This window comes from Flavobacteriales bacterium TMED191, assembly GCA_002171975.2.
Classification (GTDB): Bacteria; Bacteroidota; Bacteroidia; order Flavobacteriales; family TMED113.
The window spans coordinates 1-47,069 of record NHIO02000035.1; the positions used below are offsets into that span (position 1 = coordinate 1).

At 30.0% G+C, this 47,069-nt stretch carries 40 protein-coding genes; 19 read left to right on the forward strand and 21 right to left on the reverse strand.

Features of this window, described 5'->3' with window-relative positions:
• Positions 1-19 precede the first annotated feature (19 nt).
• The gene (locus CBD51_003730) at positions 20-571 is read right to left on the reverse strand and encodes a hypothetical protein (protein ID RPG58997.1); all 552 of its coding nucleotides are present in this window, start codon (positions 569-571) and stop codon (positions 20-22) included.
• Positions 572-636: 65 nt separating this feature from the next.
• Here CBD51_003730 and CBD51_003735 point away from each other — a divergent pair, with 65 nt between their 5' ends.
• On the forward strand, positions 637-1,230 hold the full coding sequence (locus tag CBD51_003735) for a riboflavin synthase (protein ID RPG58998.1): 594 nt from the start codon (positions 637-639) through the stop codon (positions 1,228-1,230).
• 1 nt (position 1,231) lies between these two features.
• Here CBD51_003735 and CBD51_003740 read toward each other — a convergent pair whose 3' ends face one another.
• The gene (locus CBD51_003740; protein ID RPG58999.1) at positions 1,232-3,967 is read right to left on the reverse strand and encodes a gliding motility-associated C-terminal domain-containing protein; all 2,736 of its coding nucleotides are present in this window, start codon (positions 3,965-3,967) and stop codon (positions 1,232-1,234) included.
• A 110-nt stretch (positions 3,968-4,077) separates the two neighbouring features.
• Between CBD51_003740 and lepA the strand changes: the two genes are divergently transcribed.
• The 6 genes from lepA to purQ all read left to right on the forward strand — a co-directional run bounded on the left by lepA (position 4,078) and on the right by purQ (position 10,019).
• Positions 4,078-5,880, forward strand: coding sequence for an elongation factor 4 (lepA, locus tag CBD51_003745; protein RPG59000.1), 1,803 nt, complete (start codon positions 4,078-4,080; stop codon positions 5,878-5,880).
• A 49-nt stretch (positions 5,881-5,929) separates the two neighbouring features.
• Entirely contained in the window at positions 5,930-6,289 is a 360-nt protein-coding gene (locus CBD51_003750) for a hypothetical protein (protein ID RPG59001.1), read from the forward strand.
• A 12-nt stretch (positions 6,290-6,301) separates the two neighbouring features.
• Positions 6,302-7,060 (forward strand): YebC/PmpR family DNA-binding transcriptional regulator, encoded by a 759-nt coding sequence (locus tag CBD51_003755; protein ID RPG59002.1) that lies wholly within the window; start codon positions 6,302-6,304, stop codon positions 7,058-7,060.
• A 4-nt stretch (positions 7,061-7,064) separates the two neighbouring features.
• Positions 7,065-8,345 carry a phosphoribosylamine--glycine ligase gene (gene purD, locus CBD51_003760; protein ID RPG59035.1) on the forward strand — a complete coding sequence of 427 codons (1,281 nt, stop codon included), beginning with the start codon at positions 7,065-7,067 and terminating at the stop codon, positions 8,343-8,345.
• 193 nt (positions 8,346-8,538) lie between these two features.
• On the forward strand, positions 8,539-9,321 hold the full coding sequence (locus CBD51_003765; GenBank protein RPG59003.1) for a hypothetical protein: 783 nt from the start codon (positions 8,539-8,541) through the stop codon (positions 9,319-9,321).
• Entirely contained in the window at positions 9,318-10,019 is a 702-nt protein-coding gene (gene purQ / locus CBD51_003770) for a phosphoribosylformylglycinamidine synthase subunit PurQ (protein RPG59004.1), read from the forward strand. Before CBD51_003765 ends, purQ begins: the two co-directional genes overlap by 4 nt.
• 93 nt (positions 10,020-10,112) lie before the next feature.
• On the opposite strand, the gene nadD is transcribed toward purQ, so the two are convergent.
• The 4 genes from nadD to CBD51_003790 are packed head-to-tail and all read right to left on the reverse strand — an operon-like array spanning position 10,113 to position 13,131.
• The gene (gene nadD, locus CBD51_003775) at positions 10,113-10,778 is read right to left on the reverse strand and encodes a nicotinate (nicotinamide) nucleotide adenylyltransferase (GenBank protein RPG59005.1); all 666 of its coding nucleotides are present in this window, start codon (positions 10,776-10,778) and stop codon (positions 10,113-10,115) included.
• Positions 10,775-11,344, reverse strand: coding sequence for a guanylate kinase (locus CBD51_003780; GenBank protein ID RPG59036.1), 570 nt, complete (start codon positions 11,342-11,344; stop codon positions 10,775-10,777). Before CBD51_003780 ends, nadD begins: the two co-directional genes overlap by 4 nt.
• A gap of 5 nt (positions 11,345-11,349) precedes the next feature.
• The gene (locus CBD51_003785; GenBank protein RPG59006.1) at positions 11,350-12,207 is read right to left on the reverse strand and encodes a DUF1732 domain-containing protein; all 858 of its coding nucleotides are present in this window, start codon (positions 12,205-12,207) and stop codon (positions 11,350-11,352) included.
• 48 nt (positions 12,208-12,255) lie between these two features.
• A complete protein-coding gene (locus CBD51_003790) occupies positions 12,256-13,131 on the reverse strand; it encodes an EamA/RhaT family transporter (protein ID RPG59007.1) in 876 nt (291 codons plus the stop codon).
• A gap of 57 nt (positions 13,132-13,188) precedes the next feature.
• Between CBD51_003790 and CBD51_003795 the strand changes: the two genes are divergently transcribed.
• From CBD51_003795 to CBD51_003805, 3 genes are all read left to right on the forward strand, one after another.
• On the forward strand, positions 13,189-14,340 hold the full coding sequence (locus tag CBD51_003795; protein RPG59008.1) for a PLP-dependent transferase: 1,152 nt from the start codon (positions 13,189-13,191) through the stop codon (positions 14,338-14,340).
• 293 nt (positions 14,341-14,633) lie between these two features.
• Entirely contained in the window at positions 14,634-14,846 is a 213-nt protein-coding gene (locus CBD51_003800; protein ID RPG59009.1) for a hypothetical protein, read from the forward strand.
• A 97-nt stretch (positions 14,847-14,943) separates the two neighbouring features.
• Positions 14,944-15,165: a hypothetical protein gene (locus CBD51_003805; GenBank protein RPG59010.1), complete on the forward strand. Its 222-nt coding sequence runs from the start codon at positions 14,944-14,946 to the stop codon at positions 15,163-15,165.
• A gap of 28 nt (positions 15,166-15,193) precedes the next feature.
• Here CBD51_003805 and polA read toward each other — a convergent pair whose 3' ends face one another.
• On the reverse strand, positions 15,194-17,941 hold the full coding sequence (gene polA, locus CBD51_003810) for a DNA polymerase I (protein RPG59011.1): 2,748 nt from the start codon (positions 17,939-17,941) through the stop codon (positions 15,194-15,196).
• Positions 17,942-17,970: 29 nt separating this feature from the next.
• On the opposite strand from polA, the gene CBD51_003815 reads away from it, so the two are divergent.
• The gene (locus CBD51_003815) at positions 17,971-19,260 is read left to right on the forward strand and encodes a hypothetical protein (GenBank protein ID RPG59012.1); all 1,290 of its coding nucleotides are present in this window, start codon (positions 17,971-17,973) and stop codon (positions 19,258-19,260) included.
• On the opposite strand, the gene CBD51_003820 is transcribed toward CBD51_003815, so the two are convergent.
• Genes CBD51_003820 through CBD51_003830 form a run of 3 tightly spaced genes read right to left on the reverse strand, consistent with a single transcriptional unit; the run spans position 19,257 to position 22,640 of the window.
• Positions 19,257-20,240, reverse strand: a complete 984-nt coding sequence (locus CBD51_003820) for a M28 family peptidase (protein RPG59013.1) — start codon at positions 20,238-20,240, stop codon at positions 19,257-19,259. The genes CBD51_003815 and CBD51_003820 overlap by 4 nt on opposite strands.
• Entirely contained in the window at positions 20,212-21,678 is a 1,467-nt protein-coding gene (locus CBD51_003825; protein RPG59014.1) for a cysteine--tRNA ligase, read from the reverse strand. The genes CBD51_003820 and CBD51_003825 overlap by 29 nt, the downstream gene beginning before the upstream one ends.
• 8 nt (positions 21,679-21,686) lie before the next feature.
• Entirely contained in the window at positions 21,687-22,640 is a 954-nt protein-coding gene (locus CBD51_003830) for an NAD-dependent epimerase/dehydratase family protein (GenBank protein RPG59015.1), read from the reverse strand.
• A gap of 52 nt (positions 22,641-22,692) precedes the next feature.
• On the opposite strand from CBD51_003830, the gene CBD51_003835 reads away from it, so the two are divergent.
• Genes CBD51_003835 through CBD51_003850 form a run of 4 tightly spaced genes read left to right on the forward strand, consistent with a single transcriptional unit; the run spans position 22,693 to position 27,460 of the window.
• The gene (locus CBD51_003835) at positions 22,693-23,751 is read left to right on the forward strand and encodes a rhodanese-related sulfurtransferase (protein ID RPG59016.1); all 1,059 of its coding nucleotides are present in this window, start codon (positions 22,693-22,695) and stop codon (positions 23,749-23,751) included.
• Positions 23,752-23,784: 33 nt separating this feature from the next.
• Positions 23,785-24,948 carry a homogentisate 1,2-dioxygenase gene (locus tag CBD51_003840; GenBank protein ID RPG59017.1) on the forward strand — a complete coding sequence of 388 codons (1,164 nt, stop codon included), beginning with the start codon at positions 23,785-23,787 and terminating at the stop codon, positions 24,946-24,948.
• Positions 24,941-26,068: a 4-hydroxyphenylpyruvate dioxygenase gene (gene hppD, locus CBD51_003845; GenBank protein RPG59018.1), complete on the forward strand. Its 1,128-nt coding sequence runs from the start codon at positions 24,941-24,943 to the stop codon at positions 26,066-26,068. The genes CBD51_003840 and hppD overlap by 8 nt, the downstream gene beginning before the upstream one ends.
• A gap of 6 nt (positions 26,069-26,074) precedes the next feature.
• Positions 26,075-27,460, forward strand: coding sequence for a sodium:proton exchanger (locus tag CBD51_003850; GenBank protein RPG59019.1), 1,386 nt, complete (start codon positions 26,075-26,077; stop codon positions 27,458-27,460).
• A gap of 6 nt (positions 27,461-27,466) precedes the next feature.
• Here CBD51_003850 and CBD51_003855 read toward each other — a convergent pair whose 3' ends face one another.
• Together CBD51_003855 and aspS are read right to left on the reverse strand one after the other, a co-directional pair.
• On the reverse strand, positions 27,467-28,156 hold the full coding sequence (locus CBD51_003855; GenBank protein RPG59020.1) for a DUF554 domain-containing protein: 690 nt from the start codon (positions 28,154-28,156) through the stop codon (positions 27,467-27,469).
• Positions 28,153-29,910 (reverse strand): aspartate--tRNA ligase, encoded by a 1,758-nt coding sequence (gene aspS, locus CBD51_003860; GenBank protein RPG59021.1) that lies wholly within the window; start codon positions 29,908-29,910, stop codon positions 28,153-28,155. Before aspS ends, CBD51_003855 begins: the two co-directional genes overlap by 4 nt.
• Positions 29,911-29,986: 76 nt before the next feature.
• Between aspS and CBD51_003865 the strand changes: the two genes are divergently transcribed.
• Positions 29,987-30,439 (forward strand): nucleoside deaminase, encoded by a 453-nt coding sequence (locus CBD51_003865; GenBank protein ID RPG59022.1) that lies wholly within the window; start codon positions 29,987-29,989, stop codon positions 30,437-30,439.
• A gap of 3 nt (positions 30,440-30,442) precedes the next feature.
• Entirely contained in the window at positions 30,443-30,859 is a 417-nt protein-coding gene (locus CBD51_003870) for a BrxA/BrxB family bacilliredoxin (GenBank protein RPG59023.1), read from the forward strand.
• A gap of 26 nt (positions 30,860-30,885) precedes the next feature.
• Here CBD51_003870 and gatC read toward each other — a convergent pair whose 3' ends face one another.
• Both gatC and CBD51_003880 read right to left on the reverse strand, forming a co-directional pair.
• Positions 30,886-31,173 carry an Asp-tRNA(Asn)/Glu-tRNA(Gln) amidotransferase subunit GatC gene (gene gatC / locus CBD51_003875; GenBank protein RPG59024.1) on the reverse strand — a complete coding sequence of 96 codons (288 nt, stop codon included), beginning with the start codon at positions 31,171-31,173 and terminating at the stop codon, positions 30,886-30,888.
• Positions 31,160-31,897, reverse strand: a complete 738-nt coding sequence (locus CBD51_003880) for a 1-acyl-sn-glycerol-3-phosphate acyltransferase (GenBank protein ID RPG59025.1) — start codon at positions 31,895-31,897, stop codon at positions 31,160-31,162. The genes gatC and CBD51_003880 overlap by 14 nt, the downstream gene beginning before the upstream one ends.
• Before the next feature lie 71 nt (positions 31,898-31,968).
• On the opposite strand from CBD51_003880, the gene trpS reads away from it, so the two are divergent.
• Positions 31,969-32,934 (forward strand): tryptophan--tRNA ligase, encoded by a 966-nt coding sequence (gene trpS / locus CBD51_003885; protein RPG59026.1) that lies wholly within the window; start codon positions 31,969-31,971, stop codon positions 32,932-32,934.
• Here trpS and CBD51_003890 read toward each other — a convergent pair.
• Both CBD51_003890 and CBD51_003895 read right to left on the reverse strand, forming a co-directional pair.
• Complete coding sequence (locus tag CBD51_003890) at positions 32,926-33,555, reverse strand: peroxiredoxin (GenBank protein RPG59027.1); 630 nt, start codon at positions 33,553-33,555, stop codon at positions 32,926-32,928. The two genes, trpS and CBD51_003890, sit on opposite strands and share 9 nt — an antisense overlap.
• Positions 33,556-33,610: 55 nt before the next feature.
• Positions 33,611-35,386, reverse strand: a complete 1,776-nt coding sequence (locus CBD51_003895; GenBank protein RPG59028.1) for a T9SS C-terminal target domain-containing protein — start codon at positions 35,384-35,386, stop codon at positions 33,611-33,613.
• A gap of 103 nt (positions 35,387-35,489) precedes the next feature.
• On the opposite strand from CBD51_003895, the gene hflX reads away from it, so the two are divergent.
• Entirely contained in the window at positions 35,490-36,653 is a 1,164-nt protein-coding gene (hflX, locus tag CBD51_003900; GenBank protein ID RPG59029.1) for a GTPase HflX, read from the forward strand.
• Here the strand turns inward: hflX and CBD51_003905 are convergent.
• From CBD51_003905 to CBD51_003925, 5 genes are all read right to left on the reverse strand, one after another.
• Positions 36,650-39,466 (reverse strand): PD-(D/E)XK nuclease family protein, encoded by a 2,817-nt coding sequence (locus tag CBD51_003905; protein ID RPG59030.1) that lies wholly within the window; start codon positions 39,464-39,466, stop codon positions 36,650-36,652. The genes hflX and CBD51_003905 overlap by 4 nt on opposite strands.
• On the reverse strand, positions 39,463-42,567 hold the full coding sequence (locus CBD51_003910) for a hypothetical protein (GenBank protein ID RPG59031.1): 3,105 nt from the start codon (positions 42,565-42,567) through the stop codon (positions 39,463-39,465). Before CBD51_003910 ends, CBD51_003905 begins: the two co-directional genes overlap by 4 nt.
• 11 nt (positions 42,568-42,578) lie before the next feature.
• A complete protein-coding gene (locus CBD51_003915; GenBank protein RPG59032.1) occupies positions 42,579-43,721 on the reverse strand; it encodes a hypothetical protein in 1,143 nt (380 codons plus the stop codon).
• The gene (locus CBD51_003920) at positions 43,718-44,200 is read right to left on the reverse strand and encodes a hypothetical protein (protein ID RPG59033.1); all 483 of its coding nucleotides are present in this window, start codon (positions 44,198-44,200) and stop codon (positions 43,718-43,720) included. The genes CBD51_003915 and CBD51_003920 overlap by 4 nt, the downstream gene beginning before the upstream one ends.
• 37 nt (positions 44,201-44,237) lie before the next feature.
• The coding region (locus tag CBD51_003925; GenBank protein ID RPG59034.1) for a T9SS C-terminal target domain-containing protein at positions 44,238-47,069 on the reverse strand (2,832 nt) is incomplete at its 5' end.

The window sequence follows — 47,069 nt, forward strand, 5'->3', positions numbered from 1 at the left end:
ACTAAAATATTTATTTTTTTCACGATAATAATTTTGATAGTGTTTTTGCAATAAACCTTGCATCTTTTTGGCTAATTAACATATTTATCGGAAGAGATATATGTTTGGATGAAAGTTTTTCTGCATTTAAATGAGAAAGGGGCTCATTAACTAAATCACGCGCAATACAAGCACCTTGAACAGATGCATGTGAAATCTTATTTTTAAAATTTGTTTTCAGAATTAAAGAAGAGTCAATTACATTTGACTTATGTTTATTAAATGTATAATTAGCAAGAAAAAAACCCTCTAAAAAATTATCTATTATTGTATTTTCCAACTTTGATTTTTGAGAAGATTTAACGAAAATTTTTTTAATTTTTTTTTTCTTATTGTAAGCCTTATTCAAAGTAGTCAGGAATTTTTGAATTTCAGCGCCCTCTCTTCTTACTAAATCACTATAAAGTTCTAAATTTTTGTTGTCAGAAGAAAAGAAGTTTAAAGGGCAGTTTAATAATAATGAATACTCATCAGTTAAATGCCAATTGATCTTTTCGCACTCATACTCTTGTAATGTGATTGTAAAGTTCATATAATATTGTTTTTTTAATTTACTTTTGTAACTAATTTAGATAAATTAAAACTCAATTTAGTAAAATGTTTACCGGAATTATCGAACAATTAGGGAAAGTTGAAAATCTGACATTAAACAAATCTAATATGTTAATTACTGTCAAATGTGAATTCATTGACGATTTAAATATTAACCAAAGTATTAGCCATAATGGCATATGCCTTTCAGTACATGAGATGACAGATACTAATTATACAGTATGTGCAGTAAAAGAGACTCTTCAAAAAACAAACTTAAAATTCTTAAAAAAAGGAGAAAATATTAACTTAGAACGATGCTTAGCTGTTGGAGATAGAATTGACGGACATATTGTTCAAGGACATGTTGATGGAACCGTTAAATGTATTGAAAAAAAAGATTTAAATGGAAGCTGGAAACTAACTTTTGAACAGAAATCAGAATATAACAAATATGTTATAACTAAAGGATCCGTTGCTCTTAACGGTATTAGTCTAACAATTTCGGATATTAATCCTTCTAATAATAGATTTTCCGTCGATATAATCCCCTATACTTACGACAACACAAATATTAAAGACGTTCTTGAAGAATCATTAGTAAATGTAGAATATGATATTTTCGCAAAGCAAATAGCTCATTTACAACAACTTAGCTAAGTTATTGAGTCTGTGTAAAAATAGATATTTCACCAGAGTAAAACTCTTTTTGATTAAAAATAGAATTATAAACTTCTAAAGTATAAAAATACACGCCATCTCTAACGTAATCTTGATTATTATCCCAATTGTTTTGGAACACATAACTAGAAAGTTGTCTATTATGAAAAAGCATACGTCCGTCCCACCACTCTCCATTCAAACCATAGTTAGGATCAATGTACACAACACCTCCCCATCTATTAAAAACATAGAAAACACTTTGAGTGTGTACGTTTACATCAATATCAGATATTTCAAAAACATCATTAACCCCATCACCGTTTGGAGAGAAGCTATTAGGAACACTAATAGGACAAGAAACACCTATTTCAATTGTATCCGTTACATCACAAGATGAAAATGAAAATGCATATATACCATATGAGGGAACAATAGCCTGAGTTGAATTACTGTAGGGATCAGCTATATCAACATCCATTGAACTAAATGGAGGGGGTGCAATTATACATTGCCAAGGTCCACCATTAAGATCAGGGGTTGAAACATTTAAATCAATTGCAAAAATGCAATTATTATTATCTGATATATTGATATAGGGGTCAACCGTATCAAATGTTATACTTAGTGTATCACTAATACCACAACTTGTAAAAATGATATTATAGTCTCCATAATCAGGGACTGTTATTATACATGAGTTGTCACTTGGGATGACTGTAGCTCCATAGTTGCTATCACTTAAAGACCATGTTCCACTAAATAATGAATTGGCAAAAACTTCTGCTTCTAAATCACAATATATTACACCTGGATCTTCAATAGTTGGATTTGGATTTAAAACATCTACAAAAATACTATTAGATGTTCCACAACCATAATATATAAATTCATAAACTCCAAAATCGTCTACACTAACTGTTGTTGATAAATTATCTGGACTGCTAAACTGAGTGTTACCAGGACCGATGAAATCCCAATATCCATAATCTCCAGGTGTTGTAGCTGTTAATTCAAAAGCTTCTAGACATGAAACAGATTCGGGCCCATTTAAAATAGGTTCAGAAGAATTCATAAAAGCAATTTCAGAAGCCTGCCCATTACATCCCTCAAATGTAAAAGTGTATGTACCATAATTTTCTATAGTAGCAAAAGTGTTTAGGCTAGTTACATTATCAATAGAAACTCCGTCGTCTGGACTAACACTCCATTCACCCTCACCATTTTCTACACTTGCTAAAAGAGGTATTTGTTCAAGGCAAGAATAAGAACCTAAATTTGTCACAGTTGGATTACCATTAATTACATATACTTCTATTTCATCCGTACTAGTACCACACTCATTTTCCAAAGTCCAAGCAAAAATATTTTCACCAAAGCCTAGATTTGTAATTGTGGTTTCTGAATTTGTAGAGTTAATGATATTTCCCTGCCCCGAAACTAAAGTCCAATAGCCTGTTTCACCATCTAAAGGATCATTTCCGAAAAGATTTATTTCTAATTCACAAGTTTCTATATCTTCTACTGTATTAGCATCTGTAACTTCATTGCCATCAGTGTCAATTACTATTTCTATTACATCTTCACAACCACTTAATGTAGAAATTGTAAATTGATACGTATCTGCTGTCAAACTTCCAATAGATGCGGCTGACTCAGAAATCACGTCGCCAACACTATTTTGCCAAGAATAATTATAAGGCCCCCCCGAGCCATCCACATAGACAATTGCACTTCCTCCACTTGGATTATCACAAGGAGCATTAACAACATCGACATCTAAAATTTGAACAGATTCAAAACTAATTGACACATCGTCACCTTCAATACCGCCTTCAAAACCACACCAATCCCCTGCATCACCACATAAAGAAGCTCCCGCTGTATAAGTAGTGTTTCCGTCAGGAAATACAATAATTTCTCCCCCTGTGCCAATCTGATTCCCAAATTGATCTTGCCAAATAATATCTGTTCCTGCTACTGCGGGTGCAAAGTCTATATTTTCTAAGACATAATCATTACTACCGTTAGGAGTGAACCGCCATCCATCATTTTCACATGTCCATTGGTTTGGGTAATTTCTTTCAACTCCATCTAAACCCGTCACAACATGTGCGATAGTTCCGTCTGCATTATGTAAAGCGTGAATCGCAACTCCACCATTCCATGTGGTACACAAAACTTTTTGTGCTATGTGAGTTTCTATAACATTTGTAGATTCATATAATTTAATTTGACTTGAGTAACATATGTCTGTACATGAAAACATAGGAATCCCACAAAATGATGCAATAAAAACTCTATTCGGAGCTTCTCCTGTTGTCGCATATTGAATTGTTCCATTTCCATTAACTCCAGGGTAAATATCTTGCCAAGGACATAAAATAGAATTTAAAGGTGCATCAAAATTATTAGGAACAGCTTGATTAATTGCCCATCCAGAATAGCCGTTGGCGTTAGCCACATTAAAAGATAAATAATTATTAGAGGATAAGATCACTTGATTAAATGTATTACCATAAAAGTCAAAATTAAAACCCATATCAATTACTCCCCCAAAGGTGTCATCTGAATAAATATTTGCATCAGTTAAGTCCACAGCAAAAGAAGTTGCAGTTAAGGTAACACCAACTTCACCCTGTTGACCATTACATAATACTGTATCTCCCTCAGCTACAACTTGTGCAAAAGAATTTATACATAATAAACAAAAAAAGAAAAATATTATATTCCTCATTCTAATGAATTTAAACTTAACAATGCTTTACACAAATATAACAAAATCACCACAGTAGTCATCAATATATGAACGAGAAAAGTTAACTTTGAAAAAAAGCAATTTTGAAAATGTCTTCCAAACAAGATTTAATACGTAATTTTTGCATAATAGCGCACATAGACCACGGTAAGAGTACTCTTGCTGACAGGCTTCTAGAGTTTACAAAAACCATTTCCGAACGGGATTTACAAAATCAACTTCTCGATAATATGGACTTAGAAAGAGAGAGAGGTATTACTATTAAAAGTCATGCTATTCAAATGAATTATAAATTTGAAAATAAAAATTATACTTTAAATTTAATTGATACCCCTGGTCATGTTGATTTTTCGTATGAGGTTTCTAGATCTATTGCCGCGTGCGAAGGGGCACTCTTGATAGTAGATGCTGCTCAAGGTATCGAAGCGCAAACTATTTCAAATTTATACCTTGCCCTTGAAAATGATTTACAAATTATTCCGGTTTTAAATAAAATTGATTTGCCAAATGCAGATAAAGAAGCTACTAAAGATCAAATTATTGATTTACTAGGCTGTAATGCTAACGAAATTATTGGTGCTTCAGGTAAAACTGGACAAGGCATAGAAAGCATCCTTTATGCAATTATCAAGTCAATTCCGCCACCTAATGGAAATACCAAAGGTAATTTACAAGCATTAATTTTTGACTCAGTTTACAATCCTTTTAGGGGGATAGAAGCATATTTTAAAATTGTTTCAGGGAGTATNAAGAAAAATGAAAAAGTGAAATTTTTTGCAACTGGAAAGGAATATATGGCGGATGAAATTGGCACACTAAAACTAGATAAAGAGCCAAAAGACATAATTCAAACAGGAGACGTAGGCTATATTATTTCTGGTATTAAAAATGCACAAGAAGTTAAAGTGGGTGATACAATAACATCTTGTGACGAGCCTTGTCAACAAGCTATTTCGGGTTTTGAAGAAGTTAAGCCGATGGTTTTTTCAGGAATCTACCCTGTCGATACCGATGATTACGAAGAACTTCGCGCATCAATAGAAAAATTACAACTCAATGATGCCTCATTAACATTTGAGCCAGAATCATCAATTGCTTTAGGTTTTGGATTTCGATGTGGATTTCTTGGCATGCTCCATATGGAGATTATTCAAGAAAGATTAGAAAGGGAATTTAATATGACCGTTATTAATACGGTTCCAAATGTTTCATATTATGCTACAACCAAAAAAGGTGAAGAAATACAAATTAACAACCCTTCTGACTTTCCATCACCAGACAAAATAGAATCAGTCACTGAACCATATATAAAGGCACAAATAATTACTAAGAGTAATTTTATAGGTCAAGTTATGAACCTTTGTATCGAAAAAAGAGGTGTGCTTGTTTCTCAAGTNTATTTAACAACAGACAGAGTTGAACTANCTTTTGANATGCCATTAGCAGAAATAGTATTTGACTTTTATGANAAACTAAAAAGTATTTCTAAGGGCTATGCTTCTTTCGATTATCAAGCAGATGGTTATAAAACTACTCAATTGGTCAAACTAGATATTATGCTAAATGGCGACCAGGTTGATGCACTATCATCCCTTTTACATAAAAAACATGCATATCACATTGGCAAAAAAATATGCATCAAATTAAAAGAATTAATCCCAAAACAACAATTTGATGTTGCTATTCAAGGCGCTATAGGTTCAAAAATTATTGCTAGAGAAACTGTAAAAGCTTTAAGGAAAGATGTTACGGCTAAATGTTATGGGGGAGATATTACTAGAAAAAGAAAACTATTAGAAAAGCAAAAAAAGGGGAAAAAGAAAATGAAACAAATTGGAAGTGTAGAAATTCCACAATCTGCATTTCTTGCTGTTTTAAAATTGAATGATTAAAAATATGCTCTTATATTTGTATTATTGTTTAAACTAAATTCTAATTATCATGTCTAAAAAANTAACAAAAAAACAAACTACTAAAGCAAAGGTTGTAAAAAAAACAAAAGTAAAAAAAGCTCCTAGTAAAGAATCAATGGAGTCTGGTTCTCTCAGTATCATGATTCTAGCAATTGTTGGAATTATATTATTAGTATACTTCGGTACTTCGACAGAAGTATCTGTAGATGTAAAAGTTGGTGATAAAAATACAGAAGAGATAATACAAAACAATACAATTACAATTTCAGGTAAAACATATAAATCTTCACTAGAAGCTTACTCAATTTTAAAAGCAATCCCACAAACAAGACTAACTAATGAAGAGACTGGTTTCGTGGAAAGCTACACGTTGGAAAGCTATAAATAGGTATTTTCATTTATGGCAGGACACAGTAAATGGGCAAATATAAAACATAGAAAGGGGGCCCAAGATGCAAAAAGAGGTAAAGTATTCACTAAAATTATAAAAGAAATTTCGGTGGCGGTAAAGGAGGGTGGACATGACCCCGACTCTAACCCTAGGCTTAGGGCAGCAATTCAAAATGCTAAAAGTGTCAATATGCCTAAAGAAAATGTACAGAGAGCAATAAAAAAAGCTAGTGGAGATGATGCTGATACATATTTTGAGGCAACCTACGAGGGCTATGCACCTAACGGAATTGCTATATTTATCGAGTGTACCACTGATAACATCAACAGAACTGTTGCCGAAGTAAGATCTGTATTTAATAAGTCTGGGGGGGAACTTGGTAAAAATGGTTCGTTAGAATATCTGTTTGAAAAGAAAGGGGTTTTTTTAATTGACAAAACACAATTCCCTCAAAGTCTAGATGAAGTTGAAATGGAATTAATCGATTATGGTTTAGAAGAATTTGAGGTGGAAAAAAATTTATGTACAATAATATGTCATTTTGATAAATTTGGATTAATCCAAGAAAAATTAACAAGTATGTCTATTGAAGCCCAATCTGCTAATATTCAACGTATAGCAAATGACATAATTACCTTGACAAATGAAGAAAGTATAAAAATACTAAGTATTATAGAAAAGTTTGAAGATTTAGATGATGTGCAGCAGGTTTTTCACAATTTAAAACTTACTAAAAAAATAATTGAAAAATACAACCATGAAGCATAATTCAATCAATGTATTAATATTAGGTTCAGGTGGACGAGAACATGCAATTGCCTGGAAAATTAAAAAAAGTGAACTTTTAGATAAATTATTTGTGGCACCTGGTAATTCTGGCACTTCAAAAATTGCCACTAATATTGATCTTAATATTAACGATTTTAATTGTGTTAAAAATCAAATTATAGAACACCAAATTCATGTACTAGTAGTTGGGCCAGAAGTCCCTTTAGTTAATGGCTTACATAATAGGATTAAACATGATGAAGATACTAAACATGTTATTGTAATAGGCCCCAAAAAAGAAGGAGCAATGCTAGAGGGAAGCAAGTCATTTGCCAAAGAATTTATGCAAAAAAATAATATTCCTACAGCTAAATATAAAAAATTTAAATCGACAAGTATTAAAGATGCTAAATCCTTCTTAAAAACTATGTCATCACCGTATGTAATAAAAGTTGATGGTCTAGCAGCAGGAAAAGGGGTATTTATTTGTGAGCATATAAATGATGCTAATAATGTTTTGGAAGATCTTGCTCGAAATTCAAAGTTTGGTGAAGCGGGAAAAAATATAGTTATTGAAGAATTTTTAAATGGCATAGAGATGTCTGTCTTTATTTTGACAAATGGCAGTTCATACAAAATAATGCCATCAGCCAAAGATTATAAAAGAATCGGAGAAAATGACACTGGCTTAAATACTGGTGGTATGGGAGCAATATCTCCTGTACCTTTTATAAATTCAGATTTGCAGGCAAAAATTGAAAAAAAAATCATTAATCCTACCATTGAGGGGTTAAAGAAAGACGGAATAGACTATATAGGTTTCATATTTTTTGGACTTATTAATGTTGACGGAGAACCATTTGTAATTGAATATAATGCTCGTCTTGGAGACCCCGAAACACAAGCCATTCTACCAAGAATTGATTCAGATTTATTAAAGTTATTCGTTAATATCGAAAACAATAACTCGTTTAAAAGCCTGCCTATAAAAACAAGCCAACTAAGTGCTTGTACCGTAATTTTAAGCTCAGGAGGTTACCCAGAAAAATATAGTAAAGGCCATGCTGTTGATGGGCTTAATAATATCAGTAAATCAATTCCTTTTCACGCTGGATTAAAATTAGAAAACACAACTCATTTAACAAATGGCGGGCGTGTTCTAGCGGTTACTTCTTTACATAAAGAAACTCAAACTGCTATTAAAACATGTTACGCTAGTGTAGGAAAAATCAATTTTAAAAATATGTATTTTAGAAGAGATATTGGTCAAGATATAATTAAATAAATTTTCGTAGTGAAATAAAAAATGCTGCTGTAAATAGAACTACAAGTAAAATATTAAAATAGTTGCCCAGAAAAGGAAGAATTGCAAATGATGATTGAAATAAATCTCCTAACCAATAAAAAAAACTTGTCATTATTAAAACATATTTAATTTAATGTTAAAAATAATAATAATTTAATAATAATAAATTTAAATGTTACAAATAATCTCATTTGTAAGCTTAATTGTATTAAATGCAGTAATACTTAATCAAGTGTTAGTACATCATGCAATGATTAAGAAACCTAACTACCTTAGTATTTTTATTTTTTCATTGTTGGCATTGCCAATAATTCATGTTGAAGACTATTGGATTATTATAATTGCAAACTTTTTACTAGTTTTTACTTTAAATGAATTATTTGAATTATCTAACTCTATGGAACCAAAAAAAAAAATACTTAACTCAGGTTTATTGGTGGGATTAATGTCAATAATTAACTTTTATTTTAGTATATATTATTTGCTCATAAACTCTTGTTTAGTATATTATAAGAAATATAATACTAAAAACTGGATAATTCTAAATATTGGATTTTCCGTGCCTTTTGTAATTTTTTATTCCATCTCTCACTTTACAAATTTAGATTATATTGTTTTAAATACAGATTTAATAAATTCTAACAATCCTCTTAATTATAAGATTTCTTATTCTTTAATGATATTAATAGTAATAGTGGCATTAATAGAATTAGGATTTAACTTCCATAAAAAGAAAATAAAATCAAAACAAGCTTTTATTCTTTTGGGTATTATAACTCTATTAATAATAAGTCAAATTATCATATGGGGCTTTATGGCGTTTGCATATTTATCTATAATACCGATTACAATATGTGTCAATAATTATTTAATCTACACTACACATACACGTTTTCGAACATTTTTAGTAGGTTTGTGGGTAATAATATTTTTATTTGAATTTTTTTATATATGACATTTGGAGTAGTTGTATTTCCGGGATCTAATTGTGATGAAGATGCAGTATATGCACTTCAACATGTATTAAAACAGAAAGTGGTAAAACTGTGGCATAAGGACACAAATATACAGGATGTAGACTTTATTATTTTACCAGGAGGGTTTTCGTATGGAGATTATTTAAGATCTGGAGCAATTGCACGATTTTCTCCAATAATGGAAGAGGTTGTAAAGTTTGCTAATAATGGGGGGTTTGTTCTTGGTATCTGTAACGGATTCCAAATATTGTGTGAGGCGAAATTATTGCCAGGCACGTTGTTAAGAAATCATAACCATAGCTTTATTTGTAAAAATGTATTTATAAAACCTCAACACAATCTAACTATTTTTACAGAAAATATAGGAGACAAAGCTATATTTAAAATACCTATAGCACACGCTGAAGGTTGTTATTTTGCCGATGAAAATACTCTACAAGAAATTATTGATAATAAGCAAATTATATTTAAATATTGCGACGAATTAGGTGAAATAAATAAAAGAGCTAATCCTAATGGATCTCTTAAAAATATTGCAGGAATATGTAATAAGAAAAGGAATGTGTTTGGTATGATGCCACATCCCGAAAGAGCTTGTGATTCAAAACTAAATAATGAGGATGGTCAACTGATATTAGAAGGGGCAATTAGTATGTTTAAAAATATGGGGAAGTAACTAACTCATATTATAGCACCGATTAATTATACTTAGTTACCTCCCCACCCCAATACTATCTCTAACCTATACTAAACAATTACCGTGCCAAACTTACTTTAAGCCTAAATACAAATCATTATTCTCAATGTACTGAATAACTATTTGAGGCAATAAATGATGTAATTTTTGAACATTTTTAGAATGATTTGTAATTTCATTCTTCAATGATTGAAATAAATTATTTTTACATGAAAATAATTCTCGAATTTGGGATGATGAAATTTCAACATCTAATCCATCTAAAATAATATGTCGATTTTTTTGAGCAAATTGAACAAAACATATTTCGTCGTTTAAAAATTTAGTAGTACTACGTTGATATATAAAGAATCGATAATTTTTCAATAAATACGCTGACTTATACCACTCACCTTTAATCAAACTAATATAATTATCTAAACCTACTATAATTGAAAATTCATGCTTCTCACCAAACTGAGAATTCAGAAAACTTAATGTGTTAAATGTATAATTTGGATATTCTAATTGGAATTCTATTTTTGATGCAAAAAATTTCGAAAACGACTGTATAGCAAGTTCAACCATTTTAAATCGATGGTGTCTAGATGCAATTATACTATTTTTTTTAAATGGGCTTTGAGGTGTAACAACAAACCAAACCTGATCAAGTAAGTTGGTAGATATTGCATTTTCAACAATTGCCAAATGTCCGTTGTGAATTGGGTCAAAAGTTCCAAATAACAAGCCTACTTTCATTTTATTAAAAAATCTTTTACGTAATTATAAATTTTAGACTGGGCTAATTCTAAATCATCATTAATTACCATACAGTCCATTTCATTGCCAAACTTCATTTCTTCTTGCATTTTGTTAATTCGGTAATTTAAATCTTGTTTAGATTCTGTTTCTCTTTCAATTAGCCTTTTTGTTGCAACTTCAATAGAAGGAGGCTGAATATAAATAGTGAGGGCATTTTTTTTAAAGTATTTTTTAATGCTCAGAGCCCCCTTAACATCAACATCGAATAAAATATTTTTTCCAGATTTAAGAATGAGTTCAGCAGAAGACTTAAGAGTGCCATAAAAATGATTTACATATACCTCTTCCCATTCCAAAAATTCGTCACAATCAATTTTATTTTTGAATTCTAAATTAGATAAAAATAAATAATCTTTTCCATGAACTTCGGATGGTCTTTGAGCGCGGCTGCATGCTGATATCGAAAATTCTAAATTAAATTCTTTTCTGTTCAAAAGATAATTAACCAAAGTGGTCTTTCCCGAACCACTAACACCTGAAACTATAATAATCTTACTTGGCAATAACACTATAAAATATTTTGTAATTGTTCTTTTGTTTTCTCTATATATTCCTTCATCTCGACAACATACTTTTGAACATCAAAATTGTTAGCTTTAGATCCAATGGTATTTATTTCACGTAAAATTTCTTGCGCTAAAAAAGATAATTTTCTTCCAGAATGTTTTTCCTTAAGTGTGTCAAAAAAAAAGTCACAATGACTCCCAAGCCTAACCTTCTCCTCAGTTATATCATACTTTTCAAAATAATAAATCATTTCTTGCTCTAATCTTGAAGTATCATAATTTACAGTGCCTTGAATTGATTTCAGCTTTTTTAATAATTTATCTTTTTTGTGTTGTATTCTTTTCTTTTCTAAAAGGGTTAATTTTTTGGTTATATTCTTGATGTTCTTAATGTATAATTTTATTTCTCTTGTTAATTTTAAGCCCTCCTTTTTTCTATAATTAACTAAATCTAATATTGAGACATCTACATAATGCAATAATTTCTTTTTTAAATCAGTTGTTAATTTAAAAGAGCTGGCACTAAAAATATCAGGTAAAGAAACAGCTGCATTTAGAATTTGACCAGAGTCAGAATCTGGAGATACTTCTTTTAACATTTTGATATGTCGCCGCAATTTTTTTAAATCTAAGGTCAACTTTTTATCATTCGTTAGTTCTATAATTCTAAAATCAATTTTACCACGCAGTAATAATTTATCAATTGACTTCTTTATTGCAGGTTCTAAATCAAATAAATAGCGGGGTGCTTTAATACTAATATCTAAACCTTTTGTACTGTTCAAAGATTTTATAATTATTGAAAATTTTAAATTATCAATTTTAAAATCTTTTTTTGTGTAACCCGTCATTGAGAACATTATAGTTAATATTTTTTAATATAAAACACAATATACAAAAACTACATCTCAAATGACTCTTCTATTAATTACAAAATATACACCTATAAATATAAAAGTAGCTGCAAGTATTTTAATAGTAGACAATGTGTCTTTACCAAAAGTAATTGATAATAGTGTAGCTAATAAAGGCTGCAAGTATATATAAAATGCTACGGTTGATGCTCTTAAATTACTAATTGCATATATATTTAAAAAATAGGCACCACATGTAGTAAATAATACTACAAAAATAATTTTTAAAATTATATCCAATGGAACTATAGTTGAAGATAATAATGATAATTCCGACCAACCTATTGGGAAAATAAAAACCAAACCAATTAAAAAAATTGTTTTTAAAACAGTAACGGGATGATATTTCAACATCATTTTTTTTATTAAAATAAGATACAAAGCATATGAGCTAGCATTTAAAAAGACTAAAAAATCTCCTAAACTATTAATACTTAAAGATACTCCATTCGAAATTAGTAACCCAGCCCCTATCAAACCTAAAGAAACTCCTAAAAACCTTTTAAAAGATCGCTCTTCATTAGACAATATACAGGATATAATATATACTATTAATGGGGTAGTAATCATAATTAAAGAGGCATTAATAGGGCTTGTAATGCTCAAGCCCTTAAAAAAACATAACATATTAATGACTACACCAAAAAGAGCACACATGACCAAATAACCTAAATCCTTTTTCTGTATTTTTTCCTTAACAAGGAAATAGTGAATTAATGAAAACACTAAACAAGCGCCTAATACACGTAGTAAAATAAAACCATAGGGTCCAAGATAATGAGGCATAACATCTTTAGCAAAAATATAGTTGATAGCATATATACTATTTGCTAAAAACAATGCAAGATGAGAAAATATAATTTTAGTCATTTTAATATTTAAATGAATGTTTGTTTTTTCTTAATTTGGAACAAAAATAATTTATTTATGAAATTTGGAACCAAAGTTATCCACTCAGGACTAGAAACAGACCCATCTACAGGCGCAATTATTACCCCAATATATCAAACATCTACATATGTGCAAAAATCACCTGGCGAAAATATGGGATTTGAATACTCAAGAACAAAAAATCCAACTAGAAGTGCATTAGAAAAAAGTATTGCATCTATTGAAAATGGTAATTTTTCTATTTGCTACTCAAGTGGAATGGGAGCTGCAGATGCGATAATTAAATTACTAAAACCCGGAGACAAAGTTATCTCAAATAATGATATCTATGGCGGTACATATCGCATGTTTGAACAAGTATTTAAAAATTTTGGCATTGAATTTTTTTATACTGATTTAACTAATTTGGAGTCATTACCGAGTCTAATTTGCAGTAAAACAAAAATGATCTGGATCGAAACACCATCCAATCCTTTAATGAATATTATCGATATTAATAAAATATATCAATTAATTGATAAGAGATCTGATATTATTTTAGTTGCTGATAATACATTTGCCACGCCTGCATTACAAAATCCTCTGGATTTAGGTGCAGATATTGTTCTACATTCAGCAACAAAATACATAGGTGGTCATTCTGATATTATTTTGGGCGCACTAATTACAAATAATCATAAATTATATGAAAAACTATTCTTAATAACTAAAAGCTGTGGAGCTGTTCCAGGCCCCATGGACTGCTTTCTTGCATTAAGAGGAATTAAAACATTAGAAATAAGAATGGAAAGACATTGTGAAAACGCAAAAAAAATATTTGAATTTTTATCAAGTCGAGATGAAGTTCAGAATATTTACTGGCCAGGAAATCACGAACATAAAAATCATATTATTGCTAAAAAACAAATGAAAGACTTTGGGGGAATGTTGTCTTTTAATTTAAAAAATAATTCATTTGAAAATGCAAAAAAAATTATTTCATCAACTAAACTATTTAAGCTAGCCGAATCCCTTGGAGGTGTAGAATCCTTAATCTCGCATCCAGCATCTATGACTCATGCAAGTATTCCAAAGTCTGAAAGAGAAAAAAATAATTTATCTGAATCGTTAATTAGAGTTAGTATTGGAATTGAAAATAATGAAGACCTTATAAAAGACCTGAAAAATGCATTATTAGCTATCGAATAGTATTTAAAAGAAAATTGATCATTTTATAATTTAAATGGGCATGAAATAGTTAAAAAAATTACGGTAGTCATCTTATTATCAGACTTTTACACGCACCGATATTCAATAAACAATTTAATGTTAATAAAAACAATAAATATTGAGTAATAATTACAGTATTAACTGATTTAAATTAAGAAAAAAAAGTTTATATATTAAAAGTTTACCATAATGCATAAATTTTAAAAATAATTTGGAAATCAAATACAATGATACTTAAATTTGGCCTTGTAATAACTAAAAAATATTTTGTTATGAATAATGCATTTAAAAGTTTAGGTGATTTTATATCTGGACTAACAGGACTTGTAATGTCTTTAATCGGATTAGGTATTGTTGTACAAATAGCTGGATTTGAATTTGTTGATGTTATTGGATCAATTACTGGATGGGTTGGTGAGTTTGCGAATGGTGGATTTGTTGGTTTAGTAGCATTACTTATTGTAATTGCTTTAGCTAAAAAATAATTGCCTATTTAAGTAGAAAAAGCCCGCTTAACTAAAGTGGGCTTTTTTTTATTTTAAAATAATATATTAAGTTTAAGTTCATTTTACTTTTAATCTCATGAAAAAAATTCTTGAAAGAATTCAAACAATAATTAAAACTGGCATCGAAATTGCAGTGCCCGTTTTGTGTTTAGGGGTGGTAGTCCAATTAATTATTGGAGAGCCATTATTTGGCTGGAACGTAGTTGGTAATATATCTAAAGCTATTGGACAATTTGGACAAACTAACTTTATTGGTATTGCTTCATTATTAGTTTTATACTCGTATATTAATAAATAATAAAACTCAACCCTCTTTATTTTAGAAATTAATGTGCATCTAACCAGTTTGCGCCAAATCCAATATCTACTTTTAGTGGCACCTTTGTGTTATATATATTCTCCATTGCGTGTCTTACTGTATTTTGGATTATTTCTTTTTCTGAATTATGTACATCAAAAACTAATTCGTCATGAACTTGTAATATCAATTTTGATTTAAAGGAATTAGCTCTAAATTCATTATGTATGTTAATCATGGCTAGCTTGATTAAATCAGCTGCCGAACCCTGCACTGGCATATTTACTGCATTGCGTTCATCATGTCCACGAATAAATGAATTTCTAGAGTTTATATTTCTCAAGTACCGTTTTCTTCCCAAGATAGTTTGCACATAACCATTTTCTTTAGCAAAATAAATTTGGTCATCAATATATTTTTTAAGCATTGGATATGTCTCAAAATATATTTTTATAAGTTCTGACGCCTCTTTTCGGTTTAATGTGCTTTGTTCACTTAAACCAAAAGCAGATACGCCATAAATAATACCAAAATTTACAACTTTAGCATTTGATCTCATTTCCGAAGTAACCTTATCTAAATCTACCTTAAACACTTTTGATGCCGTAGATTTATGTATGTCTTCTTCCTTCAGAAATGCTTTAATCATAGTCTCTTCCTTACTAAGCTCAGCTATTAATCTTAATTCTATTTGTGAATAATCAGCTGCCATTAATATGTGGTTTTTATCAGAAGCAATAAATGCTCGTCTAACATCTTTTCCAGATTTTTTCCTAATAGGAATATTTTGTAAGTTGGGAGAACTTGAACTTAATCTTCCTGTATTTGTTACAGTTTGATTAAATGTTGTGTGAATCTTTTTGTCACCTTTCTCAATCAAAGAAGGAAGTGCATTCACATAAGTAGATAAAAGTTTTTGATAGGTCCTATATAATAAAATCTTTTCAATAATTGGATGAGTATTTTTTAATTTAACTAACTCGTTTTCATTAGTTGAAAATTGACCAGATTTAGTTTTTTTTGGCTTTTCAGATAATTTCATCTTTTGAAATAAAACTTCACCCAATTGTTTAGGGGAAGCAATATTAAAATTTTGATTAGCTAACTTATGGATCTGGTCAGTCAACAAAGTAATTTGCTGAGTTAATTTATTAGAATAATTATTGAGTGCAACTGTATCAATACGCACACCATTAAACTCCATTTGTAACAAAACCTTGACAAGTGGCTTTTCAACATCCTTAAAAAGCGGTGTTAAATCATTTTTTTCTAATGTAATTAATTGTTTTTTATAAAGTTCTATTAAAATAAGCGATGTCTCGATTAAATAGTATTTAACCCCCTCCTCACTATTCATATCGATTGAATCTAAATGTAAAGAATCTAAATTATTACGATGTGCTATATTGCTGAGAGAACGATTGTTTTCAGGATTAATAAGATAGTCTGCAATAGTTACATCAAAAAAGTTATCGCAAAAATTAATCTTATATTGAGCTAAGAGTTTAAATACATTCTTTGAATCAAAATATATTTTCATGATATTTTTAGAGACAAATAACGGCTCTAGAGTTAATAAACAAATCTTAACAATCAAGGTTTTAGTGAAAAAAATATAATAATGATTTGTATTACTAAAAATGGAAAGGCCTGATATATTATTATCTGCATTATATAATGAAATCCCTATACTAGATTCTAATTCTAGATTTTTAACAGCATCTTTTATTTCTTGATAGCTGTCAAGTTGAATAGCACTATCCGATGATTGACTTGTTGGCTTATTATCACTAGAAAATAGACTTAACTGTCTTGATGCTGAATCAATATCAATGGTGGGCTCTGAACTATTGTAAGAAAATACTTTTCTTATTCTTTCATTAAGTCTCCTAAATTCTAATTCTTTAAAGATAGCATTTAATTGATCCCAGTTAGGTTCTATAATTTTTAAATCTTTCGAATCTAACTGAATCGGGACATCTACAACGATTTTTGCTAATTGCTTAGAAAGTATAGCATTTGAATGTGAATTAATTATTTTTTCTTTTAGTTTTCCCTCTAAATTTTCGATTGATTTATATACTTCTTCTAAAGAACCATATTTTTTAAGCAATTTTGATGCAGTTTTAGGCCCAACACCAGCAATCCCAGGAATATTGTCGACTGCATCTCCGACCATTCCTAAATAATCTACTACTTGATGAACATAATCAATTCCGAATTTTTCACAAACTGTTTTAACATTCCAAATTTGATGTTTACTTCCTCGGTTACCTGGACGATACATGAAAATACTGTCTGACACAAGTTGTGCAAAATCCTTGTCAGGAGTAACCATATAGGTTAAGAACTCTTGATTAGAAGCTTGCTTTGCAAGAGTTCCAATAACATCATCCGCTTCAAATCCATCTACAAATAATATGGGGATATTTAGAGCTGTAAGAATATTTTTAATATAAGGGATAGCTCCTGATATCCCTTCGGGCATTGCATCTCGATTTGCTTTATATTCGACGTATTGAATATGTCTATGTGTTTTTTGGGGAGTATCAAAAACTACGCCTAAATGAGTTAAATCTTCATTTGACAACAATTCGGTAATTGAATTAACAAATCCATAAATTGCTGAAGTTTCAAATCCATCTGAATTGAATCGTGGGTTTTTAGAAAATGCAAAATATGATCTATAAATCATTGCATATGCATCAATTAAAAATAACTTTTTCATATTTTTTGTGATATTTACAAATAATAATTGATTTGTAAATGTAAACATTTAAATAAAATTTAATTATTTTAAATATTATGTATTTCAAAGAATTAAGGTCATGGATGCACACCTGTATCCCAAATACATCTATTGTTGTATTTAGAATTACATTTTCAATTATACTTTTAATACAAACATTTTATTTTTTTTATAATGATTTTATTTCTGAAAATATTATTAAGCCATTTGTTTTATTTCCGTTTATAGAAGGTATATACCCCCAAAACAAAACATCACTATTAATAATCGCATCCTTTATGTTAATTGCAAATATTGGGATGATTATAAATCGTACAGCGAGATTTTCTTCATTAATTTTTTGTATTTGTTTCACTTACTTTTGGCTATTAGACAAGGGGTATTTTAATAATCACTATTACTTTATATCAATAATTTGTTTTTTACTTTTTTTAATAAATACAAAAAGTTCACTTAAAAAGAATATTCTAGTACCTCGAATATCTCTTTTATCTCTGCAATTAATGATTTTTATTGTATACTTTATTTCTGGTATAAATAAATTAAACCCCTATTGGCTTTTTGACTTGCAACCTATAACACACATTTTAGAAGTAAAACATGAATTAACTAAGAACCCAATTTTTATTCAAAAATGGTTAGCAATTGCAATGAGCTATTCTGCTTTATTGTTTGATTTATTTATTGGATTCCTATTACTTGGAAAAAAAACTAGAAGCTTTGGATTTATATTAGTTATCTCCTTTAATATTATTAATTTTTATCTATTTCGTGATGTTGGAGAAATTGGATTATTCCCATTTTTTATGATTTCTACATTAGTCCTATTTATTAATCCCAGGAAAATTCAAAAGATTTTAAAATTAGAAGACCAAAAAGAATACGTGATCCGAAATAATCAAGTAATAAATAAATTAATTCTAGTGTTTTTAATAATTCATATACTTCTTCCTTTTAGACATATATTTTTCAATGGTCATGTTGATTATAATGGTATTGGGCAAAGATTTTCATGGAGAATGAAAATAATGTATAAAGAGTCGGTTATTGAGTACTTTATTATTGATAAAGTATCACAAAAAAAATATTCTGTTGATATTTCAAAAATGCTAACCCCCATGCAATACAACAATCTCAAATACTATCCCGATTTAATTATCCCTTTATCCAAAAAAATTAAGTCAGAAGCGATAGAAAAATTTAATATCCAACATCCTAAAATAACTTGTAATTATAAAACATCATTTATGGGTAGAGAGGCACAATTGTTATTTTCACCAGAAATTGATTTAAGTAAAATATCCACTAAGAAATGGGTAAATCAATGGATATGGGAATTAAATTAATCTTCATGATAAAGTACTTCCAGAACAGTCTGTCCGACTGCATTTAAAGTAGCTTTATCTATATTACTCATGTCATCAGAATGCTTGTGATGATGTTTATTAAAACGATTATGTGTGTTAGCGTCATACTCAACAATATTGATTGTTGGAATATGTATCAGATTATTAATATATAAGTGATCATCAATAATTGGTGGTGTTTTTTCGGAAATAAAAAAATTTGAATAACCATTTTTTGATGCTGTGCTCCAGACCTTTTCTACAATACGTGATGCAAATTTTATAGATACTCCCTCTTTGGTAAATCTCGCATTCTCACCTCCTACCATATCTAATAAGATGCCATAATCAGCAAAGTAATTTGCAACATGTGGATTATTTGACCAATACTGTGACCCTAGACACCATGAATGAGGCTTTGAATTTATAGTACCGCTAGGTTCACCTTGATCCTCAACGTCAAAAAAGATTATATCAACACCAATATCTATGGGTTTTATTTGAATTTGTCGCGCAATTTCTAATAAAACACCTACCCCACTGCCACCGTCATTAGCGCCTAAAATTGGATTATTAATATTAATAGAATCGTTATCAGCTATATATCTACTGTCCCAATGTGCACATAATAAAATTCTTGTATATGCATCATTATTAAATGATGCAATAATATTCTTCATGCTCATTCTATGTCCATCAAAACGTTCAACAACATCTGATTGGATAATTACTTCTGCACCATACTCTGACAATTTATTTTTTAAATAAATAGCACAATTTAAATGAGCCTGAGAGTTTGGAACTCGGGGTCCAAAATTAACTTGAGCTTCAATAAAAGAATAAGCTGAATCTGCATTAAATTTTGGAACTATTATTTCAGCTGTTTCAATATCTAGTTTTAATGATTTTACCTCATTATTTTTACATGAAAAAAATAGAAAAACTAAAATACTAACTAATATGTTTCCAGGTCGCACCATCTTTTGTGTCTTTTATTTCAATATTTAAACTATTTAAACCATCTCTAATTTTATCAGCAGTCTCCCAGTCCTTATTTTTTTTTGAATTGTTTCTAATGTCTAAAATCAAAGACATGACATCACTTATGTCAGAAGAATTACTTTTATCCTCTATACTAGAAAGACCGAAAATATCTACTACATATTTATTAAATAATTTTTTTAACTCTTCAATATTATCACCAGATAAATGATTACTACCTTCTTTAGTAGAGTTAATAATTTTTACTGCGTCAAATAGATGCGATAAAACAATAGGAGTATTTAAATCATCATTAATAGCTTCATCACACTTAGAAGTAAATAAAGATACATCTAGATTTGAAGATTTATGAGGTTGAATCTCGTTTAACGTATTTATACCATTAAATAATCTAATTAGTCCTTTCTCAGCTGCTTTAAGGGCAGAGTTGGAAAAATCTATCGTGCTTCTATAATGAGCTTGTAAAAGAAAAAATCTAATGACCATTGGATGATAGGCTTGTTCGAGTTTATCATGAGATCCTTCAAAAAACTCGTTTAATGTTATAAAGTTTCCTAATGACTTCCCCATTTTCTGACCCCCAATAGTTATCATATTATTGTGCATCCAATAATTAGCACCTTTATTATTATTAGCAGCACAACATTGAGCTATTTCAGCCTCATGGTGAGGAAATACTAAATCCATACCTCCACCATGTATATCAAACTCTTCTCCCAAATACTTACAACTCATTGCAGAACATTCTAAGTGCCAACCTGGAAATCCGTCACCCCATGGAGATGGCCACCTCATAATATGCTCTGGGGACGCATTTTTCCATAAAGCAAAATCAACTGAGTTTTTTTTATCCGATTGACCTGCTAAATCTCTTGTGTTATCCATCAAGTCTTCGATTTTTCTTCTTGAAAGAGATCCATATTTATTAGACTTGTTATACTTGACAACATCAAAATAGACTGAACCATTAACCACATAACCAAAACCATTAATAATAATTTTTTTAATCATTTCTATTTGTTCAATAATATGTCCTGATGCCAACGGTTCAATACTTGGGGATTGTACATTTAATTTGTCCATTGACTCATGATATTTTTTTGTATAAAAATGAGCCACTTCCATTGGTTCAAGTTGTAAAGCTTTTGCTGTTTCTCCGATTTTATCCCCACCTTCATCAGCATCATTTACTAAATGACCAACATCGGTTATATTTCTGACATATCTGACTTTGTATTTTAAATGCTTAAAATATCTAAACAAAATATCAAATGTTATTGCCGGTCTAGCGTGACCTAGGTGTCCCTCACCATAAACAGTAGGTCCGCATACATACATTGTAACTACGCCAGGTCTAATTGACTTAAAAACCTCCTTTTTTGCTGATAATGTATTATATATTTTAAAATCTTGCATTTAACTTATTATTTCTTGTATCTTTTTTTCAAATTTAATATAATATCATTAACCATTTGCGATAAATTAAAATTTGGTTTCCAACCCCAATCTTTTCTTGCATAATCATCATTAATTGATTGAGGCCACCCTTTTGCCAAATCGTCTCTATAATCAGGTTCATATTTTACTGTAAAATCTTTAAAGTACTTTTTTATCTCATGTTCTATCTCCTTAGGGCTAAAATATAACGATGATAAATTATATGATGTTCGTATTTTTATTGAGTTTAAAGGAGCATCCATAATACTAATTGTTGCATTAATGGCGTCATCCATATACATCATTGGTAATGTTCTATTCTCAGATAAGAAACATGTGTAATTTCTATTTTTGATTGCTTCATGAAATATATCTACTGCATAATCTGTGGTACCTCCTCCAGGCATTGACTCCCATCCTATCAAGCCTGGATACCTTAGACTACGCACATCAATTCCAAACTTACTATAATAATAATTACATAAATTTTCACCTGCCAATTTACTTACACCGTAAATAGTGGTTGGCTCTGTAATTGCGTACTGATCTACATTATTTTTTGGAGAAGAAGGTCCAAACACTGCAATTGAACTGGGCCAAAAAATTTTCTTAATTTTTTTATCCTTTGCAAAATTTAAAATATGACGTAAACCATTTATATTTAAATCCCATGCCTTATCAATATTCTCCTCACCTTTTGCAGATAAATAAGCTGCTAATAAATAGACCTCAGCAATATTATGCTTATTAATAATTAACTCTAATTTTTCTTTATCTAAAACACTACAAAGTTCGAAAATAAATTTGTGTGACTTCCGAGGAGGATTTAAATCACTACCTATTACATTTTCGTAACCGTATTTTTTACATAACCTATTAATTAAAACAGTACCAATTTGACCATTTGAACCAATAACTAAAATCTTTTTTTTTAACGACATAAACATGAATATAGTAACAAATATATAATCTATTAATTATCTTTGATTTAAGATGAGAAAAAAAAATACAATTTTACATAATAAGTTTGGAAGGGAGGATTTAGAAAAACAATTATCTCAAGAAGAGTTTAAAAGAACAACCCTTTCTTTTTACAAATATGTTAAAATAGAAGACCCTATATCCTTAAGAAAAGAATTGTTTATAAAATGGAATGAATTAAAAGTAAAAGGAAGAATATATATTGCCATGGAAGGTATAAATGCTCAATTATCATGTCCTAGTCCAAATTGGGATCAGTTTGTGAACTCTGTAAAATCAGTTAAGGGTTTTGAAAATATCCCATTTAAAATTGCATTGGAAGAAAATAAAATATCCTTTTTAAAATTAGTAATTAAAATAAAAAAACAAATCGTAGCTGATGGATTAAATGCAAATGAATATGACGTCACTAATGTAGGGTCTCATCTTTGTGCAAAAGAATGGAATGAATGTATTAACAATGGAGCAATTGTTGTAGATGTTAGAAATCATTATGAAAGCAGAATTGGTCATTTTAAGGACGCTATAAAACCTGATGTAGATACATTTAGAGAAGAATTACCATTAATAAAAGAGAAACTGAAAAATCGAAAAGAAGAGAAAATTTTATTGTATTGTACAGGGGGAATTAGATGTGAAAAAACCAGTTCCTACTTAAAGCACCATGGCTTCAAAGATGTCAATCAGCTTCATGGCGGAATAATTGATTATGCAAAGCAAATAAAAGAACACAATCTAGAAAATAAATTTATTGGTAAAAATTTTGTATTTGACGATCGGTTAGGAGAAAAAATATCAAATGATATAATTGGAACATGTGATCAATGTGGGGGGCCATGCGACGACTATACAAACTGCAATTATGTAGATTGCAATTTACTATTTATACAATGTAAAAAATGTCAAACAAAATATGAGGGTTGTTGCAACAGTGAGTGTAAAAAAATGTCTAAACTACCGAAGATTGAACAAAAGAAATTAAGAAAAGTGAGAAAAAGACCATCATTGAATTCATTTAAAAAAAGTATTAGACCAAAAGAAAATATTACTGAAAGAAACATAAACAATTGATAATAAGTATATTTACAATATAATTATTAAACTATGCCTTTTTATCATAAACTTGGTGATATACCAAATAAAAGACACACTGTATTTAAATCAGAATCTGGGAAGCACCGATACGAGGAACTATTCGGAACAATTGGTTTTGTCGGAATGTCTTCACTTGTATACCACGCACAAAGACCAACACAAGTAAAAGAAATTCTAAAAAAAGAAAATATGCAACCCGAAGTTGCAGTAGAAAATAATATAAAATCAAGACTATTAAAAGGTTTTGATTTACCCAAAGCTAAGAATTATCTAGAAAGTCGGACACCAATTCTTATTAATAAGGACTGTCATATTTCACTAGCAGCTCCTAGTGAATCTATGACAGATTGTTTTTATAAAAATACTGATGCAGATGAATTAATTTTCATTCATAAAGGCTCTGGAGTATTAAAAACAATGCTTGGTAATTTAGATTTTTCATATGGAGATTACCTTTTAATTCCAAGAGGTATTATTTATCAAATTAAATTTAATAATGAAGAGAATCGATTATTTATAGTTGAATCTTTTCATCCTATGTACACTCCTAAAAGATACCGTAATCACTTTGGACAATTATTAGAACATTCTCCATATTGTGAAAGAGATATTAGAAGGCCAAAGGATTTAATTACTAAAGATGAAAAAGGAGATTTTTTAATGATGATAAAAAAAGAAGGTATGATGCACCACGTAATATATGGTTCTCATCCTTTTGATGTTGTTGGGTGGGATGGATATAACTATCCGTATGCTTTTTCAATTCATGACTTTGAGCCAATTACTGGAAGAGTTCATCAACCGCCACCAGTACATCAAACATTTGAAACTGATGCTTTTGTTGTTTGTTCTTTCTGTCCAAGGCTATATGATTATCACCCAAAATCAATACCTGCCCCATATAATCACAGCAATATAGACTCTGATGAAGTCCTTTATTATGTAGATGGTGACTTTATGAGCAGAAATCATGTTGAAAAAGGATATATTAGTTTGCATCCTGCTGGTATTCCTCATGGCCCTCATCCCGGAGCAATGGAACGTAGTATAGGACAAAAAGAAACACAAGAATTAGCAGTGATGGTAGATACTTTTAAGCCTCTGAAATTAACCAAGGCTGCAATGAGTCTAGATGATGGAAAATACTATAAATCCTGGATAGAAAATGACTGAAAAATTAAAAAAAATATTTCCTAAAGCACAGGATTTTCTTCCAATTAAAGGAACTGACTATGTTGAATTTTATGTGGGTAACGCTAAGCAAGCTGCGCACTTTTATAAAACTGCATTTGGCTTTCAATCATTAGCATATTCGGGTTTAGAAACTGGTGACTCTACTAAAACTTCATATGTCTTATTTCAAGATAAAATAAGAATTGTATTAACTACTCCAATGTCTGGCAACACCGAAATTGAAGATCATATTACAAAACATGGAGATGGTGTCAAAGTTATCGCGCTTTGGGTAGACGATGCCACAAAAGCTTGGGAAGAAACTACTAAAAGAGGAGCTAAATCATACATGAAGCCAAATCAAAAAGAAGACAAAAACGGCTTAGTAATACGGTCTGGAATTCATACTTACGGAGATACCGTTCATATTTTTGTAGAAAGAACAAAATATAATGGAATTTTTCTTCCTGGATTTGAAAAATGGGAATCATCATATAAACCAGAACCAATTGGATTAAAATATATTGATCATATGGTAGGAAATGTCGGCTGGAATGAAATGAACATTTGGGAAAATTTTTACCGTGATATTATGGGATTTGCAAATCTTATAACTTTTGATGATAAAGATATTTCAACTAAATATACCGCCTTAATGAGTAAGGTTATGACAAATGGTAATGGTCGAATCAAGTTCCCAATTAATGAGCCTGCAAAAGGCGAAAAAAAATCACAAATTGAGGAATATCTAGAGTTCTACAACGGTCCAGGTTGTCAACATATTGCAATTGCTACTGATGATATTATCCATACTGTAAGTGAAATGAATAAAAGAGGTGTCGAGTTTCTACATGTTCCTAAAAATTACTACGATACTGTATTAAATCGCGTTGGCAAAATTGATGAAAAAATATCAAAACTTAGGGATTTAAGTATATTAGTTGACCGTGATGAGGAAGGATATTTACTACAAATCTTTACTAAGCCTGTTGAAGATCGTCCTACTTTATTCTTTGAAATTATCCAAAGAAAGGGTGCGCAGTCTTTTGGAAAAGGTAATTTTAAAGCATTATTTGAAGCAATAGAAAATGAACAAAAAAAACGAGGAACCTTAACTTAAATTTTCATGGACCCATACATTCTTATTATTTCATTATCCTCTATAATCATTATTTCACATTTTTTGAATATCTATTCTGAGAATACAGGTGTCCCTTCTGTTCTAATTCTAATTTTGTTTGGAGCGATTTTACAACTTGACACACAAATAGTAGGATTTCAAATTCTTGATGATACAACACGTAAACCCCTTCTTAAAGTCCTTGGGGTTGCAGGTTTAATTCTAATTTTATTAGAGGCCGCTTTAGATTTGAAAATTAATAAAAATATGATTGTTTCCTCTCTAAGAGCATTTTTTGTCGGTTTATTTGGCTTACTGTGCACTTCATTTGCAATTGCATATATTTTACAAGTTTTTGTTAGCGATTTAGATCTTCTACATGCACTATTATATTCCGTGCCATTGTCAATCATTAGTAGCGCTATAATTATACCTAGTATTCAAAGTTTAGATGAAAGCAAAAGATCGTTTTTAATATATGAAAGTACGTTTTCAGATGTCCTAGGTTTACTAATGTTTCAAGTAATACTTGGTTCATTAGCAACAGGCGCAGTTAAAAAATCTTCTGAAATTGTAGGAAATATTGGACTATCTATATTAATCTCAATCATAATTAGTATTGTTTTAATTTACCTTTTTCAAAAAATAAAAGGTCATACAAAATTGTTTTTTCTTTTTTCAATCCTCCTTTTACTATACGCCTTAGGTGAAATGTTACACCTTTCATCATTATTAATTGTACTAATATTTGGAATCATTTTAAATAACTACCAGTTAGTTTTTGTTGGATTTTTATCTAATTTAATTGACGATGAAAAAGTAACATCTATCCAAAATTATTTTAAAATAATTATCATGGAGAGCGCATTTGTTGTTCGTACGTTCTTTTTTATCTTATTTGGATATTATGTCTCATTAAGTTCATTATTAAATTTTGAAGTAATAATCATTAGCCTCGTTCTTTTGGCAGCAATATATTTTATCCGATTTGTTTTAATTTTCCCGACGATGGGTGGTAGGTCGTGGCCAGAATTATTTTTATCTCCTAGAGGATTAATTACCATTCTACTTTTCTTTTCGATCCCGGAAGAATACGTTGTAAATACAGTGTTTCACACTGAAATTATTCCTGGAATACTCTTGTTTATTATACTGGGAAGTGCATTAGCAATGAGTAATGCACTCATTGGAGTTAAAAAATTAGAATTTGAGAAAAAATTAGCTGAGATTGAAGATGAAAGCAAAGATGCTGAACTTGACAATATTGATCCCGAAACAGACATGCTAAATGATGATTATATTGGTTCTGATATCAAAGAAAGTGAAACAAACGACCTTTTAGAAGAAGAGCAAAATAATGAGACTGACAGTAACGATCTCCAGAGTTTATAGAAAAATCTAAAGTTGAAACCTTAGTAAATATATAAGTATTACAATAAATAATGAGGGCAACATATTTATTGGGTTAATATGTTTATAGCCTAAAATCTGCAATCCTAATGCAATTATTATTACCCCACCGACTGAGCTAAAATAATCTACTAATAATAATGGGAAAAAATCTTTATAATAAAAAACTAAGATAGTAATCCCACCTTGAAAAGCTATCATTGGAATAACGGAAAACAGCACTCCTACTCCTAACGTAGAAGCTAAAATAATTGAGCTTATACCATCCATTATGCTTTTTGTATATAGAATAGTTGGAGATTTCCCAAGGCCTTCGTCAATGGCTCCAACAATAGTCATAGATCCGACGCAAAACAAGAAAAAAGCAGTTATAATACCCTCGGAAAAAGTGTCTGATCGAAGATTTAGTTTATTTTTTAGTTTGTTTATAAAATATGAAATTTTATCTGAAAAATTACCCCACTCACCCAACAAGGTGCCTAATACAATCGATAAAAGCATAACAATAAAATCTATGTTTTTTAACGACATATTTAAGCCTAATACAACAGTAAAAAGGCCTATAATAAAAAAAACTTTTTTATTTAATTCTGGATTAATATATCTTTTTAAAAATAAACCTATTGATCCACCCAAAATTACAGTCAGAACATTAAATAATGTACCTAGTGGTATCATGTTTTTTTCTGATTAAGATTGATTCCTAGCTCATCTAACTGATTTGAGTCAATGTTTGATGGTGCATTTAACATCACATCTCTTCCTGAATTATTTTTTGGAAATGCGATAAAGTCCTTAATACTATCTGAACCAGATATAACAGCACATATTCTATCCAAACCAAATGCAATACCTCCGTGAGGCGGAGCACCATATTCAAAAGCTTCCATTAAAAAACCAAACTTATCTTTTGCTTCGTCATTACTAAAGCCTAATAAGTTAAAAACTTTTTTTTGCAAGTCTTTGTCGTGTATTCTTATTGATCCACCACCTATTTCTGTGCCATTTAAGGCCATATCATAAGCATTTGCACGAACTAATTGAGGGTCTGATTCAAGTAAATCTATATCTTCTTGATTTGGTGATGTAAATGGATGATGCATAGAATGATATTGTCCTGATGTTGAATCAAACTCAAACAATGGGAAATCTGTAACCCAAACAGGGGCAAACTTATTTGGGTCACGAAGACTTAAACGATTTGCTACTTCTAATCTTAGATTACTAATTGCATTTATTGTGCTTTGTTTTTCTCCGGCAATGATTAAGAGTAAATCTCCGTAATTAGCCTCACTCTTTTCCTTCCATTGTTCTAAGTGAATTTTACTAAAAAATTTGTCTACTGAAGATTTGTAATCTGCACTACCATTAAACTTACAATAAATCAAACCTGAAGCACCTATTTGTGGTCTTTTTATCCATTCTGTTAATGAATCTATTTGTTTTCTTGACAACTCAGCCCCTCCCTTAACAACAATTCCTAAAATAGATTCTGCATTATCAAAGACTTTAAAGCCTTGACCTTTGCATACAGTACTTAAATCTTTGATTCGCATATCAAACCTGAGGTCAGGTTTGTCAGTGCCATAATCCTTAATAGCTTGATCATAAGTCATTCTTGGTATTTTATTAATTTTAACCCCCTTGACTTTAAAGAGAATCTCTTTTATAAAATCTTCAAAGATATGTAAGATATCTTCAGTATCAACAAATGCCATCTCACAGTCAATTTGTGTAAATTCAGGTTGTCTATCAGCCCTAAAATCTTCATCACGAAAACATTTCACAATTTGATAATATTTGTCATATCCTGAGACCATTAATAATTGTTTAAATGTTTGGGGTGACTGTGGCAAAGCGTAAAATTCACCTAAATTAAGTCTTGAGGGAACAACAAAATCTCTTGCTCCTTCAGGTGTAGATTTAATTAACACAGGAGTTTCAATTTCTAGAAAACCATTGGTTTTTAGAAAGTTTCTAGTGAAGAAAGTCACATCTGATCTCATAATTAAATTTTTTTGAATTGGCCTTCTTCTGAGATCTAAATATCTATATTCCATTCTTAACTCGTCACCTCCGTCAGTTTGATCCTCAATTGTAAACGGTGGTGTTTTTGAAGTATTTAAAATAATTAAAGATTTTACCTCAACTTCTATTTCACCAGTTGGAATTAACTTATTAATAGATGACCTAAGGACAACTAGACCTTCAATTTTAACAACATATTCTCGCCCTAACTTTCTAGCTTTTTCGCACAATTTAGCATCTGAATCCAAATCAAAAACTAACTGTGTAATTCCGTATCTATCTCTTAAATCTATAAAAGTCATACCACCTAGATTCCTTATTTTTTGAATCCATCCACATAAAGTTACTATGCTATTTACGTTATCTTTTCGTAATTCCCCGTTATTTGCTGTTCTATAACTCATAATATTTATTTCAGGTAAAAGTACAAAAATGGAACAAGAATTCTGGACATCTTTATAATTTACATACATTTATATTATGAATAATTCTCACGAGTTTTATATGAAAAAAGCTTTGATCGAAGCTGAAAGGGGAGCGACAGAGGATGAGGTCCCTGTGGGTGCTATAGTCGTTCATGAAAATATCGTAATTGCAAAATCTTATAACCTATGTATAAAACTTTGTGATCCAACTGCTCATGCAGAAATACAAGTTATTACAGCAGCATGCAACTATCTACAATCAAGATACTTAAATGAATGCATACTGTACACAACACTAGAACCCTGTAACATGTGCAGTGGTGCTATGTATTGGGCCAAACTAGGTCATTTAGTTTATGGAGCAGAAGATCGGAAAAAAGGCTTTAGTCAATTCAAAAATAATCTTATACACCCCAAAACAAAAATAACTAAAGGGATTTTACAGTATGAATCTAGTTTATTATTATCTGATTTTTTTAAAAAAAAACGTAACTTGAAAGAAAATTAAATTATGTATCCAGAAGAACTATGTAAACCCATGAGAGAAGAACTAACTTCCTCTGGATTTAATGAACTAACTACAAGTGAAGAAGTAGATGAATTATTTAATAATAAAAATCAAACATTTTTGATTTTTATTAACTCTGTATGTGGATGTGCTGCAGGCAGTGCTCGTCCAGGGGTTATTCTTTCTACTCAAAATGCAATTAGACCTGATAAATTCACAACTGTTTTTGCGGGTCAAGACAAAGAAGCAACTCAAAGAGCTAGGGAATATATGGATCCTTATCCTCCGTCATCTCCATCAATTGCATTATTCAAAAATGGTGAAATAGTGCATTTTATTGAAAGACATGAAATTGAAGGTAATTTGAAACATGTTATTGCAGAAAATTTAATTAATGCATTTAACCTACACTGCCAATAAATAATTAAGCTAATTTCGATTTACTATTATTTGATGACTTTCGGCACCTTAAAATAATCACTATTATGATGTGCTGAGTTATTTAAACATTCCTGCTTTATATCATGATGGTATACCGTATCATCACGATTTATGTTTAATAACGGATGTATGTGAGTGAGCGGCTCTATATTAGAAGTATCTACTTCTTCTAACTTATCAACAAAAGATAGTATTTGCTTAAAATCTGAAAATAATTTTTTTATTTCCTCATCTTCTAAATTTATCTGAGATAAGATAGCTAGTTTTCGAACTTTTTCTTCATTTATTTTCATAATTTATTAAGGTTTGGTAAATAATATTATAAGTTGATTCTTTTAATTCATTGTAATTAGAACTATTCATAAAGTTAGTAAGCAAGGGCTTATGAATAAATACTCTAAATAAACCTAGTGATAAATTTAATTTATTCTCAGGATATTTTCTCTTATTATCCACAAAAGTAATGGGAATTATTGGGACCTGATTACTAATTGCCAATTTAAAGGCGCCCAATTTAAATTCATCTAATACTATTTCTGGATCTGGCACACCTCCTTCGGGAAAAATCACAATACTTATTCGTTTTTTTAATAATTTATCTGCTTTGCGATATGCACGAAAAGATGATGATACATTACCTCTTTTAAAAGTGATCATCGTTTTAGCATAAAACCAATCAAAAAATTTAATATTACTTACATTTTCCTTCCCTAGAAAAACAAAGGTTCTTGGGAAAGTAGCAAATAATAAAATAATATCAAACTTTGAAGTATGATTAGGACAAATAATATATGCATCATTTAAATTAATACTATTATCAATTTTGAGATGAAACCAAAAACCATTAATTATCAAAACAAATCTGCACCAATACTTACAAAAAAGATGAAATATCCAATATGTTTTATATGAATGGATAACTATAAGTGCAACGGGTGAAAAAATAATTAACCCAAACAAAACCGAAATCCATAACCATGTTCTCCAAACAAGAAAAAAGACATTAAATAATTTCATAGTAAAAGTAAAGTTATAACTTATTATAAATCTATTTTATGTATTTTAGATTTTTAAATCTAACTTTAAAAATGACTAGAATTTTAACGGGTATACAAAGCTCAGGAACACCACATCTAGGAAATGTTTTAGGAGCAATGTTACCAGCAATTGAGCTTTCTAAAAAAAATGAATCATTATTATTCATTGCCGATCTTCATGCTCTAACAACTATAAAAAATAAAGAGCAACTTTTAAAAAATTCCTTAGAAACTGCGGCTGCATGGATCGCTTGTGGCCTAGATACTAAGAAAAACATCTTATATAGACAGTCTGATATTCCTCAAGTAACAGAACTTATGTGGTACCTAAACTGCATCACACCATATCCAATGCTGGCAAATGCGCACTCTTTTAAAGATAAATCCGAAAAACTATCTGATGTAAACGCAGGTTTATTTACATACCCAGTATTAATGGCGGCAGATATTATTTTATATAATGCCAATATTGTGCCTGTAGGAAAAGATCAAATCCAACATTTAGAAATAACAAGAGATATAGCAAATAAATTTAATAATATATACGGAGAAACATTTACCGTCCCTGAAGCAAAATTAAAAAAAGAAAGTATGATTATTCCTGGTACCGATGGTCAAAAAATGAGTAAATCATACGGAAATACTATTGATGTTTTTGAAGATGAAAAAAGACTAAAAAAACAAATTATGAGTATTAAAACCGACAGTAAAGGCTTAGAAGAACCTAAAAATCCTGATGAATGTAATGTTTTTCAAATATATAAATTAATAGGCTCTAAAGTCCAAGTAGAGGATTTAAAACTTAAGTACTTAAAAGGTGGTTACGGTTATGGGCACGCAAAAAAAGAATTATTTAATCTTATATTGGAAAACTTTAAAGAGCCCCGAAATAATTATAAACGACTAATAAATGAGCCCGACGTCGTAAATCATGAACTAACTAATGGCGCTAAAAAAGCCAGCGAAATTGCAAAGAATGTACTTAGAAAAGTTAAATCTAATCTTGGTTTAATGTGAACTTAAATAATCTGCAACACCTTCATGTGATTCCTTCATGCCATCATCACCAGGTTTCCAGTTAGCTGGGCAAACCTCGCCATTTTCCTCATGAAATTGTAATGCATCTAAAACTCTTATTGCTTCATCTACATTTCTTCCTAATGGGAGATTATTAACTAATTGATGTTGTACTACCCCCTCTTTGTCAATTAAAAATAACCCTCTGTAAGCTATCATACTTCCAGTTGCAACTAACTCACCCTCCTCATTATAATCATACTCACCATTTAAAACATCATAGGCATCAGATATAATTTTATTAGAATCAGCGACTAAAGGGTATGTAATCCCTTTGATGCCACCTTTGTTTTTTGGCAACTGCAACCAACCCCAGTGAGTCTCTGCAGTATCGGTAGAACACCCCACAATAACACAATTTCTTTTTTCAAATTCAGCTAGTTTAGCTTGAAAAGCATGCAGTTCTGAAGGACATACAAAAGTAAAGTCTTTTGGATAAAAAAATAGAATTACGTATTTCTTATTTACGAATTGATCTAGTGAGAAATCATTAACAGAATCTCCTCCGTTAATAATTGCACTTGCTTTAAAACTTGGCGCTAAGCCACCTACTAATCCCATAGTTTTAACAATTTAAATTAACATTCCAAATGTAGTATATTTTTTATTTATTTAACTACTGAATTATTATATTTTTATGTATCAATTCATTATTATTAAAATCATTCGAGCTTTTTAATAATTGTGCATTGTATACTCCTGAAGGTAAATTTGAAACATCTATTTCTGTACTATGCCCCACATGAGTTTTGTATAAAATTAGCTTACCAATAGCATTAAATAGCTTTAGTGAAAACACATCTCCAATAATTGAATTAAATGCAAATTTTAAATACTTAGTTGTAGGGTTGGGGTATATATTGATTAATGACAATTGATTATTCACTAAATTTAATTCCGCATCATCACATAGTCCATCAACATTAGAATCATTTAAACAATTGCCAAAGCAATCATAGCCTATATCTGCATATATGCATGAATCATCATCAGTATTAGCAAATTGGTCATAATTACACGCACTCGTATCTAAGCAGCCTAAAACAATCATATTTTCATCATTACAAGGTTCTATGTTCTGCATTTCTACATATGACATTATAGTGTTTTTAATGAGATTATGAAATTTCAAGATTATACCACCACCTGAATCATATGACCAAGTGTGACAATAGCTCATTATAGTGCCTATTTGTGGTTGAGGGTTATTAAGATAATCTTGACATTGAGAGGATGAAGTTTCCTCTAAACTTGCGCAATTATCAATTGGTCCGCCCTCCCAACCACACCACTGAGTATGATTTGCTCCAAAATTATGACCAAGTTCATGTGCAAAACAATATATATTCCAAAAAAAATAAGGAACAGGTAAATCAATGTAATCGGAATCTCCCGTTAAATTACTACTAAAACCATAGCCATTCCATTGACTGCCTATACCATTCAAAAATGCAATTCCCCCTGTACCCGTGTCATCTCTCTTAGAAAAAAGGTGTACTAAATCCCTGCTAACAGATGAAAATAATTCATTAGCATACCAATTATCTCTTAAAGCAATCAACATATCTTGTGGAGAATCAATAAAAGATGCATATGGATCTTCTACTTCCCAAACTTGTGCTGAGCTAGACTTAAGTCCAACATTAACCTCTTCAACAAAAAGTTCGCTTACTACTGCTAAAACTTCTAAAGCCCAATCTATGGCTTCTTGAAAACTTGAAAAAGATTGAAAAGTAAAATAATCAATCTCTATAGCAATATCAACACATTTAGACACAGATGATGAATTGTGGCTTATATTAGAAACATCAATAGTATTTTGCAACAAATCTGATGAACATATAAAATCAAAATCCTTAGGACTGTTTTTAACATTTAAAATGTAATAAATCGTTTCTAAATCTAACTCTTTTGTATTTAACAAACTTATCTGATATATCTCTTGTTGAATTGTAATGATAGCTTTTGCTCCATTCGGCGAAAATATAAATACACCATCTAAATCATCATTATTAATTATTCTATATGATTTTATCTCCGAAGTATGTAGAGTTTTAATAATACCCCTATTTGTGTGTCTTGTAACAAATAAGTTTTCTGGAGAGACCTTAAATTCTTCTAGTTCTAAATTAAAGCTATTTTGATTGAAAAATGGAAAGGAAATGTGCAAAAAACTAACATCATGTCTAAGTATATATTCAAGTTCATCTTGATTTAATTGTAAAAATAAAATACTATCATGGATCAATGACATATCAATTCCAGGATATGACTCGCTAATGATATTATATGACTCATTAGATGGGTAATAGACTTTAAATAAATCTTTTGACATTGATAATTGCAGTGAAAATGCAATTATGAATAATGTTATAAAATTTCTCTTCATCATAATAATTATAATTTTGTTATACCAATATAAAATCAAATGTTATGCCAAACTATATAAGCCTATTCATTATTGTATTTTATTAAAACCTATATTTATATCAATTATGGAAAGAACAATACTTATTGGAGCTATAACAGCAAAAGACAATGAATTAGAGATAGAAGAATATTTAAAAGAGCTGACATTTCTTACTTATACTGCTGGAGGGGAAGTAATTAAAATTTTCAAACAAAAAATAAACTCTATAAATTCAAAAACATTTTTAGGGAAGGGAAAAATATATACAATTGCTGATTTCATAAAAAACTTCAGTATTGATACGGCAATATTTGACGATGAACTTACCCCATCTCAACAAAAAAATTTGGAATATATTTTAAATTGTAAAGTGGTCGATAGAACAAATTTGATTCTATCCATTTTTGCTTTAAGAGCAAAAACTGCTATTGCAAAAATTCAAGTAGAGTTGGCTCAGCATCAGTACTTTTTACCAAGACTTACTAATCTTTGGACGCATCTATCAAAGCAAAAGGGTGGGATTGGGATGCGAGGACCCGGAGAAAAAGAAATTGAAACAGATAGAAGAATTATTAGACAGCAAATTTCATTACTTAAAAAAAAATTAGACAAAATCGATAAACAGATGACAACACAAAGAAAAGGTCGAGACCGTTTAATCCGAGTTGCTCTCATTGGATATACAAATGCTGGTAAATCAACAATTATGAATTTTTTTAGCAAATCTAATGTCTTGGCTGAGGATAAATTATTTGCGACACTTGATACCACTGTAAGAAAAGTTGTTATTAACAATCTTCCATTTTTGTTATCTGATACTGTTGGTTTTATTCGAAAACTTCCAACTCAATTAGTAAAAGCTTTTAAATCTACATTGGACGAAGTTCATGAATCTGACCTTTTAATACATGTTGTAGATATTTCAAACCCTGGCTTTGAAAAACATATTAAGGCAGTTGAAAAAACATTAAATGAAATAAATTGTGTGGGAAAAGAACAGGTGATTGTATTTAATAAAATTGATCAATTTAAGTACATAGAAAAAGACTATGATGATTTAAGTCCACTAAAAAGAGAAAACCTGTCGTTAGAATATTGGCAAAAAACATGGATGGCCAAAGAAAATATTAGCACAGTATTTATTTCCTGTACAAAGAAAACTAATACAAATAGCCTAAAAGAATGCCTTTATGAAAAGATAAAAAAGATTCAAGAAAAAAAATATCCTTACAATAATTTTTTGTATTAATCACAAAAATAACATGGTCTATCCTTATCTAAATGTTCAAAGGATACTTTTGGGTCAAACATTTGAGAAATCATATTAATTACTTCGCTTTCAAATATCTTTAAAACTGAATTATTTATCGTTAAACTATTATTTACTTCCGCGTTTTGAATTTGAAAAGCTTTAGTACGTAAATTAATAATACCGGCTTTAACAAGAAAATTTTGCGCATTGTTATGATTTTTAAGCAACCAACTATACATTAATAGTTGAAGTAACTTTGGCTTTAAACTCAAGTCCATTAAATTTTCAGATTTTAATTCTGAATTACTCACAAAACCTGTTTTATAATCAATAATTCTATGGTTCCCATTAAAAGTATCAACACGATCTATGTTGCCTTTTAAATTTACTGAAATAAGCTTATTAGAAAATTTATTTATAAACTTTATAGGGCTGGAAAATGATTGCTCTAAAAATTTAATAATGATTTTATTACCATTTCGAACTAAATCTAATTCTGATTTTATAAAGTTTTTTATAATACGCTTAATAGCTTCAAACGCTAATAAGTTCTTTCCTTTAGAAAAATTATCTATATTATTTTGTTTGAATGCATTATATATTTCAGTATCAATCTTATTATAAATATTATTCATATCATGAATACTTAAAAGTATATTTAAATAAGGTCTATATAATAATTCTAATGCACGATGGGTAATTAATCCGATTGTTGCAGAATTCATATTAACACTCAAATCTTCTATTTCTGAAATCCCTATGATTTTTTCATAATAAAATTGTCTTGGACATAAATTGTATAAATTTAATGCACTCGCTGATAAACCAAAATGAAGTAAATCAGTTAGTTTTTGAAACAAATAATTATCTTTTTGTTTTAAAATTGTATTATGATTATTTTCTACTAAACTAAAAGCATTCATTGTAGTTTCTTCTTCAATAATGATATTAGTTGTCAATAATGGTTTTATTTCATAAACTAACTGGTTGATAAATCGACTCCTTTCCGATGAAGAGTATGACGAATAATCCTGATTGTATATTATATAAGTATTGGGAGCTCTTTTTATTAAATTAAAAAAATTACTAGCATATATTGCATCTAAATCAAGACTGGTCCTAATTCCAAATTTCAACTTTATATCAAATGGCACAAAACTATTATGATTAATCGATGGCGGCAAATTATTTTCATTTGCTGACAATATAAAAACATTATCAAAATCTATCGTCCGTGATTCTAACATTCCCATTATTTGTAAACCATTTAGTGGTTCCCCAGAAAAATTAATTTTAATAGAATTAATAATTTGGTTGAAGAATCTAACAAATAACTTAAGCTCAATATTGTAGTTGACTTTGGCTAAAAACTGCCCTAAAATATACAAATGCTCTTGTATTGCATACAAACATTCTTCAAGGAAGATATCTTCACTCGAAATATCCCGATCTAGATTTAATAAACGACTTAAAAGTTCTTGAAATAAGCTTAATATATCATTATGATTTTCAAAAAAACCTATTAGTATTTTGTCAAACAAAGAACTGCCTGACATAGGAAATATTTGACTCAAGTCATGGTAGCTTAAGTAATTTAAACTTGCTTTATTTAAAGATTTAATTAGTTGATCTAAATCCGCAAACTTTGAACCTAAGATTAACTTAAAATAAGGGTTTCTTAAAATCTTTAAAATATCTTTAGCATTATAATTTTTTTGAGATTTTTTTTGATCCCTATATATATATCTAGCATTAAGATACAGGTTTAGGACATCATTAAACATAGAAATAACAGGGTGATTCGATAATTTATAACCCATTGTAACATTAATATTAGCTACAGTTTCAGGTATTGACTCTAAAACTGCTAATAGTAAATCTTCATCAGGTAAAATTATAGCTGTTTTTTTTAACTCCTCTGTGCTAAATGACTTTTCATTTAAAAAATTTGCCAGTAATTTTACTTGACTAATATTTTTTGTTGCTCCAATTATTTTAATATTCTTTTTTAGTGATAAAAAATCATTATTATGCTGCGACAAAACATCAGGCCATTTTTTTCTATATTTCCTCAAAAACTTTCCTGACTCTTGCTCTAAATTGCTAACAAAATACTCATCCGAATCCCAAAAAATATCACAAATTTCTTCTTTTATTAAATGATCAATTATTACTTCTTGGGACATTGTTAAAGCATCTAAGCCAATAAAAACTATTCGTTTTTTATCTTTTTCTTTTAACCAAGATTTTAGTAAACCCAAATCCTCAGCAATTAACCTTTGTGCCAATCCAGTATAAGCAGTATTCTTACTTAGCAGTGTTTGTCGTAATAAATTATAAATACTATTTAAAGAACTATAAAAGTGCAAATAATACTCAATCTCCTCGTGATTTTTTTCTAATTCTAAATGCCAATTTTCAATTCGCTTAACATCTGATAAATAATTAAATATCTCCGACGCAGATGCAAGTGACCTATCTATTTCATCAAAGTCATTAAGCAACATTTCTGCCCATCGATGGCATTTTTCTACATCATGTGGACTATCTACACTATTAATATAAATACTGTAAAATTCGAAGAATAATTCCAATTTGCTAACAGGCTTTAGTTTTGTCACACTAAAAATAAAATCATCTATTGAATAAAATGGAGGAAGCCAAATAGGGCTGGATATTTCTTTTGAAACTTGATCTGCAAAAAATAAGGAAGCCCTTCTTGAAGGGAAAACAATGATTAAATCAGACAAATCATTTTTATTCTTTGAAAGAAGAATTTTTGATATTTTAGATAAAAAAGAATTTCTCATTTTACTTCTATTATGTCACCATCAGTTAAATAAACTATATATTTATGCACTTTTTTAAATTTTAATTTTATTAATACTTCTTCATATTTATGCATCTGCTGCTTATGTGAAGCATGCTTTTTGCCGGTTTTATAATCTATCAAACTAGCCTCAATATTGTTATTAACAACAACCCTATCTGGTCTATATATCTGGCCATCTTCACTTAGAATGCTAGTCTCTGAATATATTTTTAATTTAACTTGAAATAAGTGTGAAATTTTGTCGCTATTTATAATTCTCAATATTTGGTTTTTTATTTTATTATAAATTTCTAAACTATATTTTGTTTCGACTTCTAAGTGATCAAGCATTTTATCAATATCATCCTTAGTATTAATTCCTGCCATTATTTTATGAATTAAATCACCCCATACAATTGAGTACTTTTGCTTGACATTTTTATTAATAACATGATTTTTTCTAATCCTCAATCTATTGCGCCAACCTATGGAAACAATATTTTTAATTGTAGGATTTTGAACAGGACTGATTTTAGTATGTGAAGTTAATTTTTCCCCAGATTGAAAATTATTTTCAACAAAACTTGCATTTTTTTGAGCGGTTAAAAATTCAAGAAAATAATGATATATATTACCTCTTCTTGAATCAAGATTACTAATAATATATAACCTGTCTTCGGGCCTTGTCATAGCAACATATAAAAGGTTAATATTATCCAATAAAACTTGTATTTTATGATTTACATACTCTTGAGGGAATGGCTTAGGCCATGATTCTATTTCTTGTTTCAATGGCAATAAAGTTATAACTGGTTCATTATCTTTTTTTCCAGTAAAGAAACTTGATACATTAAACCATTTTTGATCTTTACCTAAGTCATCTTTCCAATTAGCGAATGGAAAGATAACAACCGGAAACTGCAAGCCTTTTGACTTATGAATACTCATAATTTCTACTGCATTTATTCCTTCCGGAATAATAATAGAAGCAGTATCTTTTTTTTGACCCCAATAATATAAAAAATCAGTAATCGAACTTTTAAACCTTGTTGAAAATTCAAAAACAAAGTCTAAAAAAAAATTAATGTAGATATTATCTTTTTTATTTAAACTAAAGATTCTGATTAACCTTTCGACAAGCTCGTATAAATTAATATTGGTTAATTTTTCTAAGTAAAAATTAAAGCCAAATTGATTCAATAGATGTTGGAACTCTTTATTTGTAGTTTGAGAATTTTCACTAATAAATTGATGAACGCTAATTTTATTTTGCATAATCATATTATTATTTATCAAATACTCTAATAAATTTGCTTTAGCAAAATGGTCAGATTGATTCTGAATAATTAGCAAATTATTTAAAAGAAACTCAACAGATAAAGAATGCTTTATTAATAATGATTCTGATGAAATAATAGGAATGTCATTTTCTGTTAAAAATGCGGCAATTTTTGTAATTTCTTTATTATTTCTTGTTAAAATAGAAATGTCCTTATACAAGTAACCATCATTAACAGTATCCTTAACTTTTTCACAAATTAATTTGAGTGTTTCTGAATCTAACTTTTGCCCTTTCTCGTCTAAAAAAGATAACTCTATAAAACCACTTAAATTTTTAGCTGACTTTTGATCTAACTTATTATATAGGCGATTATAGTTCCCCGTTAATTTTTTAGATAAAAATTTAAAAAATTCATTATTAAAATTTACTATTTCCTTGCCACTTCTATAATTTGTATTTAATGATGCTACACCTTGTCTATTAGAATCACATATTTCTAAAAACTGCTCAACATCGCCACCTCTCCATCTATAAATAGCCTGTTTACCATCTCCAACAATTAAGCATGAGCCGCCTTTAGATACACTTTCCTCTACTAATGGGAACAAATTACGCCATTGCATAATAGATGTATCCTGAAATTCATCGATAAAATAATGATTATATCTTGTTCCTATTTTTTCATAAATAAAGGGAACTGAATTTTTCATCAAAAATCTAAAGATAATCTGATTAAACTCTGAAATATGAATAATATTATTTTCTTGTTTGATACTTGCTATTTTTTGATCTATTCTTCCTAAAACTGATACTAAAAACAAAGAACTATAGCATTTTTTATTAAATCTATATATTGGGTAGTTAGCATCTATATATTTTATTAAATTATTCAATGAAGAATTTAAAGTATTGCTAATCTGATTGATTTGGTTTTTTTCATTTATACTTGCAGTTTTTTTTGCCCAAACATTATTAATTAATGAATTGTAGATACGTTTATTAGTTGTAATTGATATTTCTAACTCTTTAAATGGTGTCCTTTTTAGTTTTTGAATATACGTTGGCAATGCCTTATATGGGAAAACAGATGCGGGAATTCCTTGGATAAGATTTGATAGATTCTTTTGATAGTTAAGAATACTTTTTTCAAACTGATTAATACTTTTTATTAACTCTTTCTGTCGTAAAGAAATAGATTTTAGATCCATTAATTCATTAATGAAAATGAATTTTTGATCCTTAAATAATTCCTTACTAACTTGTAGTAAATCTTCTTGAATATCCCAATTTTTATCTTGATTAGTTTTATAATCAGAATACGCTAATAATTTATTTGTTAATTGAGTGTCAAAACCTATTTCATCCAATAATGACATAACACCTTCCTGGATGATATTATCCTTATCAAGTTCTACCTCAAAATTTGAAGGGAGCTCTAATTCATAGCTAAATCCTTTAATTATTTTATAAATGAATTTATCAATCGTTGAAACTGAAAAAAAACTATAAGAATGCAATATTTGTGAAAGAGCTTTTTTTGACTCAATTATTAATTGCTCATCACTGTAAGCTAACTCTAATTTTATAGTATTATATATAGAATCATATGAAGATGCATGCTTGACTTTAGAAAATTCATAAAGCGTAGAGATAATTCTAGTTTTCATCTCTGATGAAGCTTTATTAGTAAATGTAATTGCTAATAATTCACGATGCGGATTATTATTTTTGTTGGATAAAAGCTTTTTAATATATTCCTTGACCAGTGTGTAGGTTTTTCCTGAGCCAGCAGAAGCTTTATATATATTTAGATTCAATTAATTTCTTATTAATTAATTATAAATTTTTTTTGGACTGATCCATCCTTATACACATTAAAAATAAATCCTTTATTATTAAACTTAACAGTTCTACCTAAAATATCTTTTCTATATATCAGTTCTCTTGATTTATTGAGTTCATTTAGTTCTATGTTATTGCAGTCTATATGATTATAGACAAATGTCGTTACAAAATCAATCATTTCCTGTTTGTCTCCAGCATTTAAATCCCACGGACAATGTCCTGCGCCATCATATATTAAAAGGTCATTAGAAACACCGTATTTTGATATAATTGGCTGAATTGCCATGCTTCCACAAGCAGTTAGATTATTTGGACTATTTAATATCGTTCCACATTCATCTGGTACCGTCTCATCTTCTGTTCCATGGCAGCTAACAATAGGTGTTAAATCTGTATCGTCAATCCAATTAACTGTGTGTAAAGCACCTGCTAAATTAATCATACCGCTAATGTTTGATGAATAACCTTCATTTCCACTCATTCCTTCCATACCTCCATTAATAGTTGCTAGATCAAGAGCATAATCTTGTCCACTTTCATCAATTCCTGAAACAAATTCCTCGACAGTTTCAATATAACTCATATGTGGTCCTAAACAAGCACCTGCAGAATTACCTCCCATCCAAATTTGATTCTGATCAATACCATAAGGGTTACTAAGTTCTGCAAATTCTTTTCTGAAAAATCTAACTGCCGCTTTTGCGTCAGTCATAGAACTATAAATGACTTTAATACCATTTTCTAAATTTGTCATCCATATAAATCCTGCAAAACCTAATACAGTAGGATCAGTAGCAAGTCGATAATTTATTGAAGCTGCTACATAACCTCTTTTTGCAAAAGTTTCACATAAATCAACCATGGTAGGATTACTTTTGGATCCTCCAATAAAAGAACCTCCATGAGCTAAAATAATTAAGGGTCTATTTGTGCATAAATCAACGTCTGAACTTGGCTGATATATATCCATTTTTAAATTATATATATCAGAATATGTAACATTGGTTTCAACAGTAATATCGTTGAAGACTTCTTCTTGATAACGATTAGCACAATCACAATCATTGATCTGAGCAGAGAGCTGATTAAATATCAGTAAAATAGTAAGAGTATATAAGCGTTTCATTTTTTTATTTCTTTTTTTAATACATAATGTTTAACAATATATGAATTATGGGATGTACTATATGAGCTAATTTCCTTCCAACCTTCGCTTCCCATATAATTTAATGCATCAATAACAGAGCTATATTTTTTTAAGTCACTAGCTACTAATGTAAACATTTTATCACTGGTCCATAAACTGTCTCGGTTGCCATAATTTATTGATATATCTTCTTTTGTTCCTAAAAATTTCCTAATTGATATTAAATCACAGAAAATTTCTATGCTTTTGCTTTCATAAGAAATTCTATCTACATCTTGCAACAGTATCGATGATTGCTTTTTTTTATTAGAATCTATATAAAAATATCTAAGCAAGTTATCCGACATATTAATAACTCTAACTGATGAGATAGTTGTATCACTAGTAAATATTGTATCACTCTGAGCAAGTATAGTTATAGGTACTAAAACTATAAAAACTAATAATCTATTAATCACTTTACAGTATTTAAATATTGTTGAATAATTGCATTTATTATTTTACAATATTCATTGTATTAGTAACTGAGTATCCCGAAGCAGTCATTCGCATGAAATATGTTCCCGGAGCAACATCATCTGAATTAAACTTCAATGTATACATTCCTGAATCATACGTTTCATTAGTAAGTTCTTTTACTAAATTCCCTAACATATCATATACGCCTATCATTACATCGCCTGTTCTAGGAGCAAAGAAGCTAACTGATGTTGAAGAACCAAATGGATTTGGAACATTTGGATATAACTCATATCCCATGCCCTCTACCATTGTTGTAATATTTCCTGCAATAGAAATGCCATTTTCAGAATATATATTACTTCCTTCAACCCAGCTCTTAACTTCAAGAACTTCTATCTTATCTTCGAATTTTCTCCAAAGTTCAAATGTAACCTCTTCACCATCTAATAAACCTTCTACTTCTTCAGTAGTAGCATCATCTCCCCAAACAGTTAGGGCTGTTGCAGCTCCTGTATAAGTAACACTACCAACTAACATACCATTTTCAGAATATGCAGCAATCTCATCTCCTTCCTGAGGCATGTTCTCCCAAGAATCTACAGGAATACCAATTGTCATATTACTTCCTGTATTAGTAGATTCTGAATACTTTGTTAAAGGATAAATTGGTGTTGGGCTATATGCAAATCTACCTCCCTCAATAGCCGGGTAAGAGAAAGTTGCGTCGTTAGCAACCTTAATTTGATAACCTAGACCTGGGTTCATCATACCTGAACCACCACCAAGAGCATTAACCTCAATGATTGGCCAGTATACAGCACCCGCTCCATCTTTTAATATAACTAGATTCTCTGCTAATGGCGCCATCATGGCCTCTGCTCCACCTGCAGTCTGATGTAGGTAAGCAATATAACTCCAACCTGAAGGCATGAACATTTCAAAATCAGATGGGATTAAATCTCCTGAAATTTCTAATAAATCACCAGCACCCATCTTAATCTGATAACCTTCTCCATCTGTTAAAGAGCCTATAAAGTTCATTCCTAATAAGGGCCAATATACAGCACCCTCTTCATCCTTCATGATAATTAAATTTTCAACTACATCACCCAGAACCGTTTCAAGTGAACCGTCTGCAGGAGATATAAATGTAGAGTAAATACCCCATCCTGAAGGTAGATCAATTGTTTGTGCAAAAATTGTTCTTGCTATAATATCTATAACATGTGATAGTCCGCCAACAACAAATTCATCAGTATCATCATAACTTTCATCATAAACTGCATCTGCTGCATAATACATACCTGTAGATGAATCCCATATCAACCACTCAAAAACATCGCCTGTTTCGAACACACTACTATAAGCATTTAATATATCAAATGAACCATTCCACATCATCATACCACCAATAGACCCTGAAACCATCTCCCCATTTTGATTAACCTCAACACCAAAACCTACTGCAATGTAATCTCCGTAAGTTATTGCATCATAATCTATTGTTATATTAGCATTAGAAGGAACTTCAATTTGATGGAAGAAAGGTGTTTCTACAACATCCCAATCTGATGGAGAAATAAATGGAACTGTTACATCAACTGAAACAGTACATCCATTTTCATCAGTTACTGTCAACGAATACGTTCCTGCAAATAGGTCTGCTAAATCTTCAGAGGAAGCATCAAACGAAGAGCCATCTGCTAAAATTGCTGACCAAGAATGTGTATAGTTCCCAGCACCACCGTTAATTGTTACGCCAATTAAACCTGAACCTGTATCAATATCCCCAAGAATATGTGGACCCGGGATAACATCATCAACAACTAAAGTCATTTCTTCTGTTTCTGTGATTTCAACCTCGATAGATACTGAACATCCATTTTCATCTGTTGCCGTTACTGAGTATGTTCCTGCTCCTATGTCAGAAAGATCCTCACTAGTTGCTCCATTTGACCAGTCATATGTGTAAATTCCAGTACCTCCTTCTACAGTAACATCAATAGAGCCATCAGCTGCTCCATTACATGAAACTCCAAAGCCTGTATAGTCAGAGTGTGTCTCCGTAATAGTCATTTCAAATGTTTCTGTAATTTCAACTTCAATAAATACTGAACAACCATTTTCGTCAGTCACTGTTACTGAGTATGTTCCTGCTGATAAGCCATCAACATCCTCCGTAAATGCTCCATTTGACCAGTCATATGAGTAAATTCCAGTACCTCCTTCTACAGTAACATCAATAGAACCGTCTGTTGCTCCATTACATGAAACTCCAAAACCTGTATAGTCAGATTGAGTTGCAGATATTACCATGGCTTCTGTTTCTGTAATTTCAACTTCAATAAATACTGAACAACCATTTTCATCTGTTGCTACAACCGAATACGTTCCTGCTCCTAAATCAGAAAGATCCTCTGTATCAGCACCATTTGACCAAACGTATGTATAGTTTCCAGTACCTCCTTCCACAGTTACATTAACAGAACCGTCTGTTGCTCCATTACATGAAACACCAAAGCCTGTATAGTCAGAGTGTGTCTCTGAAATAGTCATCTCATCTGTTTCTGTAATTTCGACTTCGATAGATACTGAACAACCATTTTCATCTGTTGCTGTAACTGAGTATGTTCCTGCTGGTAAGCCATCAACATCTTCTGATGCGCCCATCATTGCACTTCCCGCCATCCATACATATGAGTAGTTTCCAGTACCCCCTTCTACAGTTACATCAATAGAGCCATCAGCTGCTCCATTACATGAAACTCCAAAACCTGTATAGTCAGAGTGTGTCTCCGAAATAGTCATTTCATCTGTTTCTGTAATTTCAACTTCAATAAATACTGAACAACCATTTTCGTCAAC

Coding starts and splice junctions, on each gene's coding strand:
- aspS (RPG59021.1), bottom strand. CDS start 29,910: ATGAGTTATAGAACAGCAAATAACGGGGAATTACGAAAAGATAACGTA.
- CBD51_003765 (RPG59003.1), top strand. CDS start 8,539: ATGTTACAAATAATCTCATTTGTAAGCTTAATTGTATTAAATGCAGTA.
- CBD51_003755 (RPG59002.1), top strand. CDS start 6,302: ATGGCAGGACACAGTAAATGGGCAAATATAAAACATAGAAAGGGGGCC.
- CBD51_003895 (RPG59028.1), bottom strand. CDS start 35,386: ATGATGAAGAGAAATTTTATAACATTATTCATAATTGCATTTTCACTG.
- CBD51_003795 (RPG59008.1), top strand. CDS start 13,189: ATGAAATTTGGAACCAAAGTTATCCACTCAGGACTAGAAACAGACCCA.
- CBD51_003790 (RPG59007.1), bottom strand. CDS start 13,131: ATGACTAAAATTATATTTTCTCATCTTGCATTGTTTTTAGCAAATAGT.
- CBD51_003870 (RPG59023.1), top strand. CDS start 30,443: ATGTATCCAGAAGAACTATGTAAACCCATGAGAGAAGAACTAACTTCC.
- CBD51_003800 (RPG59009.1), top strand. CDS start 14,634: ATGAATAATGCATTTAAAAGTTTAGGTGATTTTATATCTGGACTAACA.
- CBD51_003785 (RPG59006.1), bottom strand. CDS start 12,207: ATGTTCTCAATGACGGGTTACACAAAAAAAGATTTTAAAATTGATAAT.
- CBD51_003835 (RPG59016.1), top strand. CDS start 22,693: ATGAGAAAAAAAAATACAATTTTACATAATAAGTTTGGAAGGGAGGAT.
- CBD51_003805 (RPG59010.1), top strand. CDS start 14,944: ATGAAAAAAATTCTTGAAAGAATTCAAACAATAATTAAAACTGGCATC.
- CBD51_003825 (RPG59014.1), bottom strand. CDS start 21,678: ATGCAAGATTTTAAAATATATAATACATTATCAGCAAAAAAGGAGGTT.
- CBD51_003915 (RPG59032.1), bottom strand. CDS start 43,721: ATGAAACGCTTATATACTCTTACTATTTTACTGATATTTAATCAGCTC.
- purQ (RPG59004.1), top strand. CDS start 9,318: ATGACATTTGGAGTAGTTGTATTTCCGGGATCTAATTGTGATGAAGAT.
- CBD51_003730 (RPG58997.1), bottom strand. CDS start 571: ATGAACTTTACAATCACATTACAAGAGTATGAGTGCGAAAAGATCAAT.
- CBD51_003855 (RPG59020.1), bottom strand. CDS start 28,156: ATGATACCACTAGGTACATTATTTAATGTTCTGACTGTAATTTTGGGT.
- gatC (RPG59024.1), bottom strand. CDS start 31,173: ATGAAAATAAATGAAGAAAAAGTTCGAAAACTAGCTATCTTATCTCAG.
- CBD51_003840 (RPG59017.1), top strand. CDS start 23,785: ATGCCTTTTTATCATAAACTTGGTGATATACCAAATAAAAGACACACT.
- CBD51_003735 (RPG58998.1), top strand. CDS start 637: ATGTTTACCGGAATTATCGAACAATTAGGGAAAGTTGAAAATCTGACA.
- trpS (RPG59026.1), top strand. CDS start 31,969: ATGACTAGAATTTTAACGGGTATACAAAGCTCAGGAACACCACATCTA.
- CBD51_003880 (RPG59025.1), bottom strand. CDS start 31,897: ATGAAATTATTTAATGTCTTTTTTCTTGTTTGGAGAACATGGTTATGG.
- hflX (RPG59029.1), top strand. CDS start 35,490: ATGGAAAGAACAATACTTATTGGAGCTATAACAGCAAAAGACAATGAA.
- CBD51_003815 (RPG59012.1), top strand. CDS start 17,971: ATGTATTTCAAAGAATTAAGGTCATGGATGCACACCTGTATCCCAAAT.
- CBD51_003820 (RPG59013.1), bottom strand. CDS start 20,240: ATGGTGCGACCTGGAAACATATTAGTTAGTATTTTAGTTTTTCTATTT.
- CBD51_003890 (RPG59027.1), bottom strand. CDS start 33,555: ATGGGATTAGTAGGTGGCTTAGCGCCAAGTTTTAAAGCAAGTGCAATT.
- CBD51_003850 (RPG59019.1), top strand. CDS start 26,075: ATGGACCCATACATTCTTATTATTTCATTATCCTCTATAATCATTATT.
- CBD51_003905 (RPG59030.1), bottom strand. CDS start 39,466: ATGAGAAATTCTTTTTTATCTAAAATATCAAAAATTCTTCTTTCAAAG.
- nadD (RPG59005.1), bottom strand. CDS start 10,778: ATGAAAGTAGGCTTGTTATTTGGAACTTTTGACCCAATTCACAACGGA.
- CBD51_003740 (RPG58999.1), bottom strand. CDS start 3,967: ATGAGGAATATAATATTTTTCTTTTTTTGTTTATTATGTATAAATTCT.
- CBD51_003830 (RPG59015.1), bottom strand. CDS start 22,640: ATGTCGTTAAAAAAAAAGATTTTAGTTATTGGTTCAAATGGTCAAATT.
- polA (RPG59011.1), bottom strand. CDS start 17,941: ATGTTTACATTTACAAATCAATTATTATTTGTAAATATCACAAAAAAT.
- CBD51_003865 (RPG59022.1), top strand. CDS start 29,987: ATGAATAATTCTCACGAGTTTTATATGAAAAAAGCTTTGATCGAAGCT.
- hppD (RPG59018.1), top strand. CDS start 24,941: ATGACTGAAAAATTAAAAAAAATATTTCCTAAAGCACAGGATTTTCTT.